Below are 55834 nucleotides of genomic sequence, written 5' to 3' on the forward strand. Positions count from 1 at the left end.
ACGTTGCGACATTGTCGCTAGGGATGCGTATAATACATCCTTTATTTTTCGAGTCAACACTTAATTTTAAACTTTCTTGCGATGATTTAAACTTAAGTTTTACTTAACTCTCTGATTAGCTCATGCCTCGCTATGCGTTGCTCTGCTGCGCATGGCCTCTGCCGTCTCAGTGGGGTCGCATTATAGGGAGAACAGATTTTTACGCAAGTACTTTTTTAAAGAAAAACTAAAAAAACACACTGTTCGGTCAGTATCTGAGCTAAAACAGATAAAACAGCTAGTTTTATAATCAAATCAGGCTTTGCTGGTACTTAAATAAGCGCTACTGTTACACTGATACTATTCATATTGTTTAATTTAAAGGTGCATATATGGCAATACGTTCTTATAAAGGAATAACTCCTGCGTTTAATGATTCTGTTTATATAGACGAGTCGTCTGTATTAGTCGGTGATATCACCCTAGGTGATGATAGTAGTGTATGGCCACTAGTTGCTGCCCGTGGTGATGTTAATCATATTCGTATTGGTAAGCGCACTAATATACAAGATGGCAGTGTTTTACATTTATCAAGAGCGACTAAAAGCAATCCTGAGGGTTACCCGCTTATTATTGGTGATGATGTTACCGTGGGTCATAAGGTTATGCTGCATGGCTGCGTATTAGGTAATCGCATACTTGTGGGTATGGGCGCCATTATTATGGATAATGTGATTGTAGAAGACGAGGTGATTATTGGTGGTGGTGCTTTAGTACCTCCTAATAAGCGTTTAGAGTCTGGCTATTTATATGTAGGTAGCCCAGCGAAACAAGCCCGCCCTTTAACAGAGCAAGAGCTGAGCTTTTTAAAAGTGTCGGCCGATAATTACGTGCAGCTTAAAGATGAATACTTAGCTGAAGACGCGAAGTAACCACAACTTTTTGCTTAATTAAGTAAACTCACTTCTATTTGCCCTGCCGAGTTATAGCTTTCGTCTTCGATTAGCTGCTCGGCACGCTCTTCATAATCAAATCGGTATTGTTCAAAATAACGCGTTGCATGACTCTCATCGGCTAAATTTAAACTACTTACAGCGATCACACACTCAACTAGCATTCCGCTTACTTGTGCAAAAAAAACTAGCTGGTGAGTTGGCTCTCTAAATTCGAGTCGGTCTATAAACTGTATTGCTTGATTCATTTAAGTACTCCCTGCTTTAGTGCCGTAACAACGGAAACAATGTCCGGCATTTTATTTCGCCATACATAATAAGCTTGTGCAGCTTGCCCTACTAACATGCCACTGCCATCTAATAGCTTAGCCGCTTTATTGTGTTCGCTCACCCAATTCATAAATAGCGTATTTTGCGTCGCATAAAACATATCGTAAGCCATTTCACATGCGCTTAAATACTTAGAGCTTAGTGCAGGTAATTCGTTATTCATACTGCTCGAGGTTGAATTTATAACCAAGTGATAATCAACTTGAGGAAGGTCGTCAAAACCATACCCCGAAACATTGCCGTGCCCAGTAAAGAGTTTTGCCAATGCTTGGGCTTTGTGTGCCGTGCGATTAACGATAATGATTTCTTTAGGCTGTTGCTCAAGTAAAGGTAAAATAACACCACGGGCAGCGCCACCTGCACCAATGATCAACAAGCGTTTACCTGTTATTGTTATTTCATTCGCTAGTAAATCATTCACAAAGCCTATGCCGTCGGTGTTATCACCGAGTAAACTGCCATCATCGCGCTTTTTAAGGGTGTTTACTGCGCCTGCAAGTTTAGCAACTGGGGTGAGTTCATCGGCTAAAGCAAAGGCTTGCTCTTTAAAAGGAACAGTGACATTTGCGCCTTTGCCCCCTTGCTCAAAAAAAGTAACGACTGTTTTTTCAAACTCATCGATAGGTGCTAAAATTGCGCTATAGTCGATTTGCTCTCCCAATGACTTAGCAAACTGCTGATGTATGCTGGGAGATTTTGAATGTTTGATTGGATTTCCAAAAACCGCATATTTGTCCATTTTAAACAACCTCTTTGCAGTTTTAGTACTGCCTATTAACGATGATAAAACTATGATTAAAAGACTCTTTTCAAGATCAAAGCCGTCTACAACCACTCAAGCGCCTACGCCAGAGAAAACCCCGTATGAAATCATCGGCGGAGAAGCGCCCACTCGTGCAATTGCCAATAGATTCTACGACATAATGGCCAGCGATGAATACGCTAAACCGTTATATGATATGCATCCTCAACCATTAGACAGAATTCGCCAAGTATTTTTTGAGTTTTTATCAGGTTGGCTTGGTGGCCCAGACTTATTTGTAGAAAAACATGGCCACCCTATGCTGCGCAAACGTCATATGCCATTTCCTATTGATCAAGACTTGCGCGATCAGTGGATGTATTGCATGAATAAAACATTAGACATAGAAATTGATAACCCCGTTTTACGCGAAGGTTTACGCCAATCACTGGCACAGCTTGCCAGTCATATGATTAATCAGCATTAATCTGCCTTGCTCTTTAATTGGGGATTATTTGCGCTAAGTCAAAACCCGCTTTTCTAAAATAGAGATAATGCCCTATCAAATAGTAGAAAAGCGTGGCGCGTGTGAAATCAATCCAACATAAAATTTATGCTTTGTTAGCGTTAACCGGCATTATTGTACTCATAGCCAGTATTTTGAGTAGTGCCAGCCAACAGCGTACTCTCGCGCAAGATACGGTTGCAGAAAATATCAAGCTACTTGCTGATAATTATTTTGACTCAATAAATACCATGATGTTGACCGGTACAATGGCGAATAGGGAGCTGCTAAGTGAAAAATTAAGGGCTCACCCAAATATTGAAGACGCCCATATAATTAGAAGCCCACTCATTAATAAACTGTATGGCCCGGGCAATAAAAACCAAGCGCCTAACACACAAAGCGAGCAAGAAGCTTTAAATGGTAAAGAGTCTCTTTTTATTGAGCTTAATGAAAATACAAGAAGCATGACCTATCTTCGCCCTATGCTCGCAAGCAGTAATTATAAAGGCACAAACTGCTTAGGCTGCCATCAAGCACAAGAAGGCGATGTGCTCGGTGTAGTAAAAATTAGCTATTCATTAGCCGATATAGATAGTGAAGTAACCTACAACACATTGGTAAGCACCAGCTTATTGTCTGCTATTTTTGTTATTGCCTTTGTATTACTTGGTATCGTATTTAAAAAAATATTTATAGTGCGCCTTAAAAAGCTTGGCCATGCCATGCACTTGGCAACTACTAATAAAGATTTAACCTTGCGTATTGAAGATAATGCAGAAGATGAGCTGGGTTGGCTTGCCACCAGCTTTAATAAAATGATTGCCACATTTAAAGATAATATTGCTCAGGTGTCTCATTCTTCAAAAGTGCTGATCCATTCAGCAGAAAAAATTTATACCTCGGCCGATACCACCGAGCGCGCTATTTTAGAACAAAAGAAAAGCACAGACTCGGTGGCTGCAGCAATTAATGAACTAGAAAGCTCATCAAACGAGGTAAGAAACACTACGCATTTTGCACAAGAAAAATCCGAAAACAGTAACAAACTTGCACAACAAAGCATGCATGTGGCGGAGCAAACTGAGCTCAGCATTAATCAATTAGCACAAGATGTTCGTCAGGCAGCACATCAGGTGCGTCAACTGCAAGAGCAAACGCTTGAAGTCGGTAAAGTGCTAGAGGTGATAAGTAGCATTGCCGAGCAAACAAATCTATTAGCGCTTAATGCTGCCATAGAGGCCGCTCGCGCCGGTGAAGCTGGCCGAGGTTTTGCTGTTGTTGCCGATGAAGTACGCACCTTAGCGACGCGTACTCATGCCTCTACCGATGAAATACGCCGCACCATAGATAAGTTACAATCAGAAGCCGCGCAAACTGTTAAAACCATGGGTGAATCATGTGCCGAAGCAGACGATAGAGCGCAACAAGTACAACAAGTTGCACAAGCTTTAAAAGATATTTCAGGGCAAATGAATGAAATAAATCAGCTGAATATTCAAATAGCCGATGCGACAGAGCAGCAAAATCTAGCCGCGGAAGAAATAAACAGAAGCGTTGTTGGTATCAGTGATAACGCCGAGCAATCGTTAATCGATGCGGATGAAAATCAAAAAGTCAGTGAAGAATTACTCAATTTAGCTCGCTCGTTAGATGAGCAAGTACGAAGTTTTAAGCTTAAGCGATAACCTTAAAAGCCAGTCAATAAACAGTTTATTGACTGGCAAACAATAATTCCTAACCCAGTGCTAACCAATCACGAGGTTTTAAGAAATCTTTATATAGTAATGCCTCTGCACTGTCTTCGGCTGGGGTATAGTTATATTCCCAACGTGCTAAGGGTGGCATCGACATTAAAATAGATTCTGTACGACCACCGCTTTGTAAACCAAACAATGTGCCACGATCCCAAACTAAATTAAACTCAACATAACGACCACGGCGATATAATTGGAAGTCGCGTTGCTGCTCGGTGTACTCATCGTTTTTGCGACGCTCAATAATAGGAACATAAGCATCTAAAAAGCCATTACCCACCGACTGCATTAACGCAAAGCTTTGCTCAAAGCCCAACTCATTTAAATCGTCAAAAAATAAACCGCCTACACCGCGTGTTTCATCACGATGTTTTAAATAAAAATATTCGTCACACCACTTTTTATATTTTGGATAAACGTCATCACCAAACGGCTGACACACATCGTGTGCAACTTGATGCCAGTGCACAACATCTTCAAGTACAGGATAAAATGGGGTTAAATCAAAACCACCGCCAAACCACCAAATAGGCTCTTCACCTTCTTTTTCAGCAATAAAAAAGCGCACATTGGCATGGCTTGTTGGTATGTGCGGGTTTTTCGGGTGAATAACTAACGATACACCACAAGCATGAAAGCTGCGCCCAGCAAGTTCAGGTCTATGTGCAGTGGCAGAGCCAGGCATAGAAGCACCAAATACATGAGAGTAATTAACACCCCCTTGTTCAATCACATTACCATTAGTGATAACACGGGTACGTCCACCGCCGCCCTCTTCTCGCTGCCAGCTATCTTCAACAAACTGTGCGTTTCCATCAGCCGCTTCTAACCCTTGGCAAATGGTATCTTGCAAAGCCATAAAGTACGCTTTTACTTGTTTTAATAATTCGCTTTGCATCGTTAACCTCTGAATACATTGCCAGTCATGGCATCTTTAATAGTACTTGGTCGCGTATTACCACCTAGTGGTTCATCAACATAAAAACTCACTTGCTCTGCAAACTGCTGTCGTGCCTCAACAATGCTTGTTACCGTTGCTTGATTGGTTAAATTAGCACTCGTTGATACCAATGGCTTACCAAACTGTTGGCATAAACGCTTTACTGTTGCATGATTAGTTACTCTTACAGCAATGGTATTAAACTGCCCTGTTAACCACTTAGGTGTGGTTTTAGCTGCAGGCATCACCCACGTAATGGCGCCAGGCCAACTTGAAAAAATATCAGCGCGTTTATCCATAGGCAACTTAGCGTCATCGACGTATTTTAATAATTGCCCGTAATTGTCAGCAATTAAAATAAGCCCTTTTTCAACGGGGCGTTGTTTAATACTCAATAAACGTTCCACCGCCTGTTGATTGTCAGGATCGCAACCAAGGCCATAAACAGCTTCGGTTGGGTATAAAATAACATCGCCTTGTTCTAAGCTAGTTATTGCAGCAGATAAAGAAGAAAGGTCAGACAAAATTGTCTCCAGAGATATTTACGTTATTCAGTGGCAGCAAACTTATGCATACAGCTTTTTTGTGGGCATTGTAACACAACACCACTCGCGGTTTTTTTCTCAGTAACAACTGGCCAGTCACATGCTGGGCACGCTTGATCTACAGGCTTGTGGTTTAGTGTGTATTTACAGCTTGGGTAACAGTCGCAAGAATAAAACACTTTCCCAAATTTATTGCTGCGTGAAACCAAGTGGCCTTTTTTACATTTAGGACAACTAATCACAGGCTCTTCACTTGGTGTATCGTCATGCTCACTGGCAATATAATGACATTGAGGGTAACCGGTACAGCCAATAAACATACCGTAGCGGCCATTTTTCACCACCAGCGGCTTACTACACTCTGGACACTCGCTGTCCTCAAGTATTTTGATTTCATTGCTATCATAATGGGCAAGCGGACGAATAAAATCGCACTTAGGGTAACTAGCGCAGCCTAAAAAAGGCCCAGATTTACTATTACGAATGACGAGTTCTGAACCACATTGCGGGCATATCTCATATTCTTTTTCTAGGGCGTGTTTGTTAGCCGAGAAAAGTGAATGATCGATTTTACTCATGTAAATCCTAGTGGTTGGTGAATTTTCGCCTAATATACCCAAAACCCTTAAAGATACAAGCTATGGCAGTCGGTTTGTTAACTCTGAAAATAATAAAACACGCAATAATGATTACTCAAATCATTATTAGTGAATCTTTTAATGTAACACTTCACTGGGCTCATCAAAAATAAGCTCTTCCATTTGCTCATACGCCTGCTGAGAATCAGGGGCATTAAATAACACCATAAGAATTAACCATTTTAAATCTTCCAAAGTAATAGCTGAGTTATCAAGCGCCGCTAAACGGTCCATCACCATTTCACGAGTGGTGCTATTAATGACGCCCGTTTGTTCAACAAACATTAAAAAGCCGCGACACTCGGTGTCGAGAACTTGGCACTCACTGTCGGTAAAAATACGCACTGCATGTTGTGGAGTAGCTAATAAATAAGGCGATTCATTGCTGTATTGTAATGCGGCAAGTTGATCTAACCAATCAATGGCTTTGTTAATTTCGGGTTTGTTAAACCCTGCGCGGAGTAACTCATCGGTAAGTGTGCTTTGCTCAACAAATACATCGCTTTCGCTGTGAACATAGTTTTCAAATAAATACATGAGAATATCAAACATATTATCCTCCAGCGCTTAATTTAATATAGCCGTCTAATACACGTTCAATTTGATCGTCTAACTCTAAATCAAGCAATCGCGCTTGTACTTTATCAATTGGCCACTGCACTCGACGCATAATATCGTCCACACTGGTCACCTCAAAACCAATACTGTTAAGCACCTCGCAATCTGAGGTTACAGCATCAGTTAACTCTTTATAGTTTAGACCAGAAGGGTATGAAAAGTTCATCTCATCAAGAATATCCGCGACGTTTTCTACCAGCTTAGCACCTTGCTTAATTAAAAAATGGCTTGCTTGTGCCAGCGGGTTTTTAATTGAACCTGGCACCGCAAAAACCTCTTTATTTTGTTCAAGCGCATAACGTACGGTGATCAGTGAGCCACTTTTAATTTCGGCTTCAACAATTAAAACGCCTAAAGAGAGTCCTGAAATAATACGATTGCGTCGTGGAAAATTATGCGCATTGGCAGCCGTACCTGGCAAAAACTCACTCACCAATAAGCCCTGTGTTAATACTTGCTCGGTGAGCAACTTGTGTCGTTTAGGATAGTAAATATCAACGCCAGTACCTAACACGGCAATGGTTTTGCCATTTCCTGCTAATGCACCTTTGTGAGCTGCACCATCAATGCCACGCGCCATACCAGAGGTTACTGTTATGCCAGCAAGCGTTAGCTGATGTGCAAATTCTGCAGCAATTTCAAGTCCTGTGGTGGTTGCATTTCGACTGCCAACAATCGCAATTTGTGGCGAAGACAGTAAGCTGATATCGCCTTTACAAAAAAGTAATAATGGCGCACTGGCTATTTGTTTTAGGTGTTCTGGGTAGGCGCTATCAAAAATGCTGATAACAATAATATTGTGTTGGCGAATCAGTTGCTCATAATGCGCAACTTGCTGCCAATTAGTGCTTAGTAAATTGCTAGCTTGATTAGCCGTTAAACCTAAGTTGACTAACTGAGCGTGTGATAAAGAAAACAGCGACTCTAAACAATGTTGCTTTGACAGGACTAATAGCGCTTTTATTCCAAGTCCTTTGCATAAGTAAAAGGCAAGCCAATGACTTAACTTGCCAAACGATTGCTCCATGCTCCCTCCTAGAACACCGACTCGCTACTTAATGAATTACTGCAAAATCTCCAATGCGAATTGGGTGCTGATTTTTAGTGATCAGCGCATAACTAACTTTGTCATACACTTTAAAAATAATCATTTCACCAACTTTTTCTGCTGGCATTTTCCAAGTAACGCTATCTTCGTCGGTTTCAGCGCCAAACAATTCGCTCGTAGCCGATACCAGTTTTTCTAATCGACTTGAATCTTCTGTGTAACGCGGGCCCCGGGCACCATCAATTACCTTAGGTGACTGGCGCTCAATATCAAGTACATGACCGACTTCAAGCTGTTGCTCAGAACCTAAGTTTAGCACCACTACATCCATCGTGCTAAATTCTCTAACTTGGCTCGGAGAAGAAATGACAATACCTTGCATTGGTTCAGAGGGACGGTGCATATTAAAGTAAGCAGGCAGCATCTGCCCTTCCATTGCAGGCAATAAAAAATCACCTTGTTTAATTTCGCGTTTAACCGACTCAACTCTTACCGATGCCGGCTCACCATTCGCCGCATCACCCGGCCTAAACGCACGCGCCATACCCACATAAGACGCTCTACTCGCTAACACTTCACCGGTATTAGGGTCGGTATAAGGCGCTCCTTTATGATAAATAGCATATGCCTGATGACGTTTTAGGTTACCTTTAACATATAAAATATGATCAATAGTTTGGGTTTTGGTGTTTTCGTTTGCACCCAAAATATAAGGTTTTTCTTTAATAGTATCGCTGTTAATAGCTTGCTCAAACGACAAATACGGTTTAATCAACGCAAGAGGTAAAGTTGTTATTGCGTCTTTCCCTTTTGGTGTAATACGTCCCATCGGTGATAGCTTTCGATACGCTTTATTAATCACTAAACGCGGATTACCGTCTGTATCGTAAATTAATGCTAACGCATCTCCCGGATAAATAAGGTGTGGGTTGTCTACTTGCGGATTCATTTGCCATAACTCAGGCCATAACCAAGGCTCGTTTAGATATATAGCTGAGATATCCCAAAGCGTGTCGCCTTTTTTCACAACATACTGTTTAGGTGCATCTTTTTTTATAGTTAGTACATCTGCCAGCGCGGGAAAAGTAGCACCTAATGCAAGTATTATTGCGATTAACGGAGATTTCATTGAGCTTCCTCATAGTGTTTTTTCATTATTATTAACCAAAACCTGTTAAAGGGGAACGTGAATGGCTAAAATAAGAACATACAATACCCTAAATTTAAGCATAAGTGTAAAAGGTAACTATGGCTAGGTTAGAAGTTTTAAGATTTCCAGATGAACGTTTACGTACAATCGCAAAAGAAGTAACTGTTGTTGACGATCAAGTGCGTGAAATTGTCAAAGATATGCTAGAAACTATGTACGAAGAAAATGGTATTGGGCTTGCTGCTACACAGGTTGATATTCACCAGCGTATTGTGGTGATCGACGTATCAGAAGAGCGCAATGAACCACTCGTGCTTATCAATCCGCAAATTATCAAAAAAGATGGCTCAACCGTGAGCGAAGAAGGCTGTTTATCAGTTCCTCATTCGTATGCAAAAGTTGACCGTGCAGAAACCGTTACCGTAGCTGCACTCAACGAAGAAGGTAAAGAGTTTATTCTTGATGCTGACGAATTATTAGCGATTTGTATTCAGCATGAACTTGATCACCTTCAAGGTAAATTATTTATTGATTATTTATCTCCATTAAAGCGCCAACGCATTCGTAAAAAGCTTGAAAAAGAAGCGAAGTTTGCAGCGCAGTAATAAGCACCTTAGTAAATAATTAGGAAACTCAGTGACACAACCATTACGCATTATATTTGCCGGTACGCCGGACTTTGCTGCACGCCATCTGCAAGCACTCATAAATAGTGAACACCAAATAGTGGGCGTTTACAGTCAACCAGATCGTCCAGCGGGTCGTGGAAAAAAACTAAAAGCCAGTGAAGTAAAAGCGCTTGCACTAGAACATGACCTACCCGTTTTTCAACCACAATCACTCAAAACAGACGACGCACTTGAAGAGCTAAGCAGCCTCAATGCCGATATCATGATTGTCGTTGCCTACGGTTTAATTTTACCTAAAGCCATTTTAGATGCCCCACGTTTAGGGTGTTTAAATGTACATGGTTCTATTTTACCGCGCTGGCGTGGCGCCGCGCCTATTCAACGTGCTATTTGGGCAGGCGATCAGCAAACCGGTGTAACCATAATGCAAATGGATGAAGGGCTAGATACCGGCGATATGCTGCATATTAGCCGCTGCCCTATTGATAGTACTGAAACCAGTGCAAGCTTATACACTAAGCTTGCTGAACTGGGGCCTGATGCATTAATCGACACCATAAATCGTTTAGCCAACGGGGACATAACGCCTGAGCCACAGAAAGACGCCGATGCCAATTACGCTAAAAAGCTCTCAAAAGACGAAGCCAACATTGATTGGTCTATGGATGCAGAGCAAATCGAGCGTAATATTCGTGCCTTTAACCCATGGCCAGTATGCTTTACCCAAATGCGTGGTAATACGGTAAAAATATACCAAGCAAACGTGGTTGAACAATCAGGCGCAGCTGGCACTGTATTAGCAAGTGATAAAAACGGTATCGTTGTGGCTTGTGGTAAACACGCTTTATCTATTGGCGAATTACAACCACAAGGCAAAAAGCCAATGGCTATTAATGATTTTTTAAACGGTCGTAGCGACTGGGTCACACCCGGCACCGTATTAGGCGAAAATAATGAGTAATGTAAGCAATGTCAGAGCGCTAGCCGCTGAAACTTTATATAACGTGGTTGATAAAGGCGCATCGCTTAATCAAGAACTTCCTTTCGCTAGCCAAGGCTTATCACCTAAAGATAAAGCCTTACTGCAGCAAATTTGCTATGGAGTATTGCGTTACTTACCTAGCCTAGAAAATTATTGCCAGCATTTAGTAGAACAACCGCTTAAAGGCAAACGCCGTATTTTCCAGTTTTTGTTATATGTGGGCATTTACCAACTACAACACATGCGTGTACCGGCACATGCAGCAATTAGCGAAACCGTTAATGCGTTACAACAATTACGCGCTCTTGGCTTAAAAGGGCTTATTAACGCCATTTTACGAAGCTTTCAGCGCCAACAAGCTGAGCTTGAAGAAAAAGCCAAACAGATTCCTGTGTGTTTATACAACCATCCAAACTGGTTTATAAAGCAAGTAAAAGAAGCCTACCCAGATAGCTGGGAAGACATTCTAGAAGCTAATCAGCAACAAGCGCCAATGTGGCTTCGAGTGAATCAATCGCAGTTTAGCACCCAAGAATATAGCGAAATGCTCACCGCTAACGATATTGAACATACTCTAAACCCAGACTTTATTGATGGCATTAAACTAAGCAAACCACGCGATGTGTTTTCACTTCCTGAGTTTGATACCGGAGCCTGTTCAGTGCAAGATGCAGCAGCGCAGCTTGCTGCACGCTACCTAGACCCACAAAATGGTGATGCAATACTCGATGCCTGTGCAGCGCCTGGTGGTAAAACCTGCCATATTTTAGAGCTTGCCGATGCTGATGTACTTGCTCTAGATAGCGATGCCACACGCCTAGAACGTGTTAAACAAAACCTAGAACGCATTGGTTTAGGCGCCGACTTACAATGTGGTGATGCATCGCAACCTCACACTTGGTGGGATGAAGAACAGTTTGATCGTATTTTGTTAGATGTACCCTGCTCTGCAACCGGCGTAATTCGCCGTCATCCGGATATTAAATGGCTGCGTCGTGCATCTGACATTAACGACTTATCGACCCTCCAAGGCGATATACTCGACAGCATTTGGCCGCTATTAAAGCCAGGCGGTACATTAGTTTATGCAACCTGTTCGGTACTTCCGCAAGAAAACCAACAGCAAGTTGCTAAATTTTTAGCTAATAACGACGATGTAGAGCATGTTCCTTTGCATAGTGAAGACACCAACACTTCGCCCGGCTTGCAGTTATTACCCGGTGAAAGCGATGGTTTTTACTACGCTAAACTCGTTAAAAAAACCTAGTATTGCAACGCAGCAGGTTTAGCTACTTCGCCCTTGAGGTAGCTAAACCTCTAATGTAATTAATACGGATACATAATGAAAATAATCATACTCGGTGCTGGGCAAGTTGGCGGCACACTCGCAGAAAACCTCGTGGGTGAACAAAACGAAATAACCGTTGTTGATATCGACGGTCACCGCTTACGCGAACTCCAAGATAAATACGATTTACAAGGTGTTGCCGGCCATGGTGCGCACCCCGACGTATTAAGCCGCGCAGGGGCTGAAGATGCCGATATGATTATCGCTGTAACCAGCTCAGATGAAGTTAACATGGTGGCATGCCAAGTTGCCTATAGTATTTTTAATACACCGACCAAAATAGCCCGCATTCGCTCTGAACAGTATTTAAAACACCGCGAAAAACTATTTCATAATAATGATTTACCTGTCGACCACTACATTGCTCCTGAAGCATTGGTCACTAATTATATTAGACGCTTAATAGACTATCCTGGCGCATTACAGGTATTGCAATTTGCTGATGGCATGCTCTCTTTAGTGGCTGTAAAAGCCTATTATGGCGGTTTATTGGTAGGCTACGCCCTTTCTACACTTAAGCAACATATTCCCAATGTAGAAACACGCGTAGCCGCTATTTATCGCCAAGGTAAGGCAATAAAACCGCTAGGTACCACAGTAATAGAAGCCGATGATGAAGTTTTTTTTATTGCCGCAACTAAACACATTCGTGCGGTAATGAACGAACTACAAAAATTGGAACGCTCGTATAAAAAAATCATGATTGCCGGTGGGGGTAATATTGGGGCCGGCCTTGCCCGTTCACTTGAGAGAAACCACAGCGTTAAGCTACTAGAACGAAGCAAAGAGCGTGCTGAGCAGCTATCAGAGATGCTCAATAACACCGTGGTGTTTTGTGGCGACGCGTCAGACCAAGAGCTTCTGTCAGAAGAACACATAGAACAGGTTGATGTGTTTATTGCCGTTACCAACGACGATGAAGTAAATATTATGTCGGCCATGCTCGCAAAACGCATGGGGGCACAAAAAACCATGGTGTTAATTCAACGAGGTGCTTACGTTGATTTAGTACAGGGCGGCGAAATTGACATTGCTATTTCACCACAACAAGCGACTATTTCTGCGTTACTTACTCATGTGCGCCGAGGTGATATTGTAAATGTGTACTCACTGCGTAAAGGTGCCGCAGAAGCCATAGAAGCGGTGGCTCACGGTGATGAAAACACCTCTAAAGTGGTAGGTCGTGCTATTGCTGATATTAAATTACCAGCTGGCACCACAATAGGTGCGATTGTGCGTAACGACGACGTGCTGATTGCCCATGATGACACCATTATTATGTCCGGAGATCATGTAATTATGTTCTTAATAGATAAGAAGCACATTAACGTGGTTGAAAAGTTATTCCAAGTGAGCGCAATTTTTCTTTAACTATACGGCTTAAGTTAAGTAATCACCAACAAAAAAGCCGCTGACTATTAAGCGGCTTTAGTGGAGTATGATGGGTTAATACTTATTTTACTCTTGTAAACTCTTCTTTAGAAAGTTCACCATTTCCGTCGGTATCTAAATCATCAAAAATGTTCATTAGTTGTTTATTAGCGGCTGCTTCCTGCTTGCTAATTACACCATCGCCATTACTGTCAAAAGAGGCAAATTCTACTGCTGCATAAGCCGCTGATGATGACGCTAATACTAAAATCGCAAGTGTTGTGTTTAATGCTTTCATAATAAATCTCTATTAAGAGGGAAATCCTTTTCTGAAATCCCTGTATAGTGCAAAAATCAGAAATTAAAAGTTTGCAAACTCAGCTTTAGAAAGCTCGCCATTACCGTCGGTATCAAGCTCAGTAAATGCGGCTATTAAATCAGCGTTTACAGCGGCTTCGCTTTGGCTAATAGCGCCGTTACCATCAGTATCAAGCGTGTCAAAGTCGCTTGCTGCAAAAACAGCTGATGAAGAGACAAGAGCAATAAGTGCAAATGTTTTGTGTAATGTTTTCATAATTTAATCCTTCAAAATTTAATGCTATGGTCTATCAAAAAATCAATTAAATACAAGTTCTAACTTTCCTTGTTGTTCTTTTTCGTAAGCTCCCTTGCCTACTTAGGTTGTCGTTTGCAACTCAGAATGTAGCAAACCGTTATTTATACTTAGAAAATTCTTCTTTTGATAACTCACCATTTTGGTCAGTATCAAGCTCTGAGAACATACTCATTAATTTTGCATCAGCAGCGGCCTCGCTTTGGCTAATAACGCCGTCGCCGTCAACGTCTAGCGTGTCAAAGTCGCTTGCTGCAAATGCCGCTGATGAAGAGGCAAGAGCAATAAGTGCTAAAGTTTTATTAATGCTTTTCATAATCAATCTTCCTTCAAAGTTTATGTTTTATGTGATTAAGTGTTTTACTTTAAATCACGCTTCGTTCTATACAGCCTGACTATTACAACTTCGATGCCAATAATATAAAAACCATAATTTTCAATAAATTAACCAGCACCTAGCTGAAAATGGCGCTATTTAACTCGTTATTTTGTTGCTTTTTAGCAACAGCAGATGAGGCAATAAAATTAAAACAATAAAAATCAAAGGGTTGAATTTAAGGAAAACACCACACAGTCGGTGAGTAACCGCTAAAAAAGAGGATTAAATAAACAAAAAAGAGGAGGAATTGAGTTTAATTTTGTTATAAACAAAAAAATTAGAATAAAAAAACAGCTTTAACTAATTGTTTTTAATAAATTTATAAAATAAATTTGAAATGACTTTTAAAAATAACAACAACACATGGCTATTTGTTGCAAAAGAGCGAAAATGTTAGAGCTTGTTGATATTTTAGAATTGTAAAATGTTCAACGTCGAAAGATAACAGGCCTAGACAATTTAAACTTCAAGCGCGCTAGGATCAATAAAGTGATCACCCATCAGGGTTTTCATTTGCTCTTCACTGGCAAATAATCGAATTCCACAATATATGCCCTTAGCATGTTTTTTCACACTGCATATTTGCCCTTCATATTCTGTCTCACTATCAAATATAACGTTGCAACGCGCATCTTTAATATCGTTTATTGTTAATGTTGTTTTGATATCAAACATTACACCGGTTAATGATATATCTTTTATGATTCCTTCTAAAAAAGGTTTTTGATCAGTTAATTTTAACTTTGCAGGAAACAGTGTAGGTATACGTGCTTGCGAACGAAGTTCAAATAATTGCACTTGTGTTGGAAATCGAATAAATAAAAGCCGTGCCGGATGTGATGATACCGACATGATTTGCTGACGAAACGCAATAACATGGCCTTCACTACCCTCAATCAATGCTCTTACCACTACCATAATACCATCATATAAATAATCACTTGCCATGGGGAGCCGTTTAGCGTTTGGATAATTTAAAATAATAAACTTATTTTCTAATAAGCCAATAAACTCCGTTTTTATTCGTCGACTGCTAGTAGGCGTAAGTATTTCCAGTTCAACCATGCCACCTGTGGTTATTTGATGTAACTTTTCCAAATTGGTTGTAGCCATAATTCCTTCTTACTTTTTGTTTACCCTCGCCAAAATGTTGGGGTAAATAGAACTAATAAAGTAAATATTTCTAATCGACCAAATACCATGGCCACCGTTAATATCCATTTTGCTGCATCACTAATAGCACCATAATGAGAGGCAACATCGCCTAAGCCTGGGCCAAGGTTATTTAAACACGCTGCCGTTGCTGAGAATGCGGTTATATTGTCTAATCCGGTGCCCATTAACGCTACCATAATAATAATAAAGACTAATGCATAAGCAGAGAAAAATCCCCACACAGCCTCAACCACTTTATCCGGCAGCGCCTTACGACCAAGTTTAATAGAGTAAATAGCTCGAGGGTGAACTAAGCGGTTTAACTCTCGCACCCCTTGTAAATAAAGCAAAAATACGCGCACTACTTTCATACCACCAGCGGTAGAGCCCGCACAGCCGCCTATAAAACTTGAAAATATTAGCAATATTGGCAAAAACAGTGGCCATGCAGAAAAGTTATCAGTGGCAAATCCTGCTGTTGTACTTATAGATACCGCTTGAAACAATGCCTGATCGAGGGTTTCATCGCCATTGGCATACACATCATGTGATGAAAGCACCGTGAAACAAATCACCACCAACGCGAGCTGAATACATAGAAACACTTTGAATTCAGGGTCACGAATGTAGACACTAATATTACGACTCGCTACAGCAGCATAATGCAAAGAAAAGTTAATAGCCGCGATAATTAAAAAGAATACACAAATAAAGTTAATTACTGGGCTATCAAAATGCCCCATAGAAGCGTCATAAGTAGAAAAACCACCGATAGCGACCGTAGAAAAAGCATGACAAATTGCATCAAACCAATTCATACCTGCGCTCCAATACGCCAAGGTACACGCAAAGGTAATAGACACGTAAATATACCAAAGATGCTTAGCAGTATCGGCTATACGCGGGGTCATTTTAGAGTCTTTTACCGGCCCTGGAATTTCAGCTCGATACAACTGCATACCACCTACACCAAGCATAGGCAGAATTGCTACAGCCAACACAATGATCCCCATACCACCAAACCACTGTAATTGTTGGCGATAAAACAACACTGATTTAGGCAAATATTCAATGCCAGTTAGTACGGTTGCGCCTGTCGTGGTTAAACCAGAAAAAGCCTCAAAAACGGAATCGGCTAAAGACAGATCAGGATCTTGTAAAAATATAAACGGCAGCGTTGCAAACCCGCCTAGTACTAACCAAAATAAAACCACAATTAAAAACCCTTCCCGAGCTTTTAAATCCCCATGTTCATGCCTATTTGGGTAATAAGCCATTAAGCCAATAACAACACTGAATATAAAGGCTAAAACAAACGGCACCCCGCCACCATCTTTATAAATTAAAGACACGAGTGCTGGTGGCACCATTGTAATACTAAACAGTGCGACCAGTTGGCCAAGAATTTTTATGATGGTACGAAATTGCATTGAGCGTATCGCTTTTTTATTAGTAAATTAAAATAACTACTGTATAACTCGAAAAATTTAATCTTTACCCATTAATCAGGATGGATGTAAGATTATTACTCTTTGATTGTTAACTCAACTGCGCCGTGACTTAAATCAAAAATATCTTTAATTGCTTGCTGCGCTTGGCGACTATCAATAGTAATGATCCATTCAATATTTACTGTAAACTGCTTTTTAATATTAAGCACCTGAAAGTTGGTTTTTAAATGCTGCTCTATCGCGCCTTGCATGCTGTATTCACTAATGCCCACCAACTCAATACTCGGCACTTTTACAACAGTTTGTAATTTAGCTAAGGCATTATTAAGTGAGCCACCATAGGCACGCACCAGCCCACCCGTACCGAGCTTTATACCTCCAAAGTAACGTGTTACCACAGCGGTCACTTCACCTAAGCCTGAGCCCACTAGCACATTGAGCATGGGTTTACCGGCGGTGCCATTGGGCTCCCCGTCATCAGAAAAACCATAAACATGGCTGCCACCTGGGTTACCTGCAACATGTGCCCAACAATTGTGGCGTGCATCACTGTATTTTTCTTCAATATTTTTAATAAAGGCTTTCGCAGCATTTAGATCGGGCGTGTGACCTATATGAACGATAAAGGTACTTTTTTTAATTTCTTCTTGATGAAATACAGCTTCGGCTGGGTATTTATATTCAGACATAACACTTACTTAGGCTTTAATTAAAAAAATGGGGCCAAAAGGCCCCTTTGTATCCGTTTATTTTAGCGCGTATTGGCTAACTCGTCTTTATAAGGATTTAGTCGAGTAATAAATTACGCGTCATATTTTCTAGGCTATCTTCGTGAACAATAATATTGTCCTCGATACGAATACCGCCAAAAGGTTTAAACGCTTCGACCTTTTCCCAGTTAATAAACTGCTTATTGTCTGTTTGTGCTAAATCACCCAATAAAGAGTCAATAAAGTACAAACCTGGCTCAATAGTAAACACTTGGTTTTTCTCAATTAAGCGAGTACAGCGCAAGAATGGATGGCCTTCTGGTGGCGCTTGGTGTACGCCAGTCTCATCACGCATAAAACCACCTACATCATGTACTTGAGCACCTAAGTGATGCCCTAAACCATGTGGGAAGAACGTTGACGTAATTTGACGTTCAACAATGTCCGCTGCAGGTAGTTTAACAATATCAAAGTCACTTAATAGCTGTGCAATACGATTATGACAATCAATATGAAGGTCGCCATACAACACACCTGGCTTTAAGCTATTGCCTAACTCAATTTGATGCGCCGTCATGGCAGTTACCAGATCGGCAAATTCACCTTGCTTTTTAAAGTCGTAGGTACGGGTAATATCCGCAGCGTAACCGTTAAAATTAGCGCCTGCATCAATTAAAAATGAATGGTGCGTCTGTGGTGCTTTTGGCTCAAAATGGGTGTAGTGCAAAATAGCGCAATTTTGGTTAAGTGCCACAATATTACCATAAGGCATTTCGTTTTCGCTTTGACGTGTTGCCAGTAAGTACGCTTGCTGAATGTCAAACTCGCTACCACCATTAAAAAACGCATCTCGCGCCGCTTTATGGCCATCAACCGCAATACGATTAGCATTACGTAAACACTCAAGCTCATATTGCGTTTTATAAGCGCGGTGGTAATGAATATAGTTAAGTACTGGCTCAGGGTTCATAATACTAAAGCCAAGTGCTTGTGCTACTTCAAGATACTCACCAATGTAGGCAAATTTAGCTTTATCGTAAGGTAGTAGTTTTTCAACCTGATCGGGTTGTAATAACAATTCAATATCGAAATACTCAGCCCAAAAATCTCTTGGCTCACCAGGTACTTTATGCCAAAAATCAATTGGACGATAAAAAATAAGTTTTGGCTTATCGCTACCATTTACCACAATCCAGCAATGCGGATTATCAATAACCGGTAACCACGCCTTAAAATGAGGGTTAACTTTAAACGGGTAATACATATCATCTAAAAATTGGCGCTTAGCTTGGCCTGAATGAATGACTAATCCTTCTAACCCTTCTTGCTCACAAATAGTACGTGTACGCTGCTGCAATGTTGCAATATGTTCGGCGTATAAAACGGCTAATTTTTCCATAATAAACCCATCTATTAAATTTAACTTGCTTTGAGTCTACCACTTATACACAAAGCGCTCAAAAAAGAGGGATACTTACTGTGTAAATATCCCTCTGTGGTTGTAGATTTATTTTTACTATCCGCCCATCGTCATTTCTAATATGGGGGCTAGAAGGTTTCCCTCTCGACCAAGGCGAGTGTGATAAACCTGCCGATAAGCAAATACATTTTTAACATAATCTCGGGTTTCTCTATAAGGAATAAGTTCAACCCATAGCTCAGCCGGCATTGCTTCTTCTGGTATCCAGCGTTTAATACGATGGTACCCAGCGTTATAAGATGCTGTAGCTAACACCTCATTGCCGTGGTTTTTCTTTTTTAAATACTGTAAATAACGAGTTCCAAGACGAATGTTGGTTTTTGGTTGATACAAACGACGATTAGAAACCGTGCCTTTATTAATATACTTTGCCGTACTCGGTAATAGCTGCATTAACCCGCGTGCATTTGCATGAGAGCGCGCATCAGGTGCAAATGAGCTTTCGCGACGTGCAATAGCAACACTCCAAGTTAGGTCTATTTTGCTTCGCTTGCTGTAACGCTCAAACATGTCTTGAAATGCAAAAGGGAAACGCAAATCCACATAATCCCATGCTTTTATTTTTGCTAGGGTGAATATCGTGCTATCAAACCAATCCAGCTCAGCTGCAAGTACCGCCGCAGCTAATTTTTCATCATCAGCTGAGGTATCAGTTAAATAATTCCACTCGCGTCGAGCAGCAGTAAAGCGCTCTAATTCATACAAGGCTTTGGCACGCTTAAAGCCCGGTGCATTACTCACTCTTGTTACTAAAGCTTGATTTACATTAACGGGCAACTCATTTAAGTCAACCGGTATGCCCAAACGCGCAGCGGCTAAAAAACCGTAATAATCACGGTTAGCGGCCACTTTAGTCCAAATTGCCTTGGCTTTTTCATGATCTGCGCGTTTGTCATAACTATAAGCAAGCCAATACTGTTGCCCTAAGCTAAGATTTTCTTTACCTGTAAAAAATGCCGCAATTCCCTCCCAATCTTGGGTTTTGAGTAGATTAGCTAACTGCCATTGCATTAATTTACGATCTTGGCGCTCTTTGGATACTTTATTTAAATAGAAGCTAGCTTGGCTATGGCCGCTCGACGCCAATGAAAGCGCAAAGGTATAATATACATCCGCTTTTTCATCATCTGAAAAATCAAACATCCCCTCAACTTTTTGCCACGCTTTTAATGCCAACTCTTTATCACGCCAAATTAAACGCTTAATACCATAAAGCGCTATTTCACCCTCTTTCACTGTTTTGCGCTTATAACGATATAACCCCGCCGCTGCACTTGGATCGCGCCTAACTTTTAAATATAAATCAGCTAGGTAACGCTCATTTGCTGGCAACAATGTTTTTAAATAAGGCAATAGACGGTAAGAGCCCCCTTGCGCCGCTAACGTAACACGCTGCCACACAATATCGTCAGTTAAATACCCATTTTCACGCCAGCGCTTAAAAAGCCCATCACATTCACTAGGCTGCGATTCGCCCACTGTCCATAAGTCGGTTACCTGATTGAATATCGCTTTTTTTGGCGCACCAAGGTCAAGCTGGTAAGTAAGATAGGTACAAGCAAGCTCACTGTTTGTGGTTTCACGATAACTTTGAATAAATGCCGCTTTTTTATTATTGCGTTTTAAATAACTTAACCATGCTTTACGTACTGGCCACTCTAATGGCGTATGTTCATAAATCGTGAGAAAGTTCTCTATCTCTGTTTGATGTTTTAAACTGGGGTAACGTTCCCAATATGCTTTTTCAACATACGGTTTAAGTGGGTGAGACAATGAGTTCACTGCTTCTTTAAAGCGTTGATAATTGCCATAACGCGCCTGTTTTTCAGCGTCTAAAAATGCATCAATATCAGTTTTCGCGTTGGCAGAGGAAAAAGAGAAAAAGAGAGTCGCTGCCGCTACGCTTAATAAGTATTTTTTCATAATGTCCTTTAGGGCATAGTTACTTTTAACGCTGACAAAAGTGTGACGCAGAGTAAATAAAAAATAGTACATACACAGCAGTACTATTTATTCTGATAAAACCCTAACTATAAACACCAAGGCAGCGCAATAAAATGAATAAAGAAAACTTTCAATCCCACCTTAGCACCAAACCAGCTATATTTTAACCAGACGTTTGTAACCAAGATAAATTTTTCGTTGCATTTTTAATTTAAAGCAAGCACACTGGTCTGAATATGAACTCATCGTACCAGTCTTAGTTCATCAACTAGGGAGAATAATAATGTTATATAAAAGCGATTCCTTTGAAGTTAGCTTCGTGAAGGAAAACATCGCCGAGTTTAAGTTTTGTGCTACAGGTTCTGTAAACACATTATCTCAACAAACTCTTTCAGATTGCGCAGCAGCATTAAAAGAATTAGCCGCTAACGCTGATATTAAAGGCATGATTTTTACCAGTGATAAAGACCACTTTATTATTGGTGCAGATATCTTCGAATTTTTACCTACTTTTACTAAACCTGAAGCAGAATTAGTAACCTGGATAAAAAATGCAACTGACGTTTTTGATGCAATTGAAGATTTACCATTCCCAACACTAAGTGTTATAAACGGCTTGGCGCTTGGCGGCGGCTGTGAGTGGGCACTTGCTACCGATTATCGTGTTGCAAGTGACTCAGCAAAAATGGGTTTACCAGAAGTTAAATTAGGCATAATGCCTGGATTTGGTGGCACAGTGCGCCTTCCGCGCATTATTGGCGCCGATAACGCGATGATGTGGATCACCACAGGTAACGAAAATCGCGCAGCTGATGCCCTTAAAGTAGGTGCATTTGACGCAGTAGTTAGTGCCAACAAACTACAAGAGTCAAGTATAGCAACATTAGAATTAGCAATTGCTGGCAAGCTAGATTGGCAAGCAAAACGCGCTGTAAAATTACAACCGCTTAAATTAAACCGTGTTGAGCAAGGCATGAGCTTTGCAATGGCAGAAGGTATGGTAATGGGTAAAACCAAAGGCCACTATCCAGCTCCAGTTATGGCCGTTCGCACTATTAAAGCGGCAGCAAATTGTACCCGCGCTGAAGCAATGGCAATCGAAAATGCCAACTTTGCAAAGCTTGCTCGTACCAACGAAGCAGCTGCGCAAACAGGTATTTTCTTAAATGACCAGTTCATTAAAGGTAAAGCACGTAAATTTGCTAAGCACAGCGATGTAGAAATTAAACAAGCCGCTGTATTAGGCGCAGGTATTATGGGCGGCGGTATTGCATACCAATCTGCTTATAAAGGTACACCAATCATAATGAAAGACATCCAACAGGATGCACTTGATTTAGGTATGGGTGAAGCGTCTAAGCTATTAGGTGCAAAAGTTAAGCGCGGCCATATGCCGATGGAAAAAATGCTAGCAACGCTTAGCAAAATCAAACCAACGCTTAACGATGCAGATCTACAAAACGCCAACATTTTTGTTGAAGCGGTAGTAGAGAACCCTAAAGTGAAGCAAGCCGTACTTGCTGATCTTGAAAAGAATATGCCAGAAGGCACAGTGTTGACGTCAAATACGTCGACTATTTGTATTGACCTACTTGCAGAAGCACTTGAAAAGCCAGAAAACTTCTGTGGTATGCACTTTTTCAATCCAGTACCAAAAATGCCATTAGTAGAAATTATCCGTGGTGCAAAAACCTCAGATAAAACCATTAATGCCGTGGTTGATTACGCACTTAAACTAGGTAAATCGCCGATTGTTGTTAACGATTGTCCAGGCTTTTTTGTAAACCGTGTTTTATTCCCTTACTTTGCAGGCTTTAGCAAATTAGTGGTTGAAGGCGCTAACTTTGCAAAAGTAGATAAAGTCATGGAAAACGTATTTGGCTGGCCAATGGGCCCTGCTTACCTACTTGATGTAGTCGGTATTGATACTGCTTTCCATTGTACTGGCGTAATGGCAGACGGCTTCCCTGAACGTATGGCACGTGCAGAGAAAGATCCAGTGACTGTTTTTGCTAACGAAAAACGTTTTGGTCAAAAGAACAAAGCAGGTTTTTACAAGTATGAAACAGACCGTCGCGGTCGTCTTAAAAAATCGCATGACCAAACAGCGATTGAACTACTTGCACCAATTACAGACGCACCAAAAGAATTTGATAAACAAGAAATCATTGACCGCTGTATGGTACCGATGATTAACGAAGTGCTACTTTGTTTACAAGAAGGCATCGTTGCTTCTCCTCAAGAAGCAGATATGGCACTTGTATACGGTGTTGGTTTCCCTCCATTTAGAGGCGGCGCGTTCCGTTACTTAGATCAAACAGGTTTAGCTAACTTTGTTGCAACTGCTGACAAATATGCTCACCTAGGTGCGATTTACCAAGTATCAGAGCAAACTCGCAAGTGGGCTGAAGAAGGCCGTGTATTCTATAAGGTGGAAGGTTAATATCATGAATAATCCAGTAATTGTAGATTGTATCCGCACACCAATGGGTCGCTCAAAAGGCGGCGTATTTAAAAACAAACGTGCGGAAGACTTAAGCGCTCATTTAATGAAAGGCTTATTAGAACGTAATCCGGCAGTTGACCCTGCGTCAATTGACGATATTTATTGGGGTTGTGTACAGCAAACATTAGAGCAAGGCTTTAACGTTGCACGTAACGCATCTCTACTTGCAGGCATTCCACATTCAGTGCCAGCAACCACAGTTAACCGTTTATGTGGCTCATCAATGCAAGCATTGCATGACGCTGCTCGCGCTATTATGACTGGCGCTGGCGATACTTACCTAATTGGTGGTGTTGAACACATGGGCCATGTTCCTATGACTCACGGTAACGACTTTCATCCAGGTCTTGCAACATCAATTGCACAAGCGTCTGGCTCTATGGGTTTAACCGCTGAGTACCTTGCTACTATTCACGGTATTAGCCGTGAGCAACAAGATCAGTTTGCTTACCGCTCGCATCAACGTGCACATGCTGCAACAGTTGAAGGGCGTTTCCGCCGCGAAATTTTAGCAATGGAAGGTCACGATGCTGACGGTTCACTTATCCTAGTTGAAGATGATGAAGTAATTCGCCCTGAAACAACCGTTGAGGGTTTATCGCAGCTACGTCCAGTATTTAACCCTGCTACGGGTTCTGTTACTGCAGGTACATCTTCTGCGCTTTCTGATGGCGCATCAGCGATGTTAGTAATGAGCGAAGAAAAAGCAAAAGAACTGGGCTTACCAATTCGTGCATACATTCGCGCTATGGCCGTTGCCGGTTGCGATCCATCAATCATGGGTTACGGCCCAGTACCAGCAAGTAAAAAAGCATTGGCACAAGCTGGTATCACTATTGATGACATCGATGTTGCTGAACTTAACGAAGCATTCGCAGCACAATCATTACCCGTACTTAAAGACTTAGGTTTAGCGGATGTGGTTGACGAAAAAGTGAATTTAAATGGCGGCGCTATCGCACTGGGTCACCCGCTGGGTTGTTCGGGTTCGCGTATTAGCACCTCACTTATTCACTTAATGGAAGACAAAAACGCAAAATACGGTTTAGCGACTATGTGTATTGGTTTAGGCCAAGGCATCGCAACTGTATTTGAACGTGTTCAAGACTAATTAGTGTTGAATATGTAGAACCAGCTTGGTGATTAAAAAGGCGAACTAGCGCAAGTTAGTTCGCCTTTTTTATGCCACCAGCTTTTGCAGGTTTAAAATGAATAATGTGATCGGGTGCATTAAATTTATTTCAGATTATCTATTAATAAGTTGAGCTGTTTTGTTATACGTAAAATAGTTAACCGACAGCTTTATTTGCGCTAAACTACCCGACCTAACCAAGCCACGACTATTTTTACAGGTAATTTTTATGAGCTTTGATAACCCCGATCACCAATTAGATGCTATCGGCCTACGCTGCCCAGAACCTGTGATGATGGTACGCGCTGCAATTCGCAAAATGAGCGACGGCGAGACACTGTTAATTATTGCCGACGACCCCTCCACCACCCGCGACATTCCCAGCTTTTGTACCTTTATGGATCACACACTAGTAGCTAAAGACGTTGAAGAAGCACCGTATAGGTATGTAGTGAAGAAAGGGTTGTAAAGGTTCTAGCCTGTGTAGGTTGGGTTGAGTTTTACGAAACCCAACTATTTAATGATTATCATAATGTTATTCATCATACATATCGTTTAGTTGTTACCACACATCCAATCGGATGATAATTTTGATTCTTTAACGTATCGATGAAAGCTTGAGAAAGGCCATTCATTCACTTTAGCAACGTATTTATGTTTCACTGGATTGTAGTGAATGTAATTTATATGATTCTCTAAATCTTGCTCATCCCGTATTTTATGCTCCCAATAACGCCGCTGCCAAATTCCACGCTCACCCTTAGCTACTCTACTGTTATTACAGAACTCAGTTTGTGGCAACTCTCGAGAAAACCCTGACTTTATTAACCGCCAACGTGTTGCATAATTATTATCGTCTTTAGGTAATTGCCAAATAGCGTGGAGGTGATCGGGCATGATAACTATCGCAACCGTCTTAACAGGATGCTTTTTTATAACTTTCAAGTAAATGCGACGCAATAATTCTATATGCTCAACAAGCAATGACTGAGTTCTATCTTCTAAATTTACCGTAAAAAAGTAACATGCACCGGACTCTAACACACGCCTATAACGCATGAGACTTACCTAAATAATTAAAAAGAGACTAACAGTATAGACGGGTTTAAGAGTGTATGTTGGGTTTCGTTTCACTCAACCCAACCTACGGAAATTTACTTCTTAGTTATCGTTACTTGTGGCTCATCGTAGTCACTAAAATCAATGCTAACTATGTAGGTGCCTTTTATTGCGGGTGTGTAGCTAAAGTAGTTATAAATAGTATTGCAATCGGCGCGTGTTGATTGGCCAAGAGTTAGGCTTTGCCCTGATGGCTGTGCGTCGCTGTAGCCACAGTTAAAACCTTCACTAAAATCTGCATCGGCTATTTTAAATTCATACACTTTACCTGGGGTCGAAAACCTAACTTGGGCTTGGTAAAGCGCTGGGCCAACTTGTTTAAATTGATACTGAGGTTCAGCATCCCATAAGGTGAAATCCCCGCGCAAGTACATTGTACGGTCGAGTTCTTGGCCTGGTAGTACGTCACTTATATCTGGCATCTGTATTTGGCTCGAACAACCAGTCAATAAAGCAACGAGAGACACTGCTAATATACGTTTCATAGGTATTCCCTTTAATACTAAAAAGCCAGCAAAGTGCTGGCTTTTTAAATAGCGATTGGCTGTTATTTTTGTAATACAGAAATATCTGCAATTTCTAAAAACAACCCACTTAGCTGACTTAAAAGCGCAAGGCGGTTTTGCTTAACCGCTTCATCGTCGGCCATTACCATGACATTGTCAAAAAAGTTATCAACACTGTCACGAATGCCTGCTAATTGGCTTAATGCCTCTTGATAGTTTCCATCGCTGTACAGTGGTGCTAAATCAGTGGCAAATTTTGCAACTTGCGCAGCCAATACTTTTTCTGCGTCATCACTTAATAAGCTCTGTTCAACATCACCTTGCGTTGTAATGTTGTTTTTAGCCAGAATATTACTTACACGCTTATTAGCGGCTGCAAGCGATTCTGCTGCGTCTAGTGTGCGGAAATGGCTTACGGCTTTAACTCGGCGGTCAAAATCAACAGGCTTCGTTGGACGGCGCGCAAGTACCGCTTGAATTACATCTACCTCAATGCCTTCATCTTGATACCACGCACGGAAACGGCCTAGCATAAAGTCAAATACATCGGTTGATACATTTAGGTTGGTTAGCTTTTCACCAAACAAGGTTTGCGACTTAGCAACCAAATCTAAAATATCAAGTGGTAGCTGTTTTTCTACCATGATACGTAATGCACCAATGGCCGCACGACGAAGTGCAAATGGGTCTTTATCACCTTTTGGTGCTTGGCCTATACCAAAAATACCCACCAGCGTGTCAAACTTATCAGCAATAGCAACTGCACAGCTGATCAAACTCGTTGGTAAGTTATCACCTGCAAAGCGTGGCATGTACTGCTCGTTTTGCGCGACAGCGACATCTTCAGCTTCACCGTCATGACGTGCGTAATGCATTCCCATTACACCTTGTACGTCGGTAAACTCCATCACCATTTCGGTCATTAAATCGGTTTTACTTAATAAGCCAGCACGCGCTGCCAGTGCTTTATCTGCACCTAGTTGCTCTGCAATGTAACCGGCAAGTTCACTAATACGCTGTGACTTATCTTTAAGTGTGCCCAACTGCTTTTGGAATAAAACGCTGTCTAGCGACTCAAGTCGGCTTTCTAATGTTTTCTTTTTATCGGTTTCAAAGAAGAACTGCGCATCAGCTAAACGTGGGCGCACAACTTTTTCGTTACCAGAAATAACCACACTTGGATCTTTACTTTCAATGTTAGAAACAAACAAAAACTTATTTAAAAGTTTGCCGTTTTGATCTAATAACGGGAAGTATTTTTGATCGTCTTTCATGGTATAAATAAGTGCTTCGGCTGGTACATCTAAAAATGCTTCTTCAAATGTAGCTGTTAGCGTTACTGGCCATTCAACCAATGAAGTAACTTCTTCAAGTAAATCTTCATCCATAGCAACTACGGCATTAACTGCTTTTGCTGCGTCTTCTATTTGCGCACGAATTTGTGCTTTACGCTGTTCGTAGTCAGCTATCACGTAAGCTGATTTAAGTACGTCAAACACATCATCAGCATGGTTAATGCTAATTTTGTCTGGATGATGAAAACGATGACCTTGAAGTTGATTGCTCACTTGCTTACCCAGTATCTCACCTTCTATTAGCTCACTACCCAGTAAAATAGTTACTGTATGCACAGGACGAATAAATTGTGTTTTATTCGCGCCCCAACGCATTGGTTTTGGAATAGGTAATTTAGCAAGCGCTTTACTAATTGCATCAGCCATTAGTAATTTGGTTTCTTGCCCTGCTACTTTAGCAATATGTAATAACCACGCGCCTTTATCGGTTTCGAGTGTTTGCGCATCTTTTACTTCAATTCCACAACCACGTGCCCAACCCATAGCGGCTTTAGTTGGGTTGCCCTCAGCGTCAAATGCCGCTTTAGTTGCTGGACCGCGTTTTTCAACTTCTTTGTCTTGTTGTTTAGCGTCAAGTGCTTTTACTTGTAAACCTAAACGACGAGGCGATGCATACCAGCTCACACCTTGGTGAGCGAGCTCTAAGCTTTCAAGTTCTGCTGTTAAGTTTGCAGCAAAGGCTTCGGCTAATTTTCGAAGTGATTTTGGTGGCAATTCTTCGGTGCCAATTTCTACTAATAAATTTTCTGCTGACATGCTTACTTATCCTTACACAGCGGGAAACCAAGTGCTTCACGTGCATCGTAATAACTTTGTGCACACGCTTTTGATAACGCACGAACGCGTAAAATGTAACGTTGACGCTCGGTCACCGAAATAGCATGACGTGCGTCTAATAAGTTAAATGCGTGCGATGCTTTCATTACTTGCTCGTAGGCAGGTAATGGTAAGTTTGCTTCAATTAACTTTTGGCTTTCTGCTTCGCACTTATCAAACTGTGCAAATAAGTCTTCTACGTTTGCATGTTCAAAATTATAAGTAGACTGCTCTACTTCGTTTTGATGGAATACGTCACCGTAGGTTACGCGCCCTAATGGACCGTCTGCCCATACTAAGTCGTAAATACTATCTACGCCTTGAATATACATTGCTAAACGCTCTAGGCCGTAGGTAATTTCACCTGTGACCGGTGAGCATTCTAAGCCGCCTACCTGCTGGAAGTAAGTAAACTGGGTTACCTCCATGCCATTTAACCAAATTTCCCAGCCTAGTCCCCATGCTCCCAGCGTTGGTGATTCCCAGTTATCTTCTACAAAGCGCACTTCGTGAGTGAGGGTATCAATACCCATCGCCGCTAAAGAGCCTAAATAAAGCTCTTGGATATTATCTGGAGATGGCTTTAACACAACTTGGAATTGGTAGTAATGTTGTAAGCGGTTTGGATTCTCACCGTAACGACCATCGGTAGGTCGACGACACGGTTGAACGTAAGCGCTCGACATAGGCTCTGGACCAATTGACTTTAAAAATGTTTGCGGATGAAATGTCCCTGCGCCCACTTCCATATCAAGTGGTTGAATAATGACACAGCCTTGCTGTGCCCAATAATCCTGTAAAGCCAGGATCAAACCTTGAAAGGTTTTTACATCATATTTTTGCATAATTGGCTTTTTACTATCTGAGAAGTAGCGTGAAAATTACCCTCAGTATACCTTGTGCACACTCAGGTTTTAAGCAGTTTGTGCAATTGAGAAAATAAAAAAGGAGCCTAAGGCTCCTTTTTTATGATTAGCATAATTTAATTATACGTCTAAGTTAACCACACGCAGTGCATTCGTTTCTATGAACTCACGACGAGGCTCAACTTGATCGCCCATTAACGTAGCAAATAACTGATCCGCTGCAACAGCATCCTCAATAGTTACTTGCAACATACGACGTGCGCTTGGATCCATGGTTGTTTCCCAAAGTTGATTTGGGTTCATTTCACCTAGTCCTTTATAGCGTTGAATATAGATCCCGCGCTTCGACTCTGCGATCAACCATTCCAATGCATCCACAAAGTTATCAACAGGTTTTGTTTTTTCACCACGTTGGATATATGCACCCTCTGTGATGATATTAGCAATGTTTTTACCTGTTACAGCAATACGTTGGTAGTCTCTTGACGTAATAAAGTCATAATGAAGTACGTGTGCTTTATCCACACCATGCTGACGAATATTCACAACAGGATAGTATAAATTACGCTCCGTATCGTGCTCAGTTCCCGCATGGAAAATGGTCGCATCTTCATCACATTCTATTAAGTCATCAATAAGTGTTTTAGTCCACGCAATTACCTTAGCTTCGTCTGAAAGATGCTCTTTTTTCAGTTCACTTTGGTAAATTAAACGGTTCATCACTGCATTCGGATACTTACGCTTTAAGCGCTCAATAACTTTAACAGTGTTTTGGTAATCGCGAACAATTGATTCTAACGCTTCACCATCAACCGCTTCTGCACTATCACTTGTATAAAGAGCTGCATTGCTTAGCGCTAAAGATGTAAGGTAATCAACTAATGCAGGATCATCTTTAATATACCGCTCTTGCTTACCTTTTTTCACTTTATAAAGTGGTGGCTGCGCAATATAGATGTACCCACGTTCAACAATTTCTGGCATTTGACGGTAGAAAAACGTTAGTAGCAAGGTACGAATGTGAGAGCCATCCACGTCGGCATCGGTCATGATAATAATGCGATGGTAACGTAGTTTCTCAGGATTATATTCGTCACGGCCAATACCACAACCTAGTGCAGTTATTAGCGTTGCCACTTCTTGTGAAGACAGCATTTTATCAAAACGTGCTTTTTCTACGTTAAGAATTTTACCTTTAAGCGGAAGAATAGCTTGGTTTTTACGATTACGACCCTGCTTGGCTGAACCGCCAGCTGAGTCACCCTCCACTATATATAGTTCAGATTGGGCTGGATCTTTTTCTTGGCAATCGGCTAATTTACCTGGTAAACCAGCTAAATCCATCGCGCCTTTACGACGTGTCATTTCACGCGCTTTACGCGCTGCTTCACGGGCGCGAGAAGCATCAATAATTTTACCAACAACAATTTTAGCATCTACTGGATTTTCTAATAAAAACTCAGTAAATTTTTCAGCCATAGCTTGCTCAACCGCAGACTTAACTTCGCTAGAAACTAGCTTATCTTTTGTTTGTGATGAGAACTTAGGATCAGGTACTTTAACACTCACAACTGCAGTTAAACCTTCACGCGCATCATCGCCCGTTGCATTACTGGTCGTTTTAGCTTTTTTGTTAAAGCCTTCTTTTTCCATGTAGTTATTAAGCGTACGCGTTAGCGCCGATCTAAAACCAGCTAAGTGAGTACCGCCATCACGTTGTGGAATATTATTTGTGAAACAGTATATGTTTTCTTGGTACGCATCATTCCACTGCATTGATACTTCTACGCTAATACCATCTTCTTCACGTTCGTGAGTAAAGTGGAACACCCCTTTATGAATCGGTGTTTTGTTACGGTTTAAGTATTCAACAAAAGCTCTGATACCGCCTTCATATTTAAAGTGGTCGCTTTTATTTTCTTCGCGCTCATCACTTAAGATAATGCTTACACCTGAGTTCAAAAACGATAGCTCGCGTAAACGCTTAGCTAAAATATCGTAATGGAAATCAAGATTAGTGAACGTTTCTGCACTTGGCCAAAAGCGTAATTCAGTACCATTTGTTTCAGAATCACCAATTACAGCTAGTGGTGCATCAGGTACGCCCATAGTGTAAAACTGTTCATGAAGTTTACCTTCACGACGAATGGTTAATTTTAATTTTTCTGATAATGCATTTACTACCGATACACCAACACCGTGTAAGCCACCTGATACTTTATAAGAGTTATCATCAAACTTACCACCGGCGTGTAGCACCGTCATAATTACTTCAGCTGCAGATACACCTTCTTCTTCATGTATAGAAGTAGGAATTCCACGGCCGTTATCTCTTACAGATACCGAACCGTCTAAGTGAATAGTGACATAAATATCATCACAGTGACCTGCCAAGGCCTCATCGATAGAGTTATCAACGACCTCAAACACCATATGGTGTAAGCCCGTACCATCATCGGTGTCCCCTATATACATTCCAGGACGTTTTCTTACTGCATCTAATCCTTTAAGTACTTTAATACTCGACGAATCATAATTCTCAGACATGGTTAATCCCACTTATCTTGTTATTAGGTTGCCATGTTTCACGTGGAACATTTTTAGTTCTCGTTGCATGGGTTCCACCACAGCAGAAATACTTTCAGATAAAATTGAAGAAATAAATATTTGAGAACTGCAATGAGTCAATAACTGGCCCACTTTCTCTTTTGTATCTTCACTTAACTCTGAAGGTAGATCATCTATTAGCAATATAGATTGCTTATCTGTCTCTGACTCAATTAAGCTATTTTGCGTTACTTTTAACGCATACAACAATAACTTTAACTGCCCGCGTGAGAATACATTCTCAACACTGCTGCCAGCGACACTAAAACTAAAATCAGCCTTATGAGGGCCTTTACTCGTAAAGCCTTGACGCGCATCTCGCTCAAAACTTTGCTCTAACGCATCACTAAGCGATTCATGCTCTTTCCAGCCCGCATTAAAGCTAATTTCTAAATCGCGTATTAGCGTTAATTCTGCACACATTTTATCAAAAAATTGCTGCTTAAACCTAGTTATATACGCGATTCTTAATTTATTTATTTGTTCAGCCAGTCTAACAAATTCTTTGTCCCAAAACTTGATTTGATCAAAATAATTCTTTGGCTTAGATTTTAATAAGGCGTTGCGTTGTTTAAGCACTTTATTAAACGATTGCCATAAGAAAAAAAACTCATGTTCCACGTGGAACAAACCTAAGTCTAAAAACTTTCTGCGCTCCTTAGGACCACCAAAAAATAGAGAATAGCTCTCTGGTGTTATTATTTGTACCGGCATTAACTGGGCAAGTTCAGATACTTTTCGGCTCGCCTTACCCTGTATTTTTAAATTGGTTTCACCCGCTTGGGTTTTACTAATACCAATAGGGATAGATAAATCGTATAACGCTTTGCGGCCATGAATAACAAACTGATCTTGCTGGTGTGCAATAATACTTTTATGTTTAGAAGTTCGAAAAGATTTGCCATGAGAAAGGTAATATATAGCCTCTAAAAGGCTTGTTTTTCCGCTGCCGTTTTCACCATAAATTATATTAACGCCGTTAACAGGTTCCAGCGTCAGCGCCTCAATATTACGAAAATATTTGAGGCTCAAATGACTTAAGCTCATTATGTATTTATGATCTTATAAACGCATAGGCATAACGACGTACATCGCTTCTTCATCGCCTGCACCTTCTATTAGTGCACTGCTATTTGAATCGGCAAGTGTAAATAACACATCTTCAGTTTTTAATGTATTTAATACATCAAGCACGTAAGACACATTAAACCCTATTTCTAGGTCATCGCCCTCGTACATTACTTCGACCACTTCTTCAGCTTGTTCTTGCTCTGGGTTGTTAGCCGTAATTTTTAATAAACCGTTTGATAAATTTAAACGTACACCACGAAACTTTTCGTTTGATAAAATCGATACGCGTTGAAATGCATTACGTAACCACTCACGATTCGCGGTAATTACCTTATCCCCACCGCGCGGTAAAACACGACGGTAATCAGGAAAACGGCCATCAACTAATTTACTCGTAAACGTAAATTCAATATCAATAATACGAATGTGGTTAGCACCAAACTGAATAGTCACTAACTCTTGGTCAGCAACCATTAAGCGCATAATTTCTTGCACGCCTTTACGCGGTATAATTAATTGGCGCTGCGTATTTAATGACTGACCAAGTTGCTTTTGTGCAATCGCTAAACGGTGTCCATCAGTAGCCACTGTTTTTATATCGCTGTTATCAACTTCAAACGACATGCCGTTTAAGTAATAACGCACATCTTGGTTTGCCATTGAAAAGTGCGTGCTCTCAAGTAACTTACGCAATTCTAAACGTGTTAGTTGAAATTCAACCTCACCATCCCATTGCTCTAAGTTAGGAAAATCTTCAGCAGCTAATGTGGTCAATGAAAAACGACTTTTACCACTGGTTAAAAGTAACTGATGGTCTTGCAAGCTTAAAGTAAGATCAGATCCATCCGGTAAACTTTTACAAATATCGAGTAATTTTTTAGCCGGTAATGTGAGCTTAGTATCGGCAACATCATCACCTACAAATACACTCGCTACAAGTTCAATTTCAAGGTCGGTCCCTGTCATTGAAAGCTGACCATTTTCTACCACAAGTAACACGTTAGATAAAATGGGTAACGTATGTTTACGCTCTATGGCACCCGATACTTGTACCAATGGTTTTAAAAATTGTTCTCTTGATATTGTTATTTGCATAATAAAGTCAGCCCTAAGATGACAATGTTCTTATTAAATTTTGGTAATCTTCTTTAATCTCGTGGCTTTCGTCACGTAATGATTTAACTTTGCGACATGCGTGCAATACTGTTGTGTGGTCACGCCCACCAAAGGCATCCCCAATCTCAGGTAAACTGTGATTAGTGAGTTCTTTAGATAATGCCATAGCAACTTGGCGCGGCCTTGCTATAGAGCGGCTGCGGCGCTTAGACAGTAAATCAGACACACGTATTCTATAGTATTCTGCTACCGTACGTTGAATATTGTCTATGGTGACTAGTTTATCTTGCAGTGCGAGTAAATCACGCAGTGCTTCTTTTACAAAGTCGATAGAAATTGGGCGGCCTGTAAAGTTTGCATTTGCAATTACACGGTTTAATGCGCCTTCAAGTTCACGTACGTTTGAACGTAATTTTTTAGCGATAAAAAATGCCACTTCATGGGGTAAATTAATTTTACTTTGCTGGGCTTTTTTCATCAAAATGGCAACGCGTGTTTCAAGCTCTGGTGGCTCAATCGCGATAGTTAAACCCCAACCAAAACGAGATTTAAGGCGATCTTCAACCCCTTCTATCTCTTTAGGATAACGGTCAGAGGTTAAAATAATTTGCTGGTTACCTTCTAATAGTGCATTAAAGGTATGAAAGAATTCTTCTTGCGAACGTTCTTTATTAGCAAAAAACTGAATGTCATCAATCATGAGTGCATCAACACTGCGGTAATAACGCTTAAACTCTTCAATTGCATTATTTTGCAGTGCTTTAACCATATCTTGCACAAAGCGTTCTGAGTGCATGTACACAATTTTAGCATCGGGCTTATTGGCCATAATACCATTGCCAACTGCATGTAATAAATGCGTTTTACCTAAACCTGTTCCACCATAAATAAAAACAGGGTTAAATGCAGAGCCAGGGTTATCTGCAACCTGAGTAGCAGCCGCTTTTGCTAATTGGTTAGATTTACCCTCAACAAAACTATCAAAGGTATAGTTTTCTTTAATGTTTGATTTATAACCCGATTTAGGAGCGGGCTCAACAACCGGTTTTTGTTCTCGTGGTTGTTGTTTTGCCGTTGCTTGCGTACTTGGCGCTGGTTGTGTTTCAACTACTGGCGCAGCTTGTGCATTTAATAGTGGCTTGCTGCCTACATCAAAGCGTAATTCGGGAGCTTCTACGCCACAAATTTCAACCAGTAACTCATTTATTCTATTTAGGTACTTTTCTCTTACCCAATCAAGTACAAAACGATTAGGTGCATAAATCGTCAAGGTATCTTCGGTACTTTCTGCTTGAAGTGGTCTAACCCACATACTGAATTGCTGCGAAGGCAATTCATCTTGCAATACATATAAACAACTTTGCCAAACCGACAGATACACAGTAAAACTCCCAGAGATATAATTTTTATTCCCGCACATCAATAATGATTAAAAAATCACACCTGTTTTGCGTTTAGATGGCTCAATAAGCAGCCCAAGACCGACTATTATGAATGCACTTTATCCACAAGTAAAAGCTTGATTTTTGTAAAATTGTTGATATCGATGTATAAATATAATAACAGACTGATTTAAATAGCTTTTTATTTAAAAGCCCGATAAGGGATCATAACAAAAACAAGCGCAGATCGCGACCACAATTTGCGATCTAATTTAGTTTTCCCATGCTTTTATTCACTTTTTATACAGGGGTTGTGGAAAACTTCTTATTTATGATGATCCTATTGGATCATGAAAATTGATCATAAATAAACACGCTTTACGCGCTCTATTATGATTGACTTTTCGTCACTTCATCTATAATATCTCGCGCTCGCAATGGCACCTGTGCCAGGATCGCGACCTGCATAGGATGTTTTAACTTTAACCGATCGGATGAGATTGTTATGAAAAGAACTTTTCAACCTAGCGTTTTAAAACGCAAACGTACACACGGTTTCCGTGCTCGTATGGCAACTGTAAATGGCCGTAAAGTATTAGCTCGTCGCCGTGCTAAAGGCCGCAAAGTTCTTTCTGCTTAATTTATAAGTGGAAGACTTTAGCTTTGGCAGGGAGTTACGTCTGTTAACTCCCTCGCATTACTCTCGCATATTTAATGAACCCGCTCGGGCTGCAACTCCCTTCTTTACTCTATTAGCAAAATCAAATGACCAAACTAAACCTAGGTTAGGCCTAACTGTTGCTAAAAAACGTGTAAAAAAGGCATACCAACGAAACCGTATTAAACGTCTTGCTCGCGAAAGTTTTCGTTTAAACCAACATACTCTCGATAATATCGATATTGTGTTGATGGTAAAAAGTGGTATTGATGAACAGTCTAATGAAGAATTAACCAAACAACTAACTAAGCTGTGGCGTAAAATTAATGAACGCTGCAAACCTGGTGCCCCTAAACCGCCACCATTTAAAAAACGCCCGAACAAATCAGCTAAATCAACTAAACAAGCCCGATAGCAATAGAAATACTGGGTCAATTAGGGTATCTTTAGCTCACCTTTTAATCATGCGTTTAAAATCTCACAATGAGTCTTTAAATACATGGTATCTATTCACTAAACATAACGTAGGGGCACTATATCATGAGGTTATTTAAACCACTTGCTGCTTTACCAAAGCGTTGTTTAGTTTTATTTATCCGCGGTTATCAAAAGTGGATTAGTCCGCTGTTAGGTCCGCATTGTCGTTTTAATCCAACCTGCTCTAGCTACGCTATTCAAGCAATTAATTTGCATGGTGCAGTAAAAGGCAGTTGGCTCGCAGTTAAACGCATATTAAAATGCCATCCTTTACATTCAGGTGGAGACGACCCCGTTCCTGAAAAATTAACCCGTATTAACCACCAACACGAGAAATAAGAGCTGTTATGGAATCGCAACGCACGTTTTTATTCATCGGCCTAATGCTAGTGTCGTTTTTATTATTTCAAGAATGGAATAATGACTACAACACACCAAAAGCCGATCCTAGTGCCACTACACAAACACTAAAAGCAAATTCACCGGAATCAGATGATTATGTCCCAGCTTCATCAGACTCAGGTTTACCTGCATCAGCAACTTCAGCAAAACGTTCAGTGATCAATATTACAACTGACGTTTTCAACGTAAAAATTGACACCAAAGGCGGTGACATTGTTGAAGCTGACTTACTTCAATATGAAGAAACGAAAGACAGTGCCACACCTTACATGTTACTTGGTGAGTTTGACGGTAAACAATACTTTTCACAAAGTGGTTTAATTGGTTTAAATGGCCCTGATGCATCTACAGAGGGGCGCCCTACTTATCATGTTGAGCAAACATCTTATACCTTAACAGGGGATGAGTTACGCGTACCGCTTACATTCACTGATAGCAACGGTATTAGCTTTACTAAAACCTACATATTCAAACAAGGTCAATATAATGTTGGCTTAGAATACACCGTCGATAACGTTACAAGTTCACCAATTCAAGTACAATTGTATACGCAAGTAAAGCGTACAGTTCAAGAGAAAGGCAGCCTGGTTGACCAAAATTATTTAGGCGCTGCATACGGTACCGATGCGGACCCATACGAAAAATATAGTTTTTCAGATATGGCTGATAAAAACCTGAACAAAAATACACAAGGTGGTTATATTGCTTTTATTCAGCATTATTTTGTAAGTGCATGGATACCTGTGCAAGAGCAAACTAATACGCTTTATAGCTTAATTACTAAAAGCAATCATGCCATTATTGGCGCTAAAGCTGAACCTGTTAACATTCAGCCAGGTAATGTGCAAACTCTCAATGCCACCTACTATATGGGTCCAAAAGATTCAGAAGTACTAGAAGCATTGCATCCTGATTTAGATTTAACCGTTGACTACGGTTGGCTTTGGTTTATTTCTCAGCCTTTATTTGTACTGCTTAAATGGTTACACAGTATTTTAGGTAACTGGGGTGTCGCAATTATTGCCATCACTGTTATTGTAAAAACATTAATGTACCCGTTAACTAAAGCACAATACACATCAATGGCTAAAATGCGTGCATTACAGCCAAAAATGAAAGCGCTAAAAGAAAAGTATGGCGACGACCGCCAAAAATTCGGCCAAGCAACCATGGAAATGTACAAAAAGGAAAAAGTTAATCCACTCGGTGGCTGTTTCCCTATTTTGCTACAAATGCCTATATTCTTAGCCCTGTTTTATGTATTTTTAGAATCGACAGAGCTTCGCCATGCTGAATTTATTTTTTGGTTAACAGACCTTTCTGCGAAAGACCCATACTACGTACTACCAATCTTATTTGGTGCGAGTATGTTTATAACCCAAAAATTACAACCAATGACGATAACCGATCCAATGCAGCAAAAAATGATGACCTATATGCCGGTTATCTTTTCTATATTTTTCCTTTGGTTCCCGTCAGGTTTAGTACTTTACTGGCTAGTATCTAACCTTATCTCTATCGCACAAATGCTCTACATTTATCGCGGTATGGAAAAGAAAGGGATAAAAGTCAGAGGTGACTAAATTTCATCTGCATATAAAGGCGACTAAGGTCGCCTTTTTTATTGCCAATTTTTAACTCCAGCATTCGCGAGTGCTTATTTGATAGGTTACAATAGCGCCATAACGTTATATAAGTTGGCAAATAAAAAGCATGATCAATCAAGACACAATTGCAGCACAAGCAACCGCACCAGGACGCGGGGGCGTAGGTATAATTCGCGTTTCAGGCAGCCTTGCAAAGCAAGTCGCTGAGAAAATAATAGGTAAAATACCTAAAGTTCGCTATGCCGACTATGTACCATTTAACACTCTTGCAGGTCAGCAACTTGACCAAGGTATTGCGATTTACTTTGCTGGCCCACACTCATTTACTGGTGAAGACGTACTTGAACTTCAAGGCCATGGCGGCCCTGTAGTACTCGACATGCTGCTTAAAGAAATAAGTAAAATAGACGGTGTCCGTTTAGCTAAACCCGGTGAATTTTCTGAACGCGCATTTATGAATGATAAGCTTGATTTAACCCAGGCAGAAGCAATCGCCGATTTAATTAATGCAACCAGTGAACAAGCGGCCAAAAGCGCCCTACAGTCCCTTCAAGGTCAATTCTCTAAGCACATAGAAACCCTAGTAGAAAAAGTCATTCACTTACGTATGTATGTAGAAGCGGCTATTGATTTTCCTGATGAAGAAATCGATTTTTTATCAGACGGAAAAGTCGGTGGGGATTTGAATGCCATTATTGAGCAACTCAATGCGGTTACTAATCAAGCCAAACAAGGCAGCATAATGCGCGAAGGCATGCGCGTCGTTATTGCTGGCCGCCCTAATGCGGGTAAATCAAGCTTACTTAATGCATTAGCAGGGCGAGAAGCGGCCATCGTAACTGAGATAGCCGGCACCACACGCGATGTACTACGTGAACATATCCACATTGATGGTATGCCACTGCATATTATCGATACCGCAGGGCTACGAGAAAGTCCAGATAAAGTAGAACAAATTGGGATAGAGCGTGCTTGGGAAGAAATAAACCAAGCCGACCGCGTACTATTTATGCTTGATGGCACCGACACCACAGATACCGATCCACATGCTATTTGGCCAGAATTTATGGCTAAGCTGCCGCAAGGTATGGGCGTGACTGTGATCAGAAATAAAGCCGATTTATCCGGTGATGTGGTTGGCATAGATCAAAACCAGCAATATCCTGTCATCAGTTTAAGTGCTAAAAATGCTGATGGTATAGAGTTAGTTCGTACTCACTTAAAAGCATGTATCGGGTTTGATGGTGCCACTGAAGGTGGTTTTATGGCGCGTCGTCGTCACTTAGATGCACTGGAGCATGCTGCGCATCATTTAGATACAGGTAAAACACAATTAGAGATGCACGCAGCCGGTGAAATTTTGGCAGAAGAACTGCGTTTAACGCAGCAATATCTTAACGAAATAACCGGCGAATTTACCTCAGATGATCTACTTGGCAAAATATTTAGCTCGTTCTGTATCGGCAAATAGTCGAATTAATAAGTAACGATATAATTTATTAAGGGTGCTTAGGCGCCCTTTTTAATGCCCAATATTTACAATAACAACTCACCTAGCTGTATTTTAATAATCCACTTTAAAAACCAAACAGACTACAAATACAGTTTAAGCTGCACTTATATCAGCCTCAATTCGCCTTTAATAATGTACATAAAAGATGTAACAAGGCCAATAATCACACTAAATAGCGGCTAGAACACCTTCATTTATAGAAAAAAATAGCCGTAGTTATGCCTATTAAACACTCTAAAAGTGAAGCTATAGCATTGATTATCCATGTTTGAATAGGGGTAATTATCAAGTCATAAAAACAAAACGTACCTAAAAAATACGTTTTGTTCGTCTACGCCACCGACAAAATTCAGTTAAATATTCACTTTAGATCACTCAAATTTATTTTTTTGCAGATCAGTTATCCACAATTGCGTGTTTTTTTGCCTCAGCGAGGAATTAAACGTCTTTAAAATGGGGAAATAGTCTGTATTTAATTAAAAAAGGGCTGTTTATAAAAAATAATAATGGTTATTTAGCCTGATCTGACTAAATAGATCATTTTTTAAAATTATTTTCGATCCCAATTTATGGTTATCAACAAGCTTTATATCCACATTAAGATCAACAAGCATCTATTAGTTTATTTTCAATCGCTGGTGGCAAATACTAAATATAAAATCAATAACTTAGCAATAAAATTGCAACTTTAACTGATAGTTAAGCAGAGCTTTCCCCAACCTTATCAACAACTTGATCAGAAGATTACATTTAAAGATATTTTGTTAAACCTTTAATTATCAGGTAGTTAAGCAGTACATTTAAGTAAAGGCTTAAATAAGTACAAAAATAGTTATACAAAATAGCACTCTTAACTTTACTGTTATACTCACTGGGCTATCATAGGCGGCAATTAAAACTAATAGTGATCACAAATATTCATGAGTTCAGTAAATCTTATCGTAGGTAGTCAAATGGGATCCGCAGAGTACGTTGCCGAGCAACTAAGCGATGCGCTTAACGACCAAGGCATTAATACCCAACTACATGATCAACCTGAATTTAATGAAATAGATCAGCAAAATACCATTTGGTTAATTTGTACATCAACCTATGGTGCAGGTGATTATCCAGAAAACATACTTAGCTTTGTTGATGACTTATCTCAAGTTGATGATTTATCCCACTTAAAATACTCGGTCATCGCATTAGGTGATACCAGTTATGACACATATAACCTTGCAGGGCGTAATATAGATACGCTTTTAAGCCAAAAAGGCGCGATACAATTAGCACCGCGCTTAGAACTGAATATTCTTGATGAAGCACTTCCAGAAGATACGGCCTTAGCTTGGTTAGACTCGTGGATAACAAAAACAGGTCTAAAATAGAAAGATCAAGTAAAAAGTTATAAATAAAGTTACCCACAATTTACTAATAATTTAATAGATTTTGTGGATAAACACTGATTAAACTGCTTTTATAACCATGCTTATCCATGGGATAAGATCGAGACTTGATCGGCCTGTGCATAACAGCCTGTTTTGATCAGAGCTTATTTGCCTGAAGATCCGATCATATTAACACCTTTAGATCCGATCTAATTATATGTTTTTAATCATGATCTAAAGCTTATCAACAGAAAAGCCGATCAGTAGTAGTAATAGTATTAAAAGATCTCTTTAAAAGATCCTTTATATTATTAGAGATCACTTACTTAGATCTTGAGCACTGTTTAATCATTTATCTTCTGCTAATTTCTAGGTAGAATACGCTCCCTTTTGAAGTTTACTGGTTTGATTTAAGTAGGATCCCATTAATGATTTTTCACGAAAATTTTGACGTTATCGTAGTAGGTGGTGGACATGCTGGCACTGAAGCCGCATTGGCAGCTGCCCGTATGGGGATGAATACCCTGCTGCTAACTCACAATATGGATACCCTTGGTCAAATGTCTTGTAACCCAGCGATTGGTGGCATTGGCAAAGGCCACTTGGTTAAAGAAATTGATGCCCTTGGTGGCGCAATGGCTCAAGCTATTGACAAAGGCGGGATCCAATTCCGTACGCTTAATTCTTCTAAAGGCCCTGCTGTACGAGCTACTCGTGCTCAAGCGGATCGTGCTTTGTACAAAGCGGCTATTCAGAACACACTTCAAAACCAAGAAAACTTAAAGATTTTTCAACAATCATGTGATGATCTTATTGTTGAAAACGATCGTGTAATGGGTGTAGTTACCCAAATGGGTCTGCGTTTCAGTGCACCTAGTGTAGTACTAACCGTAGGCACATTCTTAGGTGGCCAAATTCATATCGGTCTTGAAAACTTTAAAGGTGGCCGTGCAGGCGATCCACCTTCAATTGCATTGGCTGATCGTCTACGTGAACTTCCATTTAGAGTGGATCGTTTAAAAACAGGCACACCACCACGTATTGATGCACGCACTGTTGATTTTTCTAAAATGCAAGAACAACCAGGTGATGCACCAACACCGGTATTCTCATTTATGGGTAAACAAAGCGACCACCCACAACAAATTCCGTGTTACATCACTTACACCAATGAAAAAACACATGATGTTATTCGCAAAAACTTACATCGCTCACCTATGTACTCAGGTGTTATCGAAGGAATAGGCCCACGTTACTGTCCGTCTATTGAAGATAAAATTGTACGTTTTGCTGATAAAGATAAGCACCAGATATTTGTAGAGCCAGAAGGCTTAACGTCATACGAGTTATATCCTAACGGTATTTCAACCAGTTTACCGTTCGATGTACAGTTAGAAATTGTGCAATCGATCACCGGATTTGAAAATGCACATATCTGTCGTCCTGGCTATGCAATTGAGTATGACTTTTTTGATCCGCGCGACTTAAAACAATCATTAGAAACTAAATTTATTGATGGTTTATTTTTTGCTGGTCAGATTAATGGTACGACCGGTTACGAAGAAGCGGGCGCACAAGGTCTGATCGCAGGTATGAATGCAGCCTTACAAGTACAAGGCAAAGAATCGTGGACGCCACGTCGTGATGAAGCCTATGTTGGCGTACTAATTGACGACCTAGCAACACTGGGTACAAAAGAACCGTACCGCATGTTTACTAGTCGTGCTGAATACCGTTTGTTACTACGTGAAGACAACGCTGATATACGTTTAACTGAAAAAGGCCGTGAATTAGGTTTAGTTAACGATGAACGTTGGCAAGCATTCAACGAAAAAATGGAAGTGATCGCTAAAGAGAAACAGCGTATTAAAGACACCTGGATCCATAAAGATCATGCGGTTGTTGATCAAGTAAATGAATTACTTAAAACTCCACTTGTGCGTGAAGCCAGCTTAGAAGAATTATTACGCCGACCTGAAGTGCGTTATAATAACTTGATGGCCATTGAAGGACTCGGATCTGAGTTTACCAATAAGGCCGCCTTAGAGCAGGTTGAAATTCATACTAAGTACGCAGGTTACATTGCACGCCAGCAAGATGAGATCAATAAGCAGCTTCGTCATGAAGAAACAATCTTACCAAAAGAGTTTGATTATAAAACCGTCTCTGGTTTATCAAATGAGGTTGTTGCTAAGCTAATTGATGCTCGTCCAGACACTATTGGTCAAGCTTCGCGTATTTCTGGTATCACCCCAGCGGCGATTTCGCTATTATTAGTGTATCTGAAGAAGCAAGGCTTGTTGCGCAAAACTGCGTAACGGTAAAGGTACATTGTGTTACAGCAACAATTAACAACTTTGTTAGCGCAAACTGATATTGCGCTAACACAAAAACAACAGCAACAGCTTGTTCGCTATGTCGAATTACTCGATAAGTGGAACAAGGCCTATAATTTAACCTCAGTACGTTTACCTCAAGAAATGATGGTTAAACATATAATGGATAGCTTAGTTGTTGCGCCTCACTTGACCGGCCATCATTATATTGATGTTGGCACAGGTCCTGGTTTACCGGGCATAGTGTTAGCTATTGCCTTACCCGGTACGCAGTTTGTATTATTAGATAGTTTAGGTAAACGTGTACGTTTTTTAATGCATGTTAAGCATGAGCTTGGCCTTGATAATGTGACCCCTGTGCAGTCAAGAGTTGAAGAATATCAACCAAGTGTTAAATTAGATGGCGTACTAAGTCGTGCATTTGCATCGTTACAAGATATGATTGACTGGTGTTCGCACTTAATCGATCATTCAGGTAAGTTCATTGCACTTAAAGGGGTATTTCCAAGTGAGGAATTAGACTCACTCCCTGCGGGTGTTAAGTTTGAGCAAAAAATTGCATTAGAAGTACCAGATTTAGATGCACAACGACATTTAATAATTCTTTCTAAAGACTAGGGATCAGAGACACTGTGGCAAAAGTCATCGCATTAGCAAATCAAAAAGGCGGAGTAGGTAAAACGACTACTGCCGTTAATCTCGCTGCATCTATGGCTGCAACGAAACGTAAAGTGCTGTTAATAGATCTCGATCCGCAAGGTAATGCGACCATGGGCAGTGGCGTCGACAAATATGGTGACGTCCCTACTATCTATGACTTGCTCATAGAAGATAAGCCTATTGATGAGGTGATTATTAAAGAAACCTCAGGCGAGTATCATATGATTGCTGCAAACGGCGATGTGACCGCTGCAGAAGTTAAATTGATGGAATTATTTGCTCGCGAAGTACGCTTACGCAACGCACTTGAAAAAATTCAGGATCAGTACGAGTTTATTTTTATAGACTGCCCACCTTCTTTAAATATGTTAACCGTTAATGCCATGGCTGCTGCCGATTCTATTTTAGTGCCTATGCAATGTGAATATTATGCACTGGAGGGGTTAACCGCATTAATGGATACGATTACGCAACTTGCTAAGTTAGTTAATCCTAACTTACAGATTGAAGGCATACTTCGTACTATGTACGATCCGCGTAATCGACTAGCAAATGATGTATCAGAACAATTAAAACAACATTTTGGCGATAAAGTATACCGTACGGTGATCCCACGTAATGTTCGACTTGCAGAAGCGCCCAGTTTTGGTGCACCGGCAATGTACTACGATCGAGCATCAAGTGGTGCGAAAGCGTATTTAGCTCTCGCGGGTGAAATGCTACGCAGAAAAGAAAAAACAACTCCCGTTGTCGCCTAACTTTGAGGTAAAAAAATAACATGTCTGCTAAAAAACGAGGTTTAGGCCGAGGACTCGATGCACTTTTAAGTTCATCTAAACCTGCACTAAGCGAAAGCAAGGAACACGACAACGCCAATGTAACAAACGCAGTTGAAAATGCGGCACAGCCTAGCAACAGTGAATTACAAAAACTACCCATCGAGTTTTTACACTCAGGGAAATACCAACCTCGTAAAGACATGTCTGAAGAGGCACTTGAAGAACTCGCCAGTTCAATTCGTTCACAAGGGATAATTCAACCAATCGTTGTGCGCCCAGTTGCGCATAACGGTTATGAAATTATTGCCGGTGAACGTCGTTGGCGCGCTGCTCAAATTGCTAAGCTCGATTTTGTACCGTGTATTATTAAAGATGTACCCGATGAAGCGGCCGTTGCCATTGCCCTAATTGAAAATATTCAGCGTGAAGACTTAAACGCCATGGAAGAAGCGATTGCACTTAATCGCTTGCTTAATGAGTTTGAGTTAACGCATCAACAAGTGGCGGATGCAGTGGGTAAATCACGTACCACCGTGACCAACTTATTACGCTTGAATAATCTTAATAACGATGTAAAGATTTTGTTAGAGCATGGTGACATTGAAATGGGTCACGCACGTTGCTTATTAGCCCTTGAAGGTGAAGCACAATCAGATGCCGCTCGACTTGCTGTTGCTAAAGCATTGACCGTTCGCGAAACTGAAAAGCTAGTACGCTCTATTTTAGAGCCTGTTCCAGCAAAAGAAGTAATAGAAAAAGACCCAGATGTTAAACAGTTAGAGCAACAGCTTGCTGATAATTTAGGGGCAAAAGTAGAAATAAATTACAACAAAAAAGGCAAAGGAAAGTTGGTTATTTCTTATACTAATCTTGACGAGTTAGACGGTATTTTAAACCGTATCAATCAAGACTATTCTCACCATTAATTCATTGGATGTCTAAAAAGAGACATTTATAGCGATTTTGTGTTACAAAGCATCTACTCAAGTTGCAAAACTGGTAGGATTAAGTATAATTTCGCCAGTTTTCGTACCCTGACAATTAGAGCGTCATAAAGGTTAATTAAAAGTGACTAATAAGTTAGCAAGCCCGTATAGGCTTGCCGCATTAAAATTAATTTGCCTTCAGGGATTTGTAGCTCTTTTAGCTGCACTAATAATTTTTATAGGTTGGGAAACCAATGCCGCACTTTCAGCTCTAGCTGGTGGCGCAGTCGCAGTACTTCCTAACTTTGTATTTGCGCTTTATGCATTCAGGTATATGGGTGCAAGTCGTGCAAATCAAGCGTATGCCTCGTTAAAACGCGGCAACGGATTAAAATTTATGCTAACAATCATTTTGTTTGCACTAATGCTAAAGCTTTATCCGGTAGTACTGCTACCTTTCTTTTGTGCTTATGTGTTGGTGTTGTTTACAGGATTGTTTACACCCGTTTTTTTTAAACATTAACTTTTGGGATATAACATGGCTGCAGAAGAAGTTACTCTATCTAGCCATATTCAGCACCACTTAACCAATGCTAAGATGTGCTCGACCGACGCTGGTCTTGCCTTCAATAAAGCATGTACGGATAGTGGTTTCTGGACATGGCATGTAGATACCCTCGCATGGTCTATCGGACTAGGTCTAATATTTTTATGGATCTTCCGTAGTGCCGCAAAAAAATCAACTCTGGGTGTACCTGGAAAATTTCAATGTTTTATTGAAATGGTTGTTGAGTTCGTTGGCGACAACGTACGCGATACCTTCCACGGTAAAAGTAAGCTAATTGCACCATTAGCATTAACAATATTCGTTTGGATATTCTTAATGAACTTAATGGATTTAATCCCAGTTGACTTCCTACCTGCATTTGCTGGCTTTGTTGGCGAAACTGCATTTGGTATGGATTCACACGACGTATATATGAAAATTGTACCAACAACCGATATCAACATGACCGCAGCGCTTGCGCTGGGCGTGTTTATTCTAATGATTGGCTACTCAATAAAAATCAAAGGTATCGGCGGTTTTATTAAAGAACTAACACTTCACCCGTTTAGTTCAAACAATACAGCTATGCAGATTCTTTTAATCCCATTCAACTTATTACTAGAACTTATCGCATTGGTTTCTAAGCCGTTTTCACTGGCACTGCGTTTGTTCGGTAACTTATATGCAGGTGAATTAATTTTCATCCTTATCGGTGCAATAGGTTTAATGCAATTACCGTTGCACTTTGTGTGGGCTGTATTCCATATATTAGTTATTGTATTGCAAGCATTCGTATTCATGATGCTTACAATTGTATACCTAAGCATGGCAAGTTCGGATAATCACTAATTTATAACTTTTAATTTTTACTTTTAATTACAATTGAAACTTTGGAGAAAAAAATGGAACTAGTATTAGGTCTTAAGTACATCGCAGTAGCTTTACTTATCGGCTTTGGTGCAATCGGCACAGCAATCGGCTTTGGTAACATGGGCGGTAAATTCCTTGAAGCATGTGCGCGTCAACCTGAGCTTGCACCATCGCTACAAGTTAAAATGTTTATCCTTGCTGGTCTAATCGATGCTGTAGCAATGATTGGTGTTGGTATCGCGATGGTATTGTTGTTCGTACTTTAATTTTATTTTTTGAACAGCTTACTATTTAAGGAGGAGCGGTTGTGAATTTAAACGCCACTCTAATCGGTGAATTAATTGCGTTTACGGTGTTCGTATTATTTTGTATGAAATACGTATGGCCACCATTAAACGGTGCAATTGAAGCTCGCCAGAAGAAAATCGAAGATGGTTTAGCTGCCTCTGATAGAGCCGAAAAAGACTTAGAACTAGCGCAACAAAAAGCTGCAGAACAGCTTAAAGATGCAAAGGCTCAAGCGGCTGATATCATTGAACAAGCTAAAAAGCGTGCCGTGCTAATTGTTGACGAAGAAACTGTTCGTGGTCAGCAAGAGCGTGAAAAAATTATTGCTCAAGGGCACTCTGAAATTGAATCAGAGCGTAACCGTGTGACAGAAGAGCTACGTAAGAAAGTAGCAACTCTGGCTGTGGTTGGCGCAGAAAGAATTTTAGAGCGCGAAATCAATCAAGCCGCACATAGTGACATCGTTGAAAAACTTGTCGCTGAGCTGTAATTAGGAGGGTATGAGCATGTCTGAATTGACTACTATCGCTCGCCCATACGCTAAAGCGGCTTTTGAACTTGCCGTTGAAAAAGGCACCATTGAAAGTTGGAATGACATGTTGTTTTTTGCTGGCCACGTTGCCAGCAATGAACAGGCATCAACCATTTTAGCTGGATTGCCTACTGCTACTGCACAAGCTGAGTTATTTATTAACTTATGTGGTGAGCAGCTCAACGAACAAGGTCAGAACCTAGTTAAGGTGATGGCTGAAAATGGACGTTTGATTGCACTACCTGAAGTTGCTCATTTATTTTCTGCTTTAAAAGCAGACTATGACAAAGAAATCGATATTGATGTGATTTCGGCAACGCCTCTTGCTGCAGCGCAGCAAGAATCATTGGTAGCGGCACTTGAAAAACGTTTCGCACGCAAAGTTAAGCTGAATTGTAGTGAAGACGCTACAGTTGTTGGCGGTCTTATTATCAAGGCAGGCGACACTGTAATTGACGGCTCTTTACGCGGTAAATTAAATCGCTTAGCCACAACACTACAATCGTAATTGGGAAAAAGAGCATGCAACTTAATTCCACTGAAATTTCAGATCTGATCAAACAACGTATTGAGAAGTTCGAAGTTGTAAGTGAAGCTCGTAACGAAGGTACAATTGTATCTGTTACTGACGGTATCATTCGCATCCACGGTCTAGCTGACTGTATGCAAGGTGAGATGATTGAGCTTCCTGGCAACCGTTATGCTATCGCACTAAACCTTGAGCGCGACTCAATTGGTGCAGTAGTAATGGGTCCTTACGCTGACCTTACAGAAGGCGTAAAAGTATACACAACTGGTCGTATCTTAGAAGTGCCTGTTGGTGCGGGTCTACTTGGTCGTGTTGTAAACACACTAGGTGCTCCTATCGATGGTAAAGGCGCTTTAGATAACGACGGTTTTGAACCTGTAGAAAAAATTGCACCAGGTGTAATCGAGCGTCAATCAGTAGATGAGCCAGTGCAAACTGGTTACAAATCTATCGATGCAATGATTCCAGTTGGTCGTGGTCAGCGTGAGCTTGTTATCGGTGACCGCCAAACAGGTAAAACTGCACTAGCAATCGATGCAATCATCAACCAAAAAGACACAGGCGTTAAGTGTGTGTACGTAGCGGTTGGTCAAAAAGCATCTACTATTGCTAACGTAGTACGTAAATTAGAAGAGCACGGTGCACTTGCAAACACTATCGTAGTTGTAGCATCTGCTTCTGAATCTGCGGCACTTCAGTACTTAGCACCGTTCTCGGGCTGTACTATGGGTGAATACTTCCGTGACCGTGGTGAAAACGCATTAATCGTATATGATGATTTATCTAAGCAAGCTGTTGCTTACCGTCAAATCTCATTGCTACTTAAGCGTCCACCAGGCCGTGAAGCATACCCAGGTGACGTATTCTACCTTCACTCGCGTCTTTTAGAGCGTGCATCACGTGTAAACACTGATTACGTTGAAAAATTCACTAACGGTGAAGTGAAAGGTAAAACAGGTTCATTGACGGCATTGCCTATCATTGAAACTCAAGGCGGCGACGTTTCTGCGTTCGTACCGACAAACGTTATCTCTATCACCGATGGTCAGATCTTCTTAGAAACTGACTTATTCAACTCGGGTATCCGTCCGGCAGTAAATGCTGGTATCTCGGTATCGCGTGTTGGTGGTGCTGCACAAACTAAAATCGTTAAGAAACTAGGTGGCGGTATCCGTCTAGCCCTAGCTCAGTACCGTGAATTAGCTGCGTTCTCGCAGTTCGCGTCTGACCTTGATGATGCTACTCGTGCTCAACTTGAGCATGGTGAGCGTGTAACAGAGCTAATGAAGCAGAAACAGTACGCGCCAATGTCTGTTGCTGAAATGTCTTTGTCGTTATTCGCAGCTGAGAAAGGTTACTTAAAAGACATCGAAATCGCTAAAATCATGGATTTTGAAGCGGCTTTACTTTCTTACGCAAATAGCACATACGCAGAGCTTATGGCTCAAATCAATGAAACTGGTAACTACAACGCCGAGATCGAAGCGCAGCTTAAAGAACTTCTAGAGAAGTTCAAGTCTACGCAAACTTGGTAATTTAGTTATTAATGGTGTGCTTTATATCCTAAAGCACACCTTGATTCGGAGAGAGAGTCATGGCCAGCGGAAAAGAGATTAAAAGCAAGATCGGCAGTATTAAAAATACTCAAAAGATCACTAGCGCAATGGAAATGGTTGCTGCGTCTAAAATGAAAAAGGCGCAAGAACGAGTGGCTTCAAGCCGTCCATACGCTGAAAAATTACGTAAAGTGATTGGTCGTGTTGCTCAAGCAAATCTTGATTTTACCCACCCGTTCTTAGAAGAGCGTGAAGTAAAACGAGTTGGTTATATTGTTATCTCTACTGACCGTGGTCTGTGTGGCGGTTTAAACTCAAATGAGTTTAAAAAAGTTGCATTAGAGATTAAAGCGTGGAAAGAAAAAGGCATAGACGCTGATTTTGCTACTCTAGGTAGTAAAGCAGCTAGCTTTTTTCAACGTTTTGGTGGTCAAGTGCTTGCTAAAAAAGCAGGTCTTGGAGATAAGCCTTCAGTACAGGACGTAATTGGTCCGGTAAAAATAATGCTAGATGCATTCTCTGAAGGTAAAATTGACCGTTTATTCCTGGTATATAACAACTTTGTTAATACCATGAAGCAAGAGCCAATAGTAGATCAGTTACTCCCTTTGCCAAAAGCTGAAGAAGAAGTATCTACACATGCGTGGGATTACTTATATGAACCAAACCCAGAGGCTATTTTAGAGTCTTTGTTAGTACGTTTCATTGAGTCTCAGGTATACCAAGGTGTAGTTGAAAACGCTGCCTCTGAACAGGCTGCCCGCATGGTTGCAATGAAAGCTGCAACTGATAATGCCGGTGACCTTATGGATGAGTTACAGCTTGTATATAACAAAGCTCGCCAAGCAGCAATCACACAAGAAATTAGTGAGATTTGTTCTGGTTCAGCAGCAGTTTAATGCTTCAGGCAAAGATTAACGAGAGGAATAGACATGAGTTTAGGTAAGGTCGTCCAAATTATCGGCGCCGTTGTGGATATCGAATTTCCACAAGACAGCGTGCCAGCCGTATATGACGCGCTAAAAGTAACAGATGGCGATTTAGCTGGTTTGACTTTAGAAGTTCAACAGCAGCTAGGTGGCGGTGTGGTACGTACTATCGCACTAGGTACTACAGACGGTTTACGTCGTGGTGCTGCAGTAGCAAACACAGGCGAAGCAATTCAAGTTCCAGTTGGTACTAAGACCCTAGGTCGTATCATGAACGTACTTGGTGAGCCAATTGATGAAGCAGGTCCAATCGGTGAAGACGAGCGTATGTCTATCCACCGTGCAGCACCTACTTACGAAGAGCAATCAAGCTCAGTTGAACTTTTAGAAACGGGTATCAAGGTAATCGACCTTGTATGTCCATTCGCTAAAGGTGGTAAAGTTGGTTTATTCGGTGGTGCCGGTGTTGGTAAAACCGTAAACATGATGGAACTTATCCGTAACATCGCAATCGAGCACAGCGGCTACTCAGTATTCGCAGGTGTTGGTGAGCGTACACGTGAGGGTAACGATTTCTACCATGAAATGAACGATTCAAACGTACTTGATAAAGTATCGCTTGTATACGGTCAGATGAACGAGCCACCGGGTAACCGTTTACGCGTAGCGTTAACAGGTCTTACTATGGCTGAGAAGTTCCGTGACGAAGGTCGCGATGTACTTTTCTTCGTAGATAACATCTACCGTTACACACTTGCGGGTACAGAAGTATCAGCACTTCTTGGTCGTATGCCATCAGCGGTAGGTTACCAGCCTACACTTGCTGAAGAAATGGGTGTACTTCAAGAGCGTATCGCATCTACTAAGACAGGTTCAATTACTTCAATCCAAGCGGTATACGTACCTGCGGATGATTTAACGGATCCATCGCCAGCAACAACGTTTGCTCACTTAGATGCAACAGTAGTACTTTCACGTGATATCGCATCACTAGGTATCTACCCTGCGGTAGACCCTCTTGATTCATCGTCACGTCAGCTTGATCCATTAGTAATTGGTGAAGAGCACTACGATACAGCGCGTGGCGTTCAAACAGTTCTTCAGCGTTACAAAGAGCTTAAAGACATCATCGCGATTCTAGGTATGGACGAGCTTTCTGACGAAGATAAGCAACTTGTATCTCGTGCACGTAAAATCCAGCGTTTCCTATCTCAGCCATTCTTCGTGGCAGAGGTATTTACAGGTGCGCCAGGTAAATACGTGTCACTTAAAGACACAATTGCAGGCTTCAAAGGTATCTTAAACGGTGAGTTTGATGATATGCCAGAGCAAGCGTTCTACATGGTTGGCTCTATCGAAGAAGCTCAAGAAAAAGCCAAAAGCATGTAATTAGGAGGGTAGTATGGCAGCTATGACTGTACATCTTGATGTAGTAAGTGCTGAAGAGAAATTATTTTCTGGTTTAGTAGAATCTATTCAAGTATCTGGTAGTGAAGGTGAATTAGGTGTTAACGCCGGTCACGCCCCACTACTAACTGCCCTTAAACCTGGTATGGTACGTTTAGTTAAGCAATTTGGTGAAGAAGAACTCATCTATATTGCTGGCGGTACACTAGAAGTTCAACCGAATATAGTGACCGTACTTGCTGATACAGCTGTTCGTGGTGAAGACCTAGACGAAAAAGCTGCAGAGCAAGCTAAGCGTGACGCTGAAGCCCAAATGGCAAAAGGCGCATCTGCTGAGTTTGATTATAACCAAGCAGCAGTGCAATTAGCTGAAGCAATTGCTCAGCTACGTGTTATTCAGCAATTACGTAAAAAGTAAGCCTATCTGGTTTTTTAAAAGCCCACTTTATGTGGGCTTTTTTGTGCCTGATGATAAATCCCGTAGCTATTTGTAAATAAATTAATCATTACGGCTAATATCTCTTCATTATTACTTATATCCACGCAAGATCCTCGTTACAATAGCCCTATTCTATTAGGTGTTACTTTGCTTAAGTTAAGATTCAGTAGTCATTGCTTAGCCTACTGAGTATTTGCACATGATGTGACTTACGTAATCTACTATGCAGCACACTTATTCTATCAAGCTAAAACGACGGAAAAAGGAAATTGTTTTAATGGTTCTAACAACAGTAATTCTTGCAGCGGGTAAAGGTACTCGTATGCGCTCTGCTCTTCCTAAGGTACTGCATAAAGTGGCAGGTAAACCTATGGTGCAACACGTTATCGATAATGCCAATGCGCTAGGTGCAACCTCTACTAACCTCGTTTATGGTCATGGCGGCGAGCTATTACAACAACAATTAGCCGATAATAACGTAAATTGGGTACTGCAAGCTGAGCAGCTAGGTACAGGCCACGCAGTGGCACAAGCAAACCCTCATATTGACGACGACGATACCGTACTGGTTTTATACGGTGATGTACCTTTAACAAAGCAATCAACCCTTGAACGTTTATTAGCAGCGACACCTAAAAATGGCTTAGCCGTATTAACCGTTAATTTAGCAAACCCAAATGGTTATGGGCGTATGCTACGTCTTGATGGCAAGCTAGTGGGTATTGTTGAACAAAAAGATGCAAGCGCAGAGCAGTTACTTATTAACGAAGTAAACACCGGCATTATGGCGGTAAATGGTAAGCTTTTAAAAACATGGTTAGGTAACTTGTCTAACAATAATGCTCAAGGCGAATACTACCTCACAGATATAGTTGCTATGGCGCACAGTGAAGGCGTAGAAATTACATCAGCTCAGCCAGATCATCCAATGGAGGTTGAAGGTGCAAATAACCGCGTACAACTTGCAGGATTAGAGCGTGCTTACCAAGCATGGCAAGCAGAAGAGTTGATGTTAAATGGGGCTACTCTTGCCGACCCTGCTCGCATTGATGTGCGTGGTAACGTTAAAACAGGTGAAGATGTCCTCATCGATATCAACGTTATTTTTGAAGGTACAGTAACCTTAGGCAATAACGTACAAATTGGCCCTAACTGCGTACTTAAAAACTGTAGCATCGGCGATAATGTTGTTATTAAAGCTAATACACTTATTGAAGATGCTACTGTTGCTGCAAAGTGTACCCTAGGTCCATACGCCCGCCTTCGCCCAGGTGCAATAATGGAAGAAGACTCGCACATTGGTAACTTTGTCGAGATGAAAAAAACCCGCTTAGGCAAAGGCTCTAAAGCCAATCACTTAAGTTATTTAGGTGATGCTGAAATTGGCGAAAAAGTAAATATTGGTGCTGGGACTATTACCTGTAACTACGATGGCGTGAATAAAACCAAAACTATTATTGGCGATAATGCCTTTATTGGCTCTAACTCATCACTGGTTGCTCCTGTAAATATTGGTGCAACCGCTACCGTTGGCGCGGGCTCTGTTATTACCAATACCGTTGAAGATGAACAACTTGCCATCGCACGTTCCAAACAGCGCAACTTAACTGGTTGGAAGCGCCCAGTTAAAAAATAGTAATGACCATTACTTATTAAATATTTAAAGCGAGTTATTTAACTCGCTTTTACTTTTATTCCTCTTAATAGTTATGTCTTGCTGAGTGCTTTTTAATCAAAAACACCTCTGCAACCCTTTGTTTGTATGGTTATTGTACTAAATTGAAATTAATTTAATAAAACTGAAATAAAGCATTGACCCTCTCCAGAATATCCCTATAATGCGCATCCACTGACCCGGGACGCAGCAATGAAAATCGCTAAACAAACGGTAAGTGAGTCGAGTAAAACTTAACTTTTAAATCTTTTAAAAGAAACTAAAAGTTAAGTGTTGACAAAAAAATAGGAAAGCGTAATATGCGCAGCCCTAGCGAGATAAAGTTTAACGCTTTAATCGCAGCCGGATAACCGGTATAGCTCTTTAACAATATAAAGCAATCATCTGTGTGGGCACTCGTACAGATTGAGTTCTAACAGCAGATTCTAGTTCGCTAGATGACGCACACAAATTTAGAGTCTCAATGTGATTTCTCGAAAGAGAAGCTGAGTGACCAACAGCAATAAATTTATTTATTGCAGCACAGTAAATTCGTTTTTGGTAACAAAAACAAATAATTCAGAATTCATTGAGCAGTCTCATCTCTTAATC

54 protein-coding genes are annotated in these 55834 nt (G+C 40.8%); 30 read left to right on the plus strand and 24 right to left on the minus strand.

Annotation, left to right across the window (positions count from 1 at the left end):
* The first annotated feature begins 371 nt into the window (after positions 1 to 371).
* Positions 372 to 911: a gamma carbonic anhydrase family protein gene (locus tag KG708_RS17105; RefSeq protein ID WP_076922776.1), complete on the plus strand. Its 540-nt coding sequence runs from the start codon at positions 372 to 374 to the stop codon at positions 909 to 911.
* A gap of 14 nt (positions 912 to 925) precedes the next feature.
* Here KG708_RS17105 and KG708_RS17110 read toward each other — a convergent pair whose 3' ends face one another.
* Complete coding sequence (locus KG708_RS17110; RefSeq protein WP_013463676.1) at positions 926 to 1180, minus strand: DUF1488 domain-containing protein; 255 nt, start codon at positions 1178 to 1180, stop codon at positions 926 to 928.
* On the minus strand, positions 1177 to 2001 hold the full coding sequence (gene aroE / locus KG708_RS17115; RefSeq protein ID WP_213611803.1) for a shikimate dehydrogenase: 825 nt from the start codon (positions 1999 to 2001) through the stop codon (positions 1177 to 1179). The genes KG708_RS17110 and aroE overlap by 4 nt, the downstream gene beginning before the upstream one ends.
* Before the next feature lie 52 nt (positions 2002 to 2053).
* On the opposite strand from aroE, the gene KG708_RS17120 reads away from it, so the two are divergent.
* Both KG708_RS17120 and KG708_RS17125 read left to right on the plus strand, forming a co-directional pair.
* A complete protein-coding gene (locus tag KG708_RS17120) occupies positions 2054 to 2491 on the plus strand; it encodes a group II truncated hemoglobin (protein ID WP_013463674.1) in 438 nt (145 codons plus the stop codon).
* 101 nt (positions 2492 to 2592) lie between these two features.
* Entirely contained in the window at positions 2593 to 4197 is a 1605-nt protein-coding gene (locus KG708_RS17125) for a methyl-accepting chemotaxis protein (protein WP_213611805.1), read from the plus strand.
* Positions 4198 to 4246: 49 nt separating this feature from the next.
* Here the strand turns inward: KG708_RS17125 and hemF are convergent, their stop codons facing one another.
* The 6 genes from hemF to KG708_RS17155 all read right to left on the minus strand — a co-directional run bounded on the left by hemF (position 4247) and on the right by KG708_RS17155 (position 9184).
* Positions 4247 to 5164: an oxygen-dependent coproporphyrinogen oxidase gene (gene hemF / locus KG708_RS17130; protein WP_213611807.1), complete on the minus strand. Its 918-nt coding sequence runs from the start codon at positions 5162 to 5164 to the stop codon at positions 4247 to 4249.
* Between the two features lie 2 nt (positions 5165 to 5166).
* Positions 5167 to 5730: an L-threonylcarbamoyladenylate synthase gene (locus KG708_RS17135; protein WP_213611809.1), complete on the minus strand. Its 564-nt coding sequence runs from the start codon at positions 5728 to 5730 to the stop codon at positions 5167 to 5169.
* Between the two features lie 23 nt (positions 5731 to 5753).
* Positions 5754 to 6329: a topoisomerase DNA-binding C4 zinc finger domain-containing protein gene (locus KG708_RS17140; RefSeq protein WP_213611810.1), complete on the minus strand. Its 576-nt coding sequence runs from the start codon at positions 6327 to 6329 to the stop codon at positions 5754 to 5756.
* A 138-nt stretch (positions 6330 to 6467) separates the two neighbouring features.
* Positions 6468 to 6941, minus strand: coding sequence for a DUF494 family protein (locus tag KG708_RS17145; RefSeq protein WP_213611819.1), 474 nt, complete (start codon positions 6939 to 6941; stop codon positions 6468 to 6470).
* A 1-nt stretch (position 6942) separates the two neighbouring features.
* Positions 6943 to 8034: a DNA-processing protein DprA gene (gene dprA / locus KG708_RS17150; RefSeq protein WP_213611821.1), complete on the minus strand. Its 1092-nt coding sequence runs from the start codon at positions 8032 to 8034 to the stop codon at positions 6943 to 6945.
* A gap of 28 nt (positions 8035 to 8062) precedes the next feature.
* Positions 8063 to 9184 carry a LysM domain-containing protein gene (locus KG708_RS17155; protein WP_213611823.1) on the minus strand — a complete coding sequence of 374 codons (1122 nt, stop codon included), beginning with the start codon at positions 9182 to 9184 and terminating at the stop codon, positions 8063 to 8065.
* A 119-nt stretch (positions 9185 to 9303) separates the two neighbouring features.
* On the opposite strand from KG708_RS17155, the gene def reads away from it, so the two are divergent.
* The 4 genes from def (at position 9304) to trkA (ending at position 13535) form a co-directional block, all read left to right on the plus strand.
* On the plus strand, positions 9304 to 9810 hold the full coding sequence (def, locus tag KG708_RS17160) for a peptide deformylase (RefSeq protein ID WP_213611825.1): 507 nt from the start codon (positions 9304 to 9306) through the stop codon (positions 9808 to 9810).
* A 31-nt stretch (positions 9811 to 9841) separates the two neighbouring features.
* Entirely contained in the window at positions 9842 to 10795 is a 954-nt protein-coding gene (fmt, locus tag KG708_RS17165; protein WP_213611827.1) for a methionyl-tRNA formyltransferase, read from the plus strand.
* Complete coding sequence (gene rsmB, locus KG708_RS17170; RefSeq protein ID WP_213611829.1) at positions 10788 to 12083, plus strand: 16S rRNA (cytosine(967)-C(5))-methyltransferase RsmB; 1296 nt, start codon at positions 10788 to 10790, stop codon at positions 12081 to 12083. The genes fmt and rsmB overlap by 8 nt, the downstream gene beginning before the upstream one ends.
* A 75-nt stretch (positions 12084 to 12158) precedes the next feature.
* Positions 12159 to 13535 (plus strand): Trk system potassium transporter TrkA, encoded by a 1377-nt coding sequence (gene trkA / locus KG708_RS17175; protein WP_213611831.1) that lies wholly within the window; start codon positions 12159 to 12161, stop codon positions 13533 to 13535.
* Between the two features lie 82 nt (positions 13536 to 13617).
* Here the strand turns inward: trkA and KG708_RS17180 are convergent, their stop codons facing one another.
* From KG708_RS17180 to KG708_RS17215, 8 genes are all read right to left on the minus strand, one after another.
* A complete protein-coding gene (locus tag KG708_RS17180) occupies positions 13618 to 13833 on the minus strand; it encodes an EF-hand domain-containing protein (RefSeq protein ID WP_213611833.1) in 216 nt (71 codons plus the stop codon).
* A 63-nt stretch (positions 13834 to 13896) separates the two neighbouring features.
* Entirely contained in the window at positions 13897 to 14109 is a 213-nt protein-coding gene (locus KG708_RS17185) for an EF-hand domain-containing protein (protein WP_213611835.1), read from the minus strand.
* A 139-nt stretch (positions 14110 to 14248) separates the two neighbouring features.
* Positions 14249 to 14464, minus strand: coding sequence for an EF-hand domain-containing protein (locus KG708_RS17190; RefSeq protein ID WP_213611836.1), 216 nt, complete (start codon positions 14462 to 14464; stop codon positions 14249 to 14251).
* A 522-nt stretch (positions 14465 to 14986) separates the two neighbouring features.
* Positions 14987 to 15640, minus strand: a complete 654-nt coding sequence (locus tag KG708_RS17195; protein WP_213611837.1) for a flagellar brake protein — start codon at positions 15638 to 15640, stop codon at positions 14987 to 14989.
* A gap of 20 nt (positions 15641 to 15660) precedes the next feature.
* Positions 15661 to 17112, minus strand: coding sequence for a TrkH family potassium uptake protein (locus KG708_RS17200; RefSeq protein WP_213611839.1), 1452 nt, complete (start codon positions 17110 to 17112; stop codon positions 15661 to 15663).
* Positions 17113 to 17207: 95 nt separating this feature from the next.
* Positions 17208 to 17822 carry a YigZ family protein gene (locus KG708_RS17205; RefSeq protein WP_213611841.1) on the minus strand — a complete coding sequence of 205 codons (615 nt, stop codon included), beginning with the start codon at positions 17820 to 17822 and terminating at the stop codon, positions 17208 to 17210.
* A gap of 97 nt (positions 17823 to 17919) precedes the next feature.
* On the minus strand, positions 17920 to 19242 hold the full coding sequence (pepQ, locus tag KG708_RS17210) for a Xaa-Pro dipeptidase (RefSeq protein WP_213611843.1): 1323 nt from the start codon (positions 19240 to 19242) through the stop codon (positions 17920 to 17922).
* A gap of 117 nt (positions 19243 to 19359) precedes the next feature.
* Positions 19360 to 21246, minus strand: a complete 1887-nt coding sequence (locus KG708_RS17215; protein WP_213611844.1) for a lytic transglycosylase domain-containing protein — start codon at positions 21244 to 21246, stop codon at positions 19360 to 19362.
* A 304-nt stretch (positions 21247 to 21550) separates the two neighbouring features.
* Between KG708_RS17215 and fadB the strand changes: the two genes are divergently transcribed.
* From fadB to tusA, 3 genes are all read left to right on the plus strand, one after another.
* Complete coding sequence (fadB, locus tag KG708_RS17220) at positions 21551 to 23710, plus strand: fatty acid oxidation complex subunit alpha FadB (RefSeq protein WP_213611846.1); 2160 nt, start codon at positions 21551 to 21553, stop codon at positions 23708 to 23710.
* Positions 23711 to 23714: 4 nt separating this feature from the next.
* Entirely contained in the window at positions 23715 to 24884 is a 1170-nt protein-coding gene (gene fadA / locus KG708_RS17225; RefSeq protein WP_213611848.1) for an acetyl-CoA C-acyltransferase FadA, read from the plus strand.
* A 250-nt stretch (positions 24885 to 25134) separates the two neighbouring features.
* Positions 25135 to 25374 carry a sulfurtransferase TusA gene (gene tusA, locus KG708_RS17230; protein ID WP_213611850.1) on the plus strand — a complete coding sequence of 80 codons (240 nt, stop codon included), beginning with the start codon at positions 25135 to 25137 and terminating at the stop codon, positions 25372 to 25374.
* Between the two features lie 86 nt (positions 25375 to 25460).
* Here the strand turns inward: tusA and KG708_RS17235 are convergent, their stop codons facing one another.
* The 8 genes from KG708_RS17235 to dnaA form a co-directional block, all read right to left on the minus strand.
* Positions 25461 to 25964, minus strand: coding sequence for a transposase (locus KG708_RS17235; RefSeq protein WP_213611852.1), 504 nt, complete (start codon positions 25962 to 25964; stop codon positions 25461 to 25463).
* Positions 25965 to 26059: 95 nt separating this feature from the next.
* On the minus strand, positions 26060 to 26509 hold the full coding sequence (locus tag KG708_RS17240) for a hypothetical protein (RefSeq protein ID WP_213611854.1): 450 nt from the start codon (positions 26507 to 26509) through the stop codon (positions 26060 to 26062).
* Between the two features lie 62 nt (positions 26510 to 26571).
* Positions 26572 to 28641: a glycine--tRNA ligase subunit beta gene (gene glyS / locus KG708_RS17245; RefSeq protein WP_213611856.1), complete on the minus strand. Its 2070-nt coding sequence runs from the start codon at positions 28639 to 28641 to the stop codon at positions 26572 to 26574.
* A 2-nt stretch (positions 28642 to 28643) separates the two neighbouring features.
* Positions 28644 to 29546, minus strand: a complete 903-nt coding sequence (gene glyQ / locus KG708_RS17250) for a glycine--tRNA ligase subunit alpha (protein WP_013463645.1) — start codon at positions 29544 to 29546, stop codon at positions 28644 to 28646.
* Positions 29547 to 29687: 141 nt separating this feature from the next.
* Positions 29688 to 32114, minus strand: coding sequence for a DNA topoisomerase (ATP-hydrolyzing) subunit B (gene gyrB, locus KG708_RS17255; RefSeq protein ID WP_213611858.1), 2427 nt, complete (start codon positions 32112 to 32114; stop codon positions 29688 to 29690).
* 12 nt (positions 32115 to 32126) lie between these two features.
* Entirely contained in the window at positions 32127 to 33221 is a 1095-nt protein-coding gene (gene recF, locus KG708_RS17260) for a DNA replication/repair protein RecF (RefSeq protein ID WP_213611860.1), read from the minus strand.
* Positions 33222 to 33236: 15 nt separating this feature from the next.
* Positions 33237 to 34340, minus strand: coding sequence for a DNA polymerase III subunit beta (gene dnaN / locus KG708_RS17265; RefSeq protein ID WP_008112965.1), 1104 nt, complete (start codon positions 34338 to 34340; stop codon positions 33237 to 33239).
* A 13-nt stretch (positions 34341 to 34353) separates the two neighbouring features.
* Entirely contained in the window at positions 34354 to 35742 is a 1389-nt protein-coding gene (dnaA, locus tag KG708_RS17270) for a chromosomal replication initiator protein DnaA (RefSeq protein ID WP_213611862.1), read from the minus strand.
* A gap of 506 nt (positions 35743 to 36248) precedes the next feature.
* On the opposite strand from dnaA, the gene rpmH reads away from it, so the two are divergent.
* The 20 genes from rpmH to glmU all read left to right on the plus strand — a co-directional run bounded on the left by rpmH (position 36249) and on the right by glmU (position 55204).
* Complete coding sequence (gene rpmH, locus KG708_RS17275; protein WP_008112968.1) at positions 36249 to 36383, plus strand: 50S ribosomal protein L34; 135 nt, start codon at positions 36249 to 36251, stop codon at positions 36381 to 36383.
* 7 nt (positions 36384 to 36390) lie between these two features.
* Complete coding sequence (rnpA, locus tag KG708_RS17280) at positions 36391 to 36816, plus strand: ribonuclease P protein component (RefSeq protein ID WP_213611864.1); 426 nt, start codon at positions 36391 to 36393, stop codon at positions 36814 to 36816.
* Positions 36817 to 36941: 125 nt separating this feature from the next.
* Positions 36942 to 37217, plus strand: coding sequence for a membrane protein insertion efficiency factor YidD (yidD, locus tag KG708_RS17285; RefSeq protein WP_213611866.1), 276 nt, complete (start codon positions 36942 to 36944; stop codon positions 37215 to 37217).
* 8 nt (positions 37218 to 37225) lie between these two features.
* Complete coding sequence (gene yidC, locus KG708_RS17290; protein WP_213611868.1) at positions 37226 to 38863, plus strand: membrane protein insertase YidC; 1638 nt, start codon at positions 37226 to 37228, stop codon at positions 38861 to 38863.
* A 130-nt stretch (positions 38864 to 38993) separates the two neighbouring features.
* Positions 38994 to 40358, plus strand: coding sequence for a tRNA uridine-5-carboxymethylaminomethyl(34) synthesis GTPase MnmE (mnmE, locus tag KG708_RS17295; RefSeq protein WP_213611870.1), 1365 nt, complete (start codon positions 38994 to 38996; stop codon positions 40356 to 40358).
* A gap of 962 nt (positions 40359 to 41320) precedes the next feature.
* Positions 41321 to 41770, plus strand: coding sequence for an FMN-binding protein MioC (gene mioC / locus KG708_RS17300; protein WP_213611879.1), 450 nt, complete (start codon positions 41321 to 41323; stop codon positions 41768 to 41770).
* Between the two features lie 428 nt (positions 41771 to 42198).
* A complete protein-coding gene (gene mnmG, locus KG708_RS17305) occupies positions 42199 to 44088 on the plus strand; it encodes a tRNA uridine-5-carboxymethylaminomethyl(34) synthesis enzyme MnmG (protein ID WP_213611881.1) in 1890 nt (629 codons plus the stop codon).
* A 15-nt stretch (positions 44089 to 44103) separates the two neighbouring features.
* On the plus strand, positions 44104 to 44724 hold the full coding sequence (rsmG, locus tag KG708_RS17310; RefSeq protein WP_213611883.1) for a 16S rRNA (guanine(527)-N(7))-methyltransferase RsmG: 621 nt from the start codon (positions 44104 to 44106) through the stop codon (positions 44722 to 44724).
* 14 nt (positions 44725 to 44738) lie between these two features.
* Positions 44739 to 45524 (plus strand): ParA family protein, encoded by a 786-nt coding sequence (locus KG708_RS17315; RefSeq protein WP_008112117.1) that lies wholly within the window; start codon positions 44739 to 44741, stop codon positions 45522 to 45524.
* 20 nt (positions 45525 to 45544) lie between these two features.
* Positions 45545 to 46471 (plus strand): ParB/RepB/Spo0J family partition protein, encoded by a 927-nt coding sequence (locus KG708_RS17320; protein ID WP_213611885.1) that lies wholly within the window; start codon positions 45545 to 45547, stop codon positions 46469 to 46471.
* Between the two features lie 142 nt (positions 46472 to 46613).
* Positions 46614 to 46994, plus strand: a complete 381-nt coding sequence (locus KG708_RS17325; RefSeq protein WP_213611887.1) for an ATP synthase subunit I — start codon at positions 46614 to 46616, stop codon at positions 46992 to 46994.
* 15 nt (positions 46995 to 47009) lie between these two features.
* Entirely contained in the window at positions 47010 to 47867 is an 858-nt protein-coding gene (atpB, locus tag KG708_RS17330) for a F0F1 ATP synthase subunit A (protein WP_013466266.1), read from the plus strand.
* A gap of 53 nt (positions 47868 to 47920) precedes the next feature.
* A complete protein-coding gene (gene atpE / locus KG708_RS17335; protein ID WP_004335261.1) occupies positions 47921 to 48154 on the plus strand; it encodes a F0F1 ATP synthase subunit C in 234 nt (77 codons plus the stop codon).
* A gap of 41 nt (positions 48155 to 48195) precedes the next feature.
* A complete protein-coding gene (gene atpF, locus KG708_RS17340; RefSeq protein ID WP_213611889.1) occupies positions 48196 to 48666 on the plus strand; it encodes a F0F1 ATP synthase subunit B in 471 nt (156 codons plus the stop codon).
* A 16-nt stretch (positions 48667 to 48682) separates the two neighbouring features.
* Positions 48683 to 49216 (plus strand): F0F1 ATP synthase subunit delta, encoded by a 534-nt coding sequence (gene atpH / locus KG708_RS17345; protein WP_016900009.1) that lies wholly within the window; start codon positions 48683 to 48685, stop codon positions 49214 to 49216.
* A 14-nt stretch (positions 49217 to 49230) separates the two neighbouring features.
* Entirely contained in the window at positions 49231 to 50772 is a 1542-nt protein-coding gene (gene atpA / locus KG708_RS17350; protein WP_013466263.1) for a F0F1 ATP synthase subunit alpha, read from the plus strand.
* Between the two features lie 59 nt (positions 50773 to 50831).
* The gene (gene atpG, locus KG708_RS17355) at positions 50832 to 51692 is read left to right on the plus strand and encodes a F0F1 ATP synthase subunit gamma (protein ID WP_213611890.1); all 861 of its coding nucleotides are present in this window, start codon (positions 50832 to 50834) and stop codon (positions 51690 to 51692) included.
* Between the two features lie 33 nt (positions 51693 to 51725).
* Entirely contained in the window at positions 51726 to 53111 is a 1386-nt protein-coding gene (gene atpD / locus KG708_RS17360; RefSeq protein WP_213611891.1) for a F0F1 ATP synthase subunit beta, read from the plus strand.
* A 13-nt stretch (positions 53112 to 53124) separates the two neighbouring features.
* Positions 53125 to 53547 carry a F0F1 ATP synthase subunit epsilon gene (locus tag KG708_RS17365; RefSeq protein ID WP_213611892.1) on the plus strand — a complete coding sequence of 141 codons (423 nt, stop codon included), beginning with the start codon at positions 53125 to 53127 and terminating at the stop codon, positions 53545 to 53547.
* Between the two features lie 298 nt (positions 53548 to 53845).
* Positions 53846 to 55204 carry a bifunctional UDP-N-acetylglucosamine diphosphorylase/glucosamine-1-phosphate N-acetyltransferase GlmU gene (gene glmU, locus KG708_RS17370; RefSeq protein WP_213611893.1) on the plus strand — a complete coding sequence of 453 codons (1359 nt, stop codon included), beginning with the start codon at positions 53846 to 53848 and terminating at the stop codon, positions 55202 to 55204.
* Positions 55205 to 55834: the final 630 nt, after the last annotated feature.

Origin of the sequence: Pseudoalteromonas sp., from assembly GCF_018402495.1 — a bacterium.
Taxonomy (GTDB): domain Bacteria; phylum Pseudomonadota; class Gammaproteobacteria; order Enterobacterales; family Alteromonadaceae; genus Pseudoalteromonas.

What these genes read in the sequence shown, in the direction of transcription:
- KG708_RS17105 (WP_076922776.1), top strand. Translation starts at nt 372, where the DNA reads ATGGCAATACGTTCTTATAAAGGAATAACTCCTGCGTTTAATGATTCT.
- KG708_RS17110 (WP_013463676.1), bottom strand. Translation starts at nt 1,180, where the DNA reads ATGAATCAAGCAATACAGTTTATAGACCGACTCGAATTTAGAGAGCCA.
- aroE (WP_213611803.1), bottom strand. Translation starts at nt 2,001, where the DNA reads ATGGACAAATATGCGGTTTTTGGAAATCCAATCAAACATTCAAAATCT.
- KG708_RS17120 (WP_013463674.1), top strand. Translation starts at nt 2,054, where the DNA reads ATGATTAAAAGACTCTTTTCAAGATCAAAGCCGTCTACAACCACTCAA.
- hemF (WP_213611807.1), bottom strand. Translation starts at nt 5,164, where the DNA reads ATGCAAAGCGAATTATTAAAACAAGTAAAAGCGTACTTTATGGCTTTG.
- KG708_RS17140 (WP_213611810.1), bottom strand. Translation starts at nt 6,329, where the DNA reads ATGAGTAAAATCGATCATTCACTTTTCTCGGCTAACAAACACGCCCTA.
- KG708_RS17145 (WP_213611819.1), bottom strand. Translation starts at nt 6,941, where the DNA reads ATGTTTGATATTCTCATGTATTTATTTGAAAACTATGTTCACAGCGAA.
- dprA (WP_213611821.1), bottom strand. Translation starts at nt 8,034, where the DNA reads ATGGAGCAATCGTTTGGCAAGTTAAGTCATTGGCTTGCCTTTTACTTA.
- KG708_RS17155 (WP_213611823.1), bottom strand. Translation starts at nt 9,184, where the DNA reads ATGAAATCTCCGTTAATCGCAATAATACTTGCATTAGGTGCTACTTTT.
- def (WP_213611825.1), top strand. Translation starts at nt 9,304, where the DNA reads ATGGCTAGGTTAGAAGTTTTAAGATTTCCAGATGAACGTTTACGTACA.
- rsmB (WP_213611829.1), top strand. Translation starts at nt 10,788, where the DNA reads ATGAGTAATGTAAGCAATGTCAGAGCGCTAGCCGCTGAAACTTTATAT.
- trkA (WP_213611831.1), top strand. Translation starts at nt 12,159, where the DNA reads ATGAAAATAATCATACTCGGTGCTGGGCAAGTTGGCGGCACACTCGCA.
- KG708_RS17180 (WP_213611833.1), bottom strand. Translation starts at nt 13,833, where the DNA reads ATGAAAGCATTAAACACAACACTTGCGATTTTAGTATTAGCGTCATCA.
- KG708_RS17185 (WP_213611835.1), bottom strand. Translation starts at nt 14,109, where the DNA reads ATGAAAACATTACACAAAACATTTGCACTTATTGCTCTTGTCTCTTCA.
- KG708_RS17190 (WP_213611836.1), bottom strand. Translation starts at nt 14,464, where the DNA reads ATGAAAAGCATTAATAAAACTTTAGCACTTATTGCTCTTGCCTCTTCA.
- KG708_RS17195 (WP_213611837.1), bottom strand. Translation starts at nt 15,640, where the DNA reads ATGGCTACAACCAATTTGGAAAAGTTACATCAAATAACCACAGGTGGC.
- KG708_RS17200 (WP_213611839.1), bottom strand. Translation starts at nt 17,112, where the DNA reads ATGCAATTTCGTACCATCATAAAAATTCTTGGCCAACTGGTCGCACTG.
- KG708_RS17205 (WP_213611841.1), bottom strand. Translation starts at nt 17,822, where the DNA reads ATGTCTGAATATAAATACCCAGCCGAAGCTGTATTTCATCAAGAAGAA.
- pepQ (WP_213611843.1), bottom strand. Translation starts at nt 19,242, where the DNA reads ATGGAAAAATTAGCCGTTTTATACGCCGAACATATTGCAACATTGCAG.
- KG708_RS17215 (WP_213611844.1), bottom strand. Translation starts at nt 21,246, where the DNA reads ATGAAAAAATACTTATTAAGCGTAGCGGCAGCGACTCTCTTTTTCTCT.
- fadB (WP_213611846.1), top strand. Translation starts at nt 21,551, where the DNA reads ATGTTATATAAAAGCGATTCCTTTGAAGTTAGCTTCGTGAAGGAAAAC.
- fadA (WP_213611848.1), top strand. Translation starts at nt 23,715, where the DNA reads ATGAATAATCCAGTAATTGTAGATTGTATCCGCACACCAATGGGTCGC.
- tusA (WP_213611850.1), top strand. Translation starts at nt 25,135, where the DNA reads ATGAGCTTTGATAACCCCGATCACCAATTAGATGCTATCGGCCTACGC.
- KG708_RS17235 (WP_213611852.1), bottom strand. Translation starts at nt 25,964, where the DNA reads ATGCGTTATAGGCGTGTGTTAGAGTCCGGTGCATGTTACTTTTTTACG.
- KG708_RS17240 (WP_213611854.1), bottom strand. Translation starts at nt 26,509, where the DNA reads ATGAAACGTATATTAGCAGTGTCTCTCGTTGCTTTATTGACTGGTTGT.
- glyS (WP_213611856.1), bottom strand. Translation starts at nt 28,641, where the DNA reads ATGTCAGCAGAAAATTTATTAGTAGAAATTGGCACCGAAGAATTGCCA.
- glyQ (WP_013463645.1), bottom strand. Translation starts at nt 29,546, where the DNA reads ATGCAAAAATATGATGTAAAAACCTTTCAAGGTTTGATCCTGGCTTTA.
- gyrB (WP_213611858.1), bottom strand. Translation starts at nt 32,114, where the DNA reads ATGTCTGAGAATTATGATTCGTCGAGTATTAAAGTACTTAAAGGATTA.
- recF (WP_213611860.1), bottom strand. Translation starts at nt 33,221, where the DNA reads ATGAGCTTAAGTCATTTGAGCCTCAAATATTTTCGTAATATTGAGGCG.
- dnaN (WP_008112965.1), bottom strand. Translation starts at nt 34,340, where the DNA reads ATGCAAATAACAATATCAAGAGAACAATTTTTAAAACCATTGGTACAA.
- rpmH (WP_008112968.1), top strand. Translation starts at nt 36,249, where the DNA reads ATGAAAAGAACTTTTCAACCTAGCGTTTTAAAACGCAAACGTACACAC.
- yidD (WP_213611866.1), top strand. Translation starts at nt 36,942, where the DNA reads ATGAGGTTATTTAAACCACTTGCTGCTTTACCAAAGCGTTGTTTAGTT.
- yidC (WP_213611868.1), top strand. Translation starts at nt 37,226, where the DNA reads ATGGAATCGCAACGCACGTTTTTATTCATCGGCCTAATGCTAGTGTCG.
- mnmE (WP_213611870.1), top strand. Translation starts at nt 38,994, where the DNA reads ATGATCAATCAAGACACAATTGCAGCACAAGCAACCGCACCAGGACGC.
- mioC (WP_213611879.1), top strand. Translation starts at nt 41,321, where the DNA reads ATGAGTTCAGTAAATCTTATCGTAGGTAGTCAAATGGGATCCGCAGAG.
- mnmG (WP_213611881.1), top strand. Translation starts at nt 42,199, where the DNA reads ATGATTTTTCACGAAAATTTTGACGTTATCGTAGTAGGTGGTGGACAT.
- KG708_RS17320 (WP_213611885.1), top strand. Translation starts at nt 45,545, where the DNA reads ATGTCTGCTAAAAAACGAGGTTTAGGCCGAGGACTCGATGCACTTTTA.
- atpB (WP_013466266.1), top strand. Translation starts at nt 47,010, where the DNA reads ATGGCTGCAGAAGAAGTTACTCTATCTAGCCATATTCAGCACCACTTA.
- atpE (WP_004335261.1), top strand. Translation starts at nt 47,921, where the DNA reads ATGGAACTAGTATTAGGTCTTAAGTACATCGCAGTAGCTTTACTTATC.
- atpH (WP_016900009.1), top strand. Translation starts at nt 48,683, where the DNA reads ATGTCTGAATTGACTACTATCGCTCGCCCATACGCTAAAGCGGCTTTT.
- atpA (WP_013466263.1), top strand. Translation starts at nt 49,231, where the DNA reads ATGCAACTTAATTCCACTGAAATTTCAGATCTGATCAAACAACGTATT.
- atpG (WP_213611890.1), top strand. Translation starts at nt 50,832, where the DNA reads ATGGCCAGCGGAAAAGAGATTAAAAGCAAGATCGGCAGTATTAAAAAT.
- atpD (WP_213611891.1), top strand. Translation starts at nt 51,726, where the DNA reads ATGAGTTTAGGTAAGGTCGTCCAAATTATCGGCGCCGTTGTGGATATC.
- KG708_RS17365 (WP_213611892.1), top strand. Translation starts at nt 53,125, where the DNA reads ATGGCAGCTATGACTGTACATCTTGATGTAGTAAGTGCTGAAGAGAAA.
- glmU (WP_213611893.1), top strand. Translation starts at nt 53,846, where the DNA reads ATGGTTCTAACAACAGTAATTCTTGCAGCGGGTAAAGGTACTCGTATG.